This is a genomic window from Paenibacillus lentus, from assembly GCF_042714055.1.
In the GTDB taxonomy this organism is placed as follows: Bacteria; Bacillota; Bacilli; order Paenibacillales; family Paenibacillaceae; genus Fontibacillus; species Fontibacillus lentus_A.
In genome coordinates, this window is record NZ_JBHGVC010000011.1 from 1 (window position 1) to 57,671 (window position 57,671).

Sequence of the window (57,671 nt, forward strand, 5' to 3'; positions counted from 1 at the left end):
GAATGAAGCATTTCGTAAGTTGGCGGATATGGTGCCAGATTCAAATGAATAAAGAAGGTGCGAGATAAATGAGCATACATGAATCACCCGGAGGAAAATCGAATTGTTCGTTTGCCTTCGGGTCTATCTTTACCCTTACAAACACATAAATAAACTCAAGTAGTCTACTTGAGTTTATTCAAATCGGTAAATGTGGCCCTTACTACTTTCTCACTAGCGACACACAGCTCTCCACATGAATTGAATGCGTAATATTACGCTAGAGTATCGGGAGATCGAATGATCTCTAACCTGGTTACTCATCTCTCGCAAAATCATAATGGCGAATGACTTTAGTCAGATAAGGTTCTCCTTTACTCATTAAATCCTGTTCTCCCCGGCTCCATTGACCTCGGTCACTATCCACTCTTAGCAGAGCCTCCATGGCTTGGACATTGCCAGACGTCACGTTAGTAACCATCCTTTCCCAATCCTTGTAAAGCTCTTCAACTAGCTCTGACTCTATAGGCACTTCGCTCGCCTGATAAGCTGCTGAATATAAAATCAGTCTTCGAAATTCATTGTAAAATTCAAAAACAGCCTCCTCTGTCTGGAACACTTCCTGAAAAACCACATAATCCTCTTCCGGAAAATCATATTCGCTCCAATGGTCAATAGCGTCCATTTCCAATACATTCATCAGGCCGGCTAACAGTTCCCAAGGTATTTCATATCCTGCCGCCCGCAGCTTTCGGGAAACTTCAATACCCTGCAGCTTCGCCTTAATCCCTTCCAACTGTCTGCGTAGCATTATACTTTGGGCATACAATTCTTTTTCCACAACGTTGTCTGAATCCGAATCACTCAGTTTATTTTTAATTTGCTCTAACGAAAGCCCCAAGCTTTTGTAGTAATTAATTCGGGTTAGTTTCCTCAGATGGATCTCAGTGAAGAACCGGTGCCCTTTGGCATTTTTAATAGCCGTTAAGATCCCTATATTATCGTAATATTGCAAAGTTCTTCTGGAAACTCCACTTATTACAGCCAGCTCTTTTACTGAATAAGTTTTCGTAATAGAACTCTACCTCCCTCTCTACGGCTCCAGTCCTGTCAAAAACATCTGAATACACTCCACCAGTTCCTTGGGATACTCCCCATTAATAGCATGAGAGGCCTGTTCAAACAGGACGGCTTCACTTTGCGGATGCGTCAAGTTTGCCTCGGCAGCGGCAATAGCTTTGTCAGGATTATGCATCGTTGATTTTCCTCCAAGAATAGCCAGCGTGGGAACAGTCAAAGATACCAGTTCCTCCTTACTTATCTTTTGCGGCATAGGCACCTTGCTTTTAAAAGTTCGCATCCCGGTTTCTATGAGCCTCGCTATAGGTTCATCATCGATATCGGCACCTCCGGAAATATAGCTTAACATTTGGTCCCTAGTGGATTTGGGAATGAACGGCACGGTAGCCGGAATCGAGGCTAAAACCATTTTTAAAGGAATCGTATCAAACACGTACACAGGTTCAACTAAAATAAGTGATTTCACCTGCGTAACCTCTTCCTGAACAAGTAAATTCGCAGCACTCCATCCTCCAAAGGACAACCCTAACAGGTGGATCTCTGCTTCATCTAATGAGGTTATTACTTCTTTTAACCATGTCGCCTGGTCCTGTATTGTCTGGATCCTGGCCTTTTCGACACTCAGCCCAGGCTCTCCAATCAAATCAATTGTGTATACAGGTCTCTCTTGCATCAGGTCTTGTAAATTAGCTTCCCACATTGGCGTAGAAGCGGACTTCCCGGGCAATAAAAGCAATGGGGCGCGTTCTGTCTCGGATGCCTGGAACTTATAAAGCTTGACTTGACCAAATGATGTGGTGATCAAAGCTTCTTCCGCAGGCTCGGGCAGGTAAGACATCGCTTCATTATAAGCTTCAATAAACTCCCGCTCTCCTTCCTTATCTTTAAAAGATGAGAGCGAGCCATCATCATAAAACAAGCTGAAGTAGCCCACTACACCAGCAATCAATATAAAAATTAAAAAATACCATCCTTTCGTTATCTTCCTTCTTTGCTTCTTCTCCGTTACCATCCTGATCCCTCCCTATTCGTTCTAAATCAGGATATACTATTACGTAACGTAATACGCAAATCCCCAAGAGGGGCGAAAACTCAATCGATGATATTAGAAAAAAATAGCTCCATGCACAAGGCATAGGAGCTACTTCCGTTTTATTCACTATATCACTTTCTCGGAGGAATGAATTGAGGCTTCAGGTTGCTCTTCATTACCTTTCCTGGTTTTACAACTTCACCTTAACGAATTTCCTGTTCCGCCCATTCCCTCAGTGATATTTGCTTGCCTTCATAGTTTTTCGCTGACGTCCTTAACCTAACCATATCAATAAAGAGAGCTATTAAAGCTCTCTATAGGCTGGCTGCATGAACTCCGGAGTGGATTGATCCACCGGGGGTTCATAATATGGCGACTGAACTGACGCTTGGGTTTGATCGTGCAATGGCATTGTCGGCTGTGCTTTTTGATAGGGCTCATCTACAAACATGATTCTGCGCTGAATTTGCATGAGACCATTCACGACGCGAAGCGCGATCCAAAAAAGTACAACTCCCACGCCTACATAAAGCAAATATTGCTGATTATAGGTCCAATCGATATGGAAATAACTGAACAAACTATGTTCCAAAATATCCAGCTGAATTTCATTCATCAAAATGATATGCACGACTGGAAGGGCAATAAATCCAAGTCCTAGTGAAATCACAGTTACCATAATAACAAAGAATACAATGCCTGTTACAAATCTCATGATTACGAGCAGCAGATTTCGAATAAATAGTCCACCGTCAAAACCTCTCACCATTCGCATAAACCAGTTCTGCCCAGCATTAGACTGTTGATTATAGTTATACGAAGCAGGAGCAGTCGGTAAACCTAAAATTTGTCTAATCATGCTTTGTTCAAATTTCACAATCCCATCCAACAGCTTAGCTACTCCAAAAAACAAGGGTATCCCGATAAAGATCGGAGTTAAAGCGATTGAAAGAGCGAGCCCCGTTATCGCTACTGTAAAATAAATGATCCCTAGTGGGAGAGATAGCAATAAATAGAGGATTGTTGCATAGGTTTTTGGGTTAAAAAGCACCCAATTCACTTTACCTGTCGGCGTTTTGGCATTCACTTCGGTTGCCTTCATATCAAACACTTCCTTTGGATTCATAAGTTCACGTTCTAAATTATGAATCCTATTATAACCGCCTTATTCGCCTGTCATAACCGTCTTAGGGAGTGTCTGAACCTAGTCTTTAGGCTAGGATCTGTATCCGCTCATTAGAAGTTTCGTTATGTTAATTATGGAGCCAAGGGGGATCGAACCTCTGACCTCATCGCTGCCAGCGATGCGCTCTCCCACAAAGGTTAGTTTCACTGTCCATTAAGGTTGGATTTCGATAAGCAAAACGCGAAGGTCCCTTTAGAGGTACCTTCGCGTGAGTATTATGCTCTATGGATTGACTTCCAACATTCTAAGCAGCATCACCGCTGCTTCCGCCCGCGTTGCCGTGTCGTCCGGAACGAAACGGTTCCCGCCGCGGCCATTAACGATGCTAAGCTCACGAATCGCTTCGATCGAGCCCTTCGCCCATTGCGGAATGGCTTCGTCATCTGAAAATCCGGTTGACACATTAGTGTCAAGCTGCAGCTTGAGTGCTCTGGCGATCATTGCTGCCATTTCAGCACGGGTGATGCTCGCATTTGGACGATATGTACCGTCGCTATAGCCTGTAACAATCCCTGCGGCTGCGGATTGTGCTACCGCTGTTTGTGCCCATGTGCCGATTTCTTGTACATCGCTAAAACGGAGCTCAGCACCCTCACCTTTTGGATTTATGGCATTCATTAGCATAAGCGTAAATTCCGAGCGAGTGACCCTGCTATCCGGCTTAAATGTGCCATCAGGATAGCCGCTGACGATGCCTTGTTCTACCGCTTGTCTAATCTGAGCTTCTGCCCAATGTCTACTAATATCGGTAAACGTTATTTCTTCCTTTGGCATCTCTGGCACTGATTCCTCATCAATTACCAATACGGCAAATATCGCAAAGTACTCCACATCTACGCTAATCGTATCGCCGTCCACTTGACCACCGATATTAACCCATTTTTTGTTCTTTTCATCGTAGTAGGAAATAACAGGGTATTGCCCTTTCTCTACTTTAGAAGGGTCATACTTGAACGTCAAGGTAACAGGCTTGTTAAAGCTGCCCGAAATATTGCTAAGTAGTTCAAAGACCGGACTTGCAAGAACTTCCCCATCGTTTTCCAAGTGGGCTGTATCGAGCAGTTCCTCTATCGTTATTATGAGATCTTGATCTGCTGCACCAACAGGGACAGATACAGTAATGATATCTCGCAGCTTCGTTACACCAGCACTACCCACTGGAATCCTGATCTTGCCATTGCTCGTTGAAACTAGTGTCCGCGGTGTCGTACCACTGCTAGAACCACTACCCGGAGGACTACCTGGGGTGCCGCCGTCACCGGGGGTACCACCATCGCCTGAGTTATCGCCATCTGAAGGAGGTACGGGATTTACCTCCGAATTCATGGTAACTGTAATCCCGTAAGTTCGAGTAATTCCGTTGGCGTAAACCTCTATCGGAATCGAGGTGACTCCTTCCTCCAAATAAACCGCTTGTGTCACCGAACCATAGCCTGACGCTACATTGTTGATTGTTATCAAGCTTGTCGCTTCGTCAGCTATTGCCTGAATATACACAGTGCTCGTCCCGGCATCGGTGATCTCATACGTATATTGTAAGTCGTCGTTTTCCAATATCGGGCTCATTGTAGCAGGTGTCAGGCCAATCAACACCCCACTGAGCTTAGGCTCAGCTAGCCTGATCTCAATTCTCTCGGTATGTTTAATTCCTAAATAAGGATCAGATGAGTCTCTTATTTTAAATTGCAAATAATTAATAATTGTATACTCGATGCCCCCTATATCATCGAAAAGCTGAAAGAAATTAATCTCATCTGGAAACGGGTAATGAGAGATAAAAGTATTAAATTGACTTCCTTCTTGCCTCATCTCAGTAAGAAAATCATCCAAATCCATAAAAGAGTTAACCCATTCATTTACCAATTGGAAAAGCAAAAAGTGAGGGAGAAGTGAAAAAATACAATCCTGATTTGCTGAACAATTGATAGGAGAATTAAAATTGAATTCAGTTAATTTCGGGAATTGTCCACTAAGATACTTTTGCCCATTAGCAAACAAGCTGTCAAAAGAATGAGCTATTATATTTAGAAATTCATCATTAAATGTCAGGAAGTGAAGATTGGCATTCCCTTCGTCCATCGCTTGCACAAAGAGAGTATATTCCTCTGTCCCCCATGTATCGTGAGAAATTTTATATAAGATATAATCTTTAACAAATCCCTCTACATCGCCATTAGCACTGCTTTCTTCAGCATAGGAAGGATCTAACAACCTGCCCTTATCTCCTTGTAAGGTGACTAAGACGTAGGTATCGCTAACTTCATCAAGAGGTGCTTTTAAGGAAAAAGAAAACTTTTGCAGAGCATTCGATTTGATAACGGAGGGGCTTGGTTGCACTTGAATCACTTCATCGTTGTCTTCTAAAAATATTGCTGAAACAAGAAAAGGTGTAACATTCCCAAGGTCTCCAATGTTCTCAATACTCTTATTTTCACTATCTACAATGAGATACATGAATGCTATGCTAGATTTTTCCGCCCATTCATCATCTACGGCTACAATTGAGAACTCTTGGTAATCAGAGCTGTTCTCGTTACTAAAGGTTAAGGTTAGACTGTCTGAATCACTTTCAGCAAATTTTAGCTGGTCTGGTGTCAGCTTGAGAGAATACTGATCGGTGGTGTAAATCTTTAAATCAAGGGTATGTTCTACCTGACTAGGCAGACATGCTAACTTAGGCTTTATTCTAAACTCAAGTTGATGCTGACCATCCTCACTAACCCGTAAATCATTGATATAAGTTAGATACCACTCGAGTAAGTTCAAGTTTTTCAAGCTATCCATAAACTCAACGTAAGACAAATATTGTTGTCCAATCTTAATTTGCAGATCATATTGATCATGCCAATCCAGAACTGGCAATACTTCTATAGAGAAGGGAACATCGGGTGGATCCCCCATACTACTTCTTCCGCTTGGTTGATAACTAATCATAATCACCTGATTACATTCGATAGTATATGCACCAAGTTCTATATGAATCGTCAAATACTCTTCCCACATGTCGATAGAGCTAATCTTATCTATCGTTATCCCATTACCAAGATCAACTTGAAATTCGTGATTATCACAATCTGCTTCGTAAGAGTTTGCTTGCCCACACCAAATATCAAAATCATGTCCCTCTGCCCATTCTATACCAATCTCTAAACGACTTCCCGAGACAGAATAGGTGCTCCTTTCAATATTGGAAAAATCAAATGAGCTTTGGGAGTTTAGTAAAGCAAACGGACTACTCTCATAGACATTTTCAGTAACAGTCACATTTGCATTCCTTGAACTACTTCTCAAATCATTTCCTCTACTCCCTTTTGCCTCCGTTAAAGGCACTGCCATACTTATCAAGATGGGGGTTAGCACAAGCGTCAAGGCTAATATACGTGCCAGCAAAGAGCTCCATTTCCCAGCTGCCCTATTCATCTTACAACTCCTTTCAAAAGTTTCGTTTGAAATCATGACCGCTGACCCATTCATTTAATGAAATCGTGCATACGAATCCTTCTTTTTGGACATATGTACATCATGCTAATTGGACTGCCGCTTCCTAGCTGGTCTTGCCATTGAATCGTTCACGGGAATAGTTTACTATAAGAGACGTAACAATTTGGTAACAGTTCAGTATTTTCACGTACTTGCTCAGTTGCCTGACCATGTGTTCGCCCATTTGTCGGTCTTGACGATGAGGTGCCTTTGCAACTTCATCGAAAAGTATACAAGTCGTTCAATCCGTATAGTCAGTCACTTTGGATAAGCCTAGATATAAAAAGAGAGGAAAGGCTTGCTGGGTCTGGGTCTTCCCCTTCACCACTCTTCCTTTCCCCTACTTATCATGGCAAAAAAGCCAAATTCAAAATAAACCTTCGATATGTCCTGTATCATCCAGTTTTATGCGATATGCCGCTGGTTCCGCAGGCAGCCCTGGCATGGTCACAACCTGGCCTGTCAGTACAACAACGAATCCTGCGCCGGCAGACCAGTGGACATCCTGCACTTCGATGGTAAAGTGCTCCGGCGCTCCAAGCATAGTAGGACGATCTGTAAATGAGTACGGTGTCTTAGCCATGCAGACAGGAATGTCTTTCACGCCAAGCCGCTCCAATTCCTCCAGTGCTCGCTTCGCAGCCGGACGGTATTTGACGCCGTCTCCGCGATAGACACGCTTAACGATCGTTTCGATTTTCTCAGTAAGCGACATATCATCAGGATAGAGCAACTGGAACGTATCCGCCGCCGATTCGTCAGCCAGTGCGGCCACTTCCTGTGCCAATTCACGGCAGCCTTCACCACCGCGCTCCCACGCGTCTGAGGTGATCGCCTTCACGCCAAGCTCTGAACAGAGAGTCGCAACCTGCGCCAGCTCGGCCTCTGTATCGGCCGCAAAGCGGTTTATAGCAACGATTACTGGCAGGCCGAAGGCACGCATATTCTCAATATGGCGCTGTAAGTTGACGAATCCGGATCGGATCGCCTCGGCATTCTCAGATAAGAGTTCCTGCTTCGGTACGCCGCCGTTGTATTTTAACGCACGCACGGTCGCGACAATGACTACAGCATCCGGCTGCAGGTTTCCCAGTCGGCACTTAATGTCAATGAATTTCTCCGCGCCCAGATCGGCCCCGAATCCCGCTTCTGTCACAACATAATCGGCCAGCTTGAGAGCATAACGGGTCGCCCGTATACTGCTGCATCCGTGAGCGATGTTGGCGAACGGCCCGCCGTGAACGAACACCGGGTCGCCTTCGAGCGTCTGCACCAGATTCGGATGGATCGCATCCTTCAGCAGGGTGCACATCGCGTCCACCGTCCGTAGCTCACCCGCCGTCACCGGTCGCTTATCCATGTCATACGCTACAACAATCCGGCTAAGCCGCGCTCGCAAATCGGGCATATTCTCCGCTAAACACAATACTGCCATCACTTCCGATGCGCTCGTAATAAGGAAGCCGTCTTCGCGAGCTGTGCCGTTGTTGTCACCGATTCCGATTACGATCTGACGCAGCGGCCGATCATTCATATCGAGCGCACGTTTCCACACAATGCGCGCCGGGTCAAGACGCAAAGCGTTGCCTTGGTGAATATGGTTATCAATGAGTGCCGTCAACAGATTGTGCGCTGATGTTATCGCATGGATGTCGCCCGTAAAGTGCAGATTAATATCCTCAGCCGGCACGATCTGGGCTCTGCCGCTTCCTGTAGCGCCACCCTTCATGCCCATGCACGGTCCGAGCGACGGCTCGCGCAGCGCGGCAACCGCCTTCCGTCCAATCCGATTTAATCCTTGCGTGAGCCCGATCGTTGTCAACGTCTTGCCTTCTCCTGCCGGCGTCGGATTCATGGCGGTAACGAGGATAAGCTTACCGTCAGGACGCTGCGAGACGGATTCCCATACATCCTCGGTTAGCTTCGCTTTCCATTTTCCGTAAAGCTCAAGCTGATCCGGCTCCAGGCTCAGTTGAGCTGCTACTTCTGTGATTGGTTTCATAATATGATGCCTCCATACCTATTCCACTTAATTGACTATTTTATTATTAGTTGAATCCATCTCCCTATAGAATATTATAGAAAACTCACCCCAAAAAGTTAACAATCTTGAGACGAATTTAGTACAGCCTCATTTGCCAACTAAATCTTCATTGGTGCTTATTTGGGTCTATCTTGTTGGATTTACCCCAAGCCTTTCTAGTGCACTCACAAAAATTTGTGAGTCCGGTTTCTTAATTCCTTTTTTCTTCAGAGATAAGAAGTTAGTGGTACTAAAAAAGGATATAGACGAAAAAATGCGCCTATATCCTTATGACTCTTACTATAAAGTCAAAATTGTCCGGATCTGATCCACTCTCCACGTGTCGTACAATACCTTAATCGCATTTTGCAACGTAAGCATTAAGGAGTTATGCCCCTGCTTCGATTAAAATGTCGGCAATTTCTTGGAATCCTTTTTGACGCGCATGCATTAAGGGAGTGACCCCATTTCCATCACCAATATTCACATCGGCTCCATGGTTAACTAACAGTTGTACGATTTTTTGATGCTTCTCTCCGCCGCTACCTAGAATGACCGCTTCCAACAATGCCGTCCAGTGCAATTTATTAATGTGGTTGACATCGATGTCTGAATGACTAAGCAGTTCTTGGACAACCTCAACATGTCCGCGTTCCGAAGCAGGAATCAGCGCGGTTCCTCCATACCGGTTCGTAAGTTGGGGATTGGCACCGGCATCAATCGCGAGTTTGACGATTTCAAGAAACCCTTCCGCTCCGGCATATAAGAGAACATTATTTAAGCTTTCGTCGCGAAGGTTAATGTCCGCACCCTCTTGAATAAGAGCCTTTACTGTTTCAGCCTTATTGTTATAAGTTGCTGCCATGACGGCCGTTCTTCCACGTCCATCCGTTGCATTGATGTCTGCTCCGTCTTGAAGCAGCTTCAGAACGTCTTCAACCTCTCCTTTTTCTGCCGAGGCAATCAATTGTTGATTCATCACTTCCACCTTCTTTTCGTCAGAATTTGATTCATTGGATAGAGGCTGCGAGGAACCGGATTTGATTTGACACCCGGCCAGCAGGAGAACCACGACAATCAGCAAGATACGAGACAACGTGCGGCCTCCTTTATCGTTCTTTATAAATATGCTACCATGAAGGAATCTAAATGAGAAATATATTAAAAGGTTCTAGGAAACCCGACTCTATCTATTTTATAGCCATATGCATTGCTGCGACGCCGCCACTATAGCTTTTTACATCTACTTTGGAAAATCCCGTTTCTAAACAAACTTGTTGCACGATATTCGACCCTTCCATATAACGCAGGACTGAGAAAGCTCTCCATTTGCTGCTTCAATTTACTCCAGGACATGTAATCCTCCTATAATCTACTAGAATTCGAATAATTCTTGATACAAAAACAGAGGATAGTCTTGATGGATCTGAGTTTTCCCCGTTCCCCATTCATTCCTTTCCCAATTTTATCACATCTTATTTCAATTTTTAGCACGAATCTATTGCGAATGTCATACGTGTAAGCACGCATTCGTATTTCATTCCATTTATTATTTCGGCATTCTACTACAATAAGCTCCCTGACCAAGTTGCCATTCACTTTGATCATGCTGGCAATCCTGATAACTATGAACCGAAGTTTCTAGCCGCATTTGGCATTCCTGCTCTGATGCTTGTCGTATATATATATTCATGGTTTCGAAATAAAACCGATCCGAAAAAGAGTTCTTTAGAAGCACTGCGATCACTATTTGGGTGGTTCATTCCTATCCTTTCTAACCTAGTACAGATATTTATGATCAATTATGCCATGGGCATCAATTTGAATCCAAGTCTCTTAGGCTCATTGATTCTTGGAATATTGTTCATAACAATCGGCAACTATCTTCCGAAATGTCGTCAGAACTATACCATTGGGATTAAGCTGCCTTGGACGCTGCATGACCCAGATAACTGGAATAAGACACATACGCTCGCCGGCTGGTTATGGATCGCCGGTGGCTTTATCTTCATTGTAAACTCATTTAGAGCTATTCCTTGGTTGAGCATCAGCGTAATAGCTCTAATGATTGCCATCCCGTTTTTATATTCCTACAACTTATACAAACGCAACCCTATTCGATAATGAAATAAGCAGCAGGGACGTACATAGTGCGTCCCCATTTCGTCCCATCATGATGCTTAGCATTTCCGCTATTGCGACACGCGCTGGTGAATAAAACAACGCAACCGATATTAGGTCGCGTTGTTTTGATAAATAAGAGTTATGCATTTATGGACGAACTCGATCCGAACTGGACTCGTTTGGCTCTTACTAATGCGAAGAGCAATATCATAGCGAGAAAGGCAAAGATCGCACACCATAGATAGACGTTACGATACCCGAACGTATCTGATAGTACACCGAATAGCAGGAAGCCGAGCATGGAGCCAATTTTCCCAGTATTGGAATAGAGAGTCATTGCAGTACCCGGCATATTCGGTATGAAGTCCTGGAAGTAGGTAATGGCAATACCACTTGTAATAGCAATGTATGCCGCGCTAAGTATTTGGATAGGGAAAATATGCCAGATATCAGTGGCGAAGAAGGTGGCGGTGAAATATGCAAAAGCAAGCAATGAGCCTAGACGAATCAGGTTGTCGCTCTTGACCCGCATCGCCAAAATTCCAAACCCAAGCATAAAAGGAACTTCGAAAACAGGCGGAATACTGAAAATGATACCAACATGCTTCTCTTCCCCGTTCAATACTTTCGTTACGAATTGGGCCATGTTCAAGGAGCTGATCGTAGTCGCTGTTGAAATCAGTGTAAAGGCGATTAAGTTAACAAAAATAAAAGGTTGAAAGATGACTTGCCGTAGAGGAATCGTTGCTTCTGTTGGTTTGGGTTTTGGCTTTGCCATTTCTTTCTTAGATGCCTTTTTGAGAGAAAGCAAAGTAATACCTACAACGATGATATAACAGGATGCCGCTACCAGGAACATCCCTTTGAAACCGAAATATAGCAGCACATACGCCGCAATGGCAGGGCCTACGGTCCAAGATAGGGCGAATAGGACGCGCAGTATGTTCATATACAGTGGAATCTCTTTGGCTGGTACCTTAGATTTCACTAATACCTCTCGTCCGTAAGCAAAAATTTGTGAAAATGTGGAGGTAGATATACCCAAAAAAATAGAAGAAATCGCAAGAAGCACATAATAGTTACGGGAATAGGCATAACCGATATATCCGATCGCTCCAGCGATAGCACAAAGAATAAGAATCAGCTTACGGTCAGATACTCGGTCAGACAACTTGCCGATATAGGTGCTGAAGCCGACACCACAGAGCGTGGAGATCATCATAAATATACCAAACTCCATATTAGTCATACCAACTTCATCAATCCCAAAGATAGAGCTGAAAGGCAATACAAATGAGTTCGCGATGCCAAGAAACACATTTAACAGCAAAATAATCGGAAAACCATCAATGGCCATTACGGATTGTGCTCGATTTCTAACTGCAACAAAAAAGTTATTCATGCCATTCCCACCCTTTTCATCTATGTATCTCGTATATTTGAATTAATAAACTTTACAATATTAAACAGATAATCACAAAGAATATTTTTCCAAAAGTGGGTGGTTATCGATTGTTCGCGGAATATTTGCAGAATCTTTCCTCTTCGCTATCAGTGAATCGACCCGCGGTGACTTGGATTAATATCGAATTCATGGACATTAGGATATATGACGCCTGTTCAGTATCGCCGCTGTTACGAAAGCAAAAAAGAGTCAAGAAATAATATCCTTGACCCTTTTCCGTCAATCTTTACACATTAATGCCCAAGATTTTCAACTGTTCATTGATCTTAGCCTCAAGATCAGCGATTTCTTGCTTGTCCTGCTCTAATAGCTTAATCACTTCATCAAGGTCAATGACTTGTTCTTCTTCAAACGTATCCACGTAGCGAGGAATATTTAAGTTAAACTCATTTCCTTTGATTTCTTCAGGACGACCATCGTGAACGCTCCTTTTGATGCTGCGCTTTCCACGATCTGCACCTTATCCGCTGTCGGGCTGGCAAAGTATACGTTTGCCCGATCCGTTATGATCTCGATAACGGCCTGATTGTTCTCCATGTTCTTGACCGTTTGACCGCTCCATTCGACAACGACATCAGACTTCGTGTTGACCCGAATCGTCACAATCGAATGCTGTCCTTCGGTCGCAAGCATGTTTTCCAGCTTTGACTGATCAAAAGTGACGATGGTGACGGTTTGTCCATTCCGCTCGGTTGCCGTTGCTCCTGCATTCACCGCCTTGCCATTGATAAGTACATCCACGCTCGTATTACCGGGCTGCGATGGGGCTACCGCTGGTGTGGGCGTGGGTGCAGGCGCTGGGCCGGATTGTATAATGGTTCCACTATCCCCCACTGCCACAAATGTGCCATTGCCGTAGGTCACACCATGAAGATAGCTACCCATGGGCAAAGGACTCCTAATATTCACTCGTCCAAATAACCGGCAGCGACATGAGCAGGGAGGAATCCTGCCAGAAGAACAAGTACCGCCGATAAAAAAAATATCGTCTCAGCAACCTTTTTTCACCGTACCTTTCTAGTAATGAAGTCACGCTCAGCATGTATTAATTGGACTGTTGCTTCCTATTCTGGTCTTGCAATTGAATAGTTCACGGAAATAACTTACTATAAACGATGTAACAGTTTCGTAACAGTTCATTTAGTGGAGGGCAGGATCTATGCCTTTTTTGACAATAAACCATCTTAAAACATATTACGAGATTCATCCTGCGAGAAATAAAGACGCCGAAACGATCGTCATGATCCATGGATTTGCTATGGACAGTTCTCTATGGCAACCCATGCTTACTCATTTGCAACATCGCTACCAGATTGTAATCTATGATTTGCGGGGACATGGGCAAAGTGAAATAGAAGACTCCGAGCTTGGCTGGGAGCTGATGGCAGAGGATCTTTGTGAGCTGATCCATCATCTTGAAATTGAAAAGTTTCATCTCGTAGCTCATGGGCTTGGAGCACATCTTGCTGTTCATTTTGCAAGAAAGCATCCATCTTATGTGAAATCTCTCATCCTGCTTTCCTTACCCTTTATACATATCAACAACTATCCTTATCAGCTTCTAATACAAGCTTTTCCACATATTAAGCAAGCAGTCAAAACTGGCAACACCGATGATCTAGCTCCTTTTCGAGATTTACTTCGTCTATACACCTCTTTAGAGGAAGAGTATCATGGATTGGTTCAGTATTTTCACGTACTTGCTCAGCTGCCTGACCATGTGTTCGCCCAATTGTCGGTCATGACGATGCATTCTCCTTTATTAAATGATCTGACCCAAATCTCTATCCCTACACTTACCATTGCAGGGGATCAAGATGCCATTACTTCCTATGAACTAGCCAATATGCTATCGTTTTCCCTGGAGCATTATACGCAACTGGTGATGCCAAATGCATCGTTTCTGTTCTTTTTAGAGCAACCTGAAATGACAGCAAAATGGATCGATTACTATATCCAATTTAAGCTAGACCCGAGGAAAGAAAATCAAAATGATGTTCACTCTAAATTTGAAATGGCCTATCGCAACTTTTTTGTACAACACAATAAATATGAAGCCGCACCCATACTAGAGGTTAACCTGATCAATCAGTTCGAGGTAAGTATTGATGGCTATTCGATAAGAGAAGGGCTCCATCAACGCCATGCAAAGCGTTTACTAGTCTATTTAATCTTTCATCCCATCACGACAAGAGAGCAAATATGCGATGCTTTGTTTCCCGGTGTCCCGATCACTAGAGCGTTAAATAACCTAAAGGTATATCTGAACCACCTCAACAACACTATACGAGTTCCATTCATTCCAATTCTCTGTTTGAGATTTCATCAGGGAAATGTGCAGCTTCAATATAAAGTAAAATGTGATTTTATAGACTTCCTCCTTGCGCTCCGCTTGGCCTACAATGAGAAAAACGAGGAAATCCGCTTCCTGTTGAGCGAATCTCTCCTTAGATCTGTTCATGCGCTGCTACCAGGAATGTATGACGATTGGATCATTCAATTACGAGAGTTGGCCGAGCAACAATTGATCGAACTCAATTACTGGATGGCAAAAAGATGTATGGAACGTAACGAAAATCTGCAAGCCGTTCATTATTGGACAAATGTTTTGAAGTATCAAGCAACTAACGGGGAAGCTTACGAGGAAATCATCAACCTATACTGTGCTATGAACTTACCAGATGAACAGAAACGCTGGGAAGAAAGAAAACAGGCAGTACTTGAGGAGCATTGAACAGATTGGAATTCAGAAGAACAAAATCGCTAACGCGATCTTTCAGTATGCGACTCTAGCCAAGGATAGTGCTTAATCCTTGGCTTCTTCTTTTTTCATTTTTAAAGTACCGTTACACTCTGGGCTATTTTCTTGCGAGCGACACACAGCACTCCACATGGCTCGTATGCAGGCAACAATCCCCAGAAGATTGACGAACAATTAACTCGAAGGGCAACACCATCTTAAAAGGTATTGGATAACAACCGTCAATGAAATCAATGACGGTCTTAGCTGCGACTAAGCCCATCTCATATTTCGGGATATGGATGGTTGAAAGCGGAGGTGAGGTATACTTGGATACCTCAATGTTATCCAATCCAATGAAGGCGATATCATCGGGTATGCGCAATCCCTGTTCAGAAACCGCACGCATAGCAGCAACAGCCATCATATCGCTAGCGCAGAACATGGCAGTTGGCAGGTCATTCCGATAATGAGTGAGCAGCTCACTCATCTTGTCATAGCTGAGATCTACATCCCACTCCGCATTTATGATCCATTCCGAATTTATTGGTAAATCCGCTTCTAATAATGCTGTCTTGTAACCTTGAAAGCGCATATCTTTATCCGCGCTGTCAACCAAATCAATTCCACCGATATAACCAATTTTCCGATAGCCTTGATCAATCAAGTGGCTAACAGCCGCTTGAGCAGCGATCACCCGATCGTAAACGATTACTGGGAGCGTCGGATCTGTTAGATCAATGCCCACACAGAAGGGAACCCTTTCTTTCAAAGTTTCAACTAGCGAAGGATTAACATTCTCGATTATGATTAATCCTTCGGGCGCGCCATCCTTGAACAACCGATTCTGCTGCCAATCTTCGATGACTTCGTCCTGTGTTTTTATAAACGCCAAAGAAGCTCCCATTTCCTTCAACTTGTCCTTGATCCCGGCTAACATAGGCGAAAAAAATGGATCATTGTGCTTGTTATTCGGAAAAGATAAAATGCAGCCAATCTGCTTATCTGAATGTAAGGACGCCACCATTTTTTGTTTAATTAACCGCCGTTGTGTATCGCTCGTTTTATAGTTAAGCTGCTTGACAGCCTCCCAAACTTTCGCTTTCGTCTCGGCACTGATATGTTTGCTAGTATCTTCATTAATTACCCGAGATACTGTCGATATTGACACCCCAACAATTTGGGCAATATCCTTCAAAGTTGGCATTGAATTCCCTCCGTTACCCAAGCATTTTCCTAGAAACGTGTAGTTTTATTCCTATTTTTCCTCATATATTGCCATACTAGCCCTATTATTACAAAGTGTCAACAAAATATGCCAAGCGAATAAAGAGTAACACCCAGCTATAATAGTGTAAAGAAACCACAAAATAGAAATCCATAATATTTTTATTGCACACCCAAACGTTTGGGCGTATTGACAGCGGTTTCATCATACATTAACATTGGATTCAATTAATTTTAAAGTAAATATTGTTTGTTTGGGTGAATTTGGGGTAATATTTTGGGCAACGATTTTTTGGAGGTGAGCTATGAACTTAAATTCTAGTGTTCAAAAAAGTTAATTTTTTCTTTGCTTCCATGAGTGAATATTAATAATACGGGGGGAACTGGCTATGAAAAAAATAATGAGTATGCTTCTAATTATACTTTTGCTTGCTGGATGTGCTTCATCTAATGGGAATAAAAGCGGCAGCAAAAGCGATGCCAAAAAAATTACCATTCGAACGGCCAGTATGTATGGTGGAACGGATCCTGGCTCACAAAATTATCAAAACATAATGAATAAATTTATGGCTGACTATCCAAACGTAACGATTGAAGATGAATCTGCTCCAATTGACGAGCAATGGAGAGCTTCCGTCATTAATGACTTTAACTCAGGCAATGAACCCGATGTTATTTATTTCGTGCATCATGCGGATGGTCAAGCCCTGGTGGATACGGGACAAGTTGTTTCAGTAGAGACGATCCGTGAAGTGTATCCTGATTATGCTGCAAATATTGGCGATAGCGCCATGAATGTTCTGCGCAAGAAGGATGGCCAGGTTTATTGTGTGCCGATGACCGGCTACTGGATGGGTAACTTTGTAAACACGGAACTCTTTGAAGAGTACGGATTAGATCTGCCTACAGATTGGGACAAGTTAGTTACCGCAATTCAAACGTTCAAAGAAAATGGGGTTACTCCTTTTGCGTTAGCGTTAGGTCATATCCCTCATTTCTTTATTGAACATATGTTCTTGTCTGCAGGAGGGGTAGAAGCCTTGCAGGAGCGCCCGAATTCAGCAGAAGAAGTTCCAGAAAGCTGGGTTAAAGCGATGGAGATTTTGAAGGAACTGTATGATATGGGCGCATTCCCTGCCGATACGAACTCGACTACCGAAGAAGCAGTCAAATTACTATTTGATGAAGGAAAAGCAGCTATGCTCGTTAGTGGAACTTGGCATCCGGGATCTATCCCAGTCGAAGATACTACCGGTCAATTAGTAACGCAGGATCAAGTCATGGTTATGCCTTTTCCAATGCATCCGGATGGTAAAGGAACTCCAGGAATCGTTGGCGGCTGGAACGGAGGATTCTATATCTCCAAAGCAGCTTGGGAAGACCCGGATAAACGAGATTACGTCGTAAAATTGGTGCAGGCTCACACATCTTCTGAGGCGATTTCTAATTATACAGGTAAAGATACAGGTGGTGTCTCGCCTGACAGCAGTGTACCTGTACCAGAAGTGTCGGATCGCCCGCTGGTAGATCGAGGATTTAAGTTCTGGGCTCAATATAGCGCGAATCATGCAGATCCGGCATGTGACCATATGATGTCAGATCCTAAGAACATCCTATACCAGGGCTTGACCAAAATTGTTACAGGGGATATCACCCCAGAAGAACTGCTTAAGCAAGTAGCCGAGAAGAAGCCATTTGATTATTAGGAGTAAAGAGCCGAAGCCGAATGGTGAGCTGTGCTCTTCTCAATTCCGAGAATGCTCAGAGAAAGATGGTGTCTAAACCTTGGGAACGATGATTTATCGTAAGAAATATTTAGCTATATTTTTTGTCGCGCCTGCATTTCTATTCTTACTGGTATTTGTATGCTATCCGTTCCTAATGAACATTTATAACAGTTTTTTTGAAATTAATGTATTAGGCGCACCAACCGGCAAGTGGAACCATTTTGAGAATTACAGGATGCTGTTTAAGGATCCCGACATGATAACATCCATTAAAAATACGTTTTTGCTCATGGCACTCGTTATCATTTTCCAGGGAGGTATTGCGCTCCTGCTCGCTTTGCTCGTGGATTATATCCGCAAAGGTGCCCAGTTGTATCGCGTTATTTTCTTTTTTCCAATGGTAATCTCTGCTGCCGCCCTAGGATTAATATTTAATTTGCTCTATCTGTATCCTGACGGTCCTCTGAATGTGATTATGACTTCATTAGGTTTCGATCCAGTCATATGGAAAGGTGAAGGAAATGCATTTGCAGCCATCGCTATTCCGACGATCTGGAGTAATGTTGGTTTCTACTTCGTCATTTATGTCATGGGGATCAATAATATCCCTACCGATGTCATGGAAGCCGCCCAGATTGACGGTGCAGTCGGTTTCAAAAAAACACGGTATCTAACTATTCCGCTTCTATATAATGTGTTGACTACTACCCTCATCTTGATGATTACAGGTGCGTTAAGAGTGTTTGATATGGCTTGGATATTGCTCCCGAACGGTCAGCCTGGAGGTTCAACTTATCTGACAGGTACCTACATGTATCAAATGACGTTCATAAACCGAAATGTCGATTATGGCGCGACTATTGCAGTATTTATCGTTATACTGGGAATTTTATTATCCCAGTTGACCAACAAAGTATTTAAGCCGAAAGACTACTAAATTCTTCTCTTTAAAATGGCTTTCTACGGGTTGAAAGGAAAGGGGTTAGATTGTGGGTATTCATGAATTAACAATACAAAAAACACGGAAGCCCAAATTTTCTGTTTTACAACTGTTAACGCATGGCATCCTGGTCTTGTGGGCGATCACAAACGTGTTTCCGTTCGCATGGGTCGTCATGAATTCGTTCCGGACACGTCAATATATTCTAACCGAATCATTTCGTTTCCCAACAAGCCCTACATTGGAGAACTATTTCAATGCGTTTATCAAGATCGATATTTGGCGTGCCTATGCGAACAGTTTTATCGTTTCTACATCTGTAGCTGCATTGACGGTCTTCCTGGCTGGACTTGCAGCGTTCGGATTGACACGTTATATCTTTAGAGGCCATTCAATCTTAATATCTATCGTCTACGGCTGTTTAATGATCAGCGTGTATTCTACGATTATTCCCGTCTTTTCTTTATTGCTCAAATTAAATCTGATTAACACTTTAGTCGGTTTGATCTTGCCAGTAACTGCAGGCAGTCTGGCATTCGCAATGGTTGTGTTAATCGCTTATATGTGGGGGATACCAAGGGATTTAGAGGAAGCTGCTTTCATCGATGGCTGTAATGTATTCCAGATTTGCTTCAAAATCATATTTCCATTAAGCAGATCTGCATTTGCTACGGTTGCGATTTTCTCTTTTCTATGGTCATACAATGATTTATTTACCCAATTGTTTATATTGCGTCAGAAGCAAACGTGGACGATAAATCGATTGCTGAATGAGATCAGCTCTATGTACGGCACAGATTATGGGTTGATGGCTGCATCGATTACACTCGTAGTAATTCCCGTATTAATCGTTTATATTTTTCTGCAAAAACATATTATTAAAGGTTTAACTGCAGGGGCTATTAAAGGTTAACTGCTTATTTTCAGGAGGAGAGGTATGAGAAAAATAACTGTAACACCAATGACAAGTCATGAAACCATTCGTTTTGCAGCGGAAGAATTAGTACGGTACTTGAATGCCATGGGGAATGCGGCAACATTATCATCAAGAGGCGACGGCATTCTTATCGGAGAATATGATACTCTGGGTCTAGACTCAAGTATTAATCATCCGCTGGATGACGAGGTTTATATCGATATTCAGGAATCCAAGGGAAAGATCAGCGGCCCCCATCCACGCAGCGTATTGTTCTCGGTTTATCGCTATTTAACCGAATGCGGCTGCCGCTTCCTTCATCCCACATCGAACGGGGAGAAGATTCCGATTGCTGCTGCCCCGATGGATTGCTCAATTAAAGAACGACCAAGTTATAGGTATCGATCGATCAGCTTAGAAGGAGCAAGCAGTATTGGTAATTTGCTCGATCTCATTGATTGGCTTCCCAAGGTTGGTTTGAATAGCTATCATACGCAGTTGAAGGATGGCTTTACTTTTTTTGAACGCTGGTACTCACATAAGATGAATCCATATAAAGAAGCGGAACCGATCGATCTGCCGACTGCTACACAATATATGCAAGAGTTGACGGTCGAGATCAAGAAACGGGACTTAATCTATCAGGCGATGGGGCATGGATGGACATGCGAGCCGTTCGCGATTAATGGACTTGGCTGGGACAGTGTAGAACTCAATCTTCCGGATGAAACGATGCAATATCTGGCCATGGTTCAAGGGAAAAGACAGGTATGGCGGAACATTCCTGTCAATACGAACGCTTGCTACTCCAACCCAGAAGCGCGGTCGCAAATTGTACAATTCGTTGCGGATTATTCGGCCGAAAACCCTGAGATTGATTTACTGCACTTCTGGCTGGGGGACGATCTGAACAATTACTGCGAATGCGATAACTGCGCGAAATACCAGCCTTCCGATTGGTATGTAATGATGTTGAATGAATTAGACGAAATTTTGACCAAGCGCAACAATCCGGTTAAAATCGTGTTTCTCATGTTTTACGAGTTATTGTGGCCGCCGGTTCACGAAAGAATCGGCAATCCCGAACGTTTCATTCTGCTCTTTGCTCCGGTTTCGCTAGATTATACAAAGCCGTTTAAAGTAACTAAAGAGTTGCCTCCGCTATCCGAGTTCCGTCTCAATAACATCATCGAGGCACATGGAGTTGAACAGAATGTTGCTTACTATCAGGCATGGAAAAATATTTTCTCCGGAGATTCCTTCGTCTATACGTATCACTTCATGACAACCGGATGGGAGAAAGATCTTGCTGGCTATCATTTGGCCAAAGTTTTGCATCAGGATATTCGTGAGTTCGGAAAGCTCGGGCTGACAGGTGTTAACTCTTGCCAGTCCCAGAGGGTGTTTTTCCCTACAGGGCTGGGAATGACCGTCTATGCTCGAACATTATGGAACGACAGGCTTGAATTCGAGGAAATTTCAAATCGCTATTTTGAAGAAGCGTATCCAGGGTACGGTGTGGCTGTGGAAGCATTTATTGCTAGCTTATCAAGTAAATTCGATCCGGTCTATGTCCAGATGGAAGTTCCTAGAGTTGATGAGGCGGCAGCACAGCGTTTTGAGGAAATTCCTGCTTATATTGACACCTTTATTCCTGTAATTACAAAGAATTTGAATCACCATGACCCGGCCGTTCGGACAAATTGGCGTCACCTGTATATCTATAGTCTCTTAATGAAGAAATGCGCCGTCATGTTCCAGAGTATAGCTCTTGGACAGCAGGAACGTGTTAAACAGGAGCTTTGGCCAGATTTCATCCAAACGTTCTTTGAATATGAAGATGTCTTATACCATGTGTTTGACATTGAATGGTTTGCCAAAAGGTTTAAATCGATGCAAGTCGATGGTAATAAACATTTCGTGAATTATGAGTAATCTTAGAGTTATCAAGTTTAGGCCACAAAGGACATGATGTCCTTTGTGGCCTTTTAGTGCTATCTTTTGAATGTATACCTATGGGTCGGAGTATTATGGAATGATAATCACTTATTATTTATTAATAGATAACTCATCCGCAATTTGTGTAACAATAGAGTTGTCATAGTCACTTCCAAACTCCCAAAACATGGTGCCACCTAAGCCTAGATCTTTGACGTAATTTAATTTCTCTGTTAATCCTTTTGGTTCAATATAGCTCATAACAAATTGCTTTTTGTTATCAAATACAGTTGCTATATACATTACTTTTGCGTCTTCATCCCATTCTTTAGTAAATCCATTTTTATTCTCTAATAAATCTTTTACACGTTTTAATACAGGATCCTGTGAATCATAAAAACCAGCTTTTTGTAATCTTTCTTTAATAATAGGATAATGCTCATCCGATCTAACAATCTGTGGCGTTGGTGCTGCAAATGCTAATCCTAAATTAATTTTCTCTGGGGGGCATCCATTTTTAAGATAATTCTTTACAGCCTTATCTACCCAATAACCTTCATTCGCATTTTTTGCTGGCCATTTCTTGGATGGGTAAAGAGCTGATCCAAAATAATTCGAATCATACTGGAAGTCATAAGTCATAATATTGATAAAGTCCAGAATAGGTATAATTTTATCAAACTCTGTCCATGTACCATCTTCTCCATCAGCTTCTGTTCCTGTAAACAATGTATTTGCTGATCCGGCAATCGTCAGAAGCTTATCATTACCAATAGCCTTTCTTACTTCCTGTAATAATAACGTAAAGTTATGCTTATCTTCTTTTCTTGCCTTAATGGAACCCCATCCCCCATTTACAGGGTACTCCCAGTCCAAGTCGATTCCATCTAAATCATACATGGCGATCACATCTTTAGTTGATTTAGCAAAGGTCTTTCTTGCTTCTTCCGTTGCTGCTGCATCTGAAAAACCTCTAGCATCATAACCACCTATAGACAAAAGCACCTTTAAATCTGGATTTTTTGCCTTTAATTCATCCAATCTGGATAAATCTGATGCAACTTTTGGTGGTAAGTAAATGGTGTGTAGTTGTTCTGGTCTAAAATACTGTGGTGTTGCTACATCCGGATTAAGTTCGGGTCCAAACAATTCGCCTGTCTCCGTATTTTTAACATCTTTGTATTCCTCATTATAAATAAGTCCGAAAGAATAATTTAAGTGGGTAATTTGGGTTACGTCAATCTTTGAAATATCACTTCCTCTCTGAAATACATAACCAACATTCCTATACTCTTTAGGCTTAGTGACTTCTTTCGCTTGTACCCCATTTACGCTTACTACAGGCAATGAAGCCGCTAACATAGATATGAACAGGGTTTGTAGCAATCTTTTCTTCATACCTTCCTCCCGGGATCGTTATTTATACAAACTTACCGTATATGATCCAATTGTATGCTGTACGTTAAAATTCATTTCATTATTTTTGAAAGGTGGCATCCATACTCCTACATTCAATTTCAGGAAGCCATTACATACTGTTCCTATTTGTTAGGAATATGAACAAAAGCCCAGACCGTTTGAGGTTGGGCTTCAACTTGCAGGTAAATGTGGCTCCGATATACTATTTCCTAATAAGCGACGCACAGCACTCCACATGACTCGTATACCTATTATTGATAAATTGTTAGGGGGCAATTAAGCCCCCGCCGACATCGGTCTTTTGAAGTTATAGACGATTTCAATTTTTCCACCTTCGAATACTCTAGCTTCTGCAAATAATTTTTGAAGTATATTACGCAAAATATCTTCATCCGAGATATCCAACCGAGTAAAGCGCTGAACTTCCAATTGAAACGCATGGATAGCCTCTTTGTCTTCCCGCTCTTGAGACAGCTTCTGTTCCAGTTCAGCAGCTTCCTTTTCCAGCCTTGTTGTTTATCGCGCAGACCCTCATTGTACATTTTGAATGTCTCATCATCCATAGCATGTTGCATCAACTTATCAACAAGTTCCATTCGGGTCTTCTTAATTGGATTTAGCTCTTTATTGACTTCAACGATATCAGAGTTTACTTGTTCGAACTCCGTATCCAGCATTCTCATTGCTTGTTGAATCAAAGAATTTGAATTAACCGAACTGCCTGCAATTTTACGTAGATCATTCATTACAGCAGCCTTCAACTCAGTATGCTTAACAAAGTATCGAGTGCATTCTTTGCCTCCAGCACGATGCTTCGAACCACAAACATAACCACCTGTAGCCTTAATATAATTCATACCACTTCCACAATCAGCACAGAATGCGATCCTTGCAAACAGTGATTTTTTTCCTTTACCACGATAACGGCGGTTGCATTTTTCTTGTTTCTTTTCCTGAACACTAGGCACTCCACATGCCTTATATCCCTATACTGTCATTGGATTGAATTCATTAACTCGTAGAAATATTTAGGTTCATGAGTTTTATTAAGACGATACCAAGCGTCTAATGTTTTTGGAGAAAATACATCTAGCGCTTTTAAAACATGAACAGAAAATTCTAATGGAGCTACTCCGGATGCGGTGATCAATTTCCCATCGGTAACAGCAGATTCCACTTTGTAATATTCTTCGCCCGTGTAAGAATGGCAAATCATTTTAAGGTAGGCCAAATCATTGCTTGTGTGCCAACGTGAATCTAACAATCCTGCTTGAGCAAGTCCTAAGGTAGCACCGCAAATTGCTCCAACTACTATCCCTTCCTTTAAACACATCTCGGCAATTTTTAATATGGGCACGTGAATAGCTTCTGTCCATGTATTTCCACCAGGTAAAATCAGTGCATCTACGCTTTTAATGCTGCACTCATCCACTTTAATGTCAGGCATTATTTTCAATCCGCCCATTGTAGTTACTGGAGTCTTTTCTATCCCAACGGTGACTATTTTTGCTGGAGCCAGCCCCTGTCTGAAGTGTCTTCCAGAGTTCAGTTCGGCGGCTAAATAACCTATTTCCCAATCGGACATGGTATCAAACACATAAAGATATACTGTATTATTCATTTCTAAGTGCTCCTCATAAAGTTTATTAGGTAACAGCAACCATTCATCTTTAATGAGTGGTTATCATCATAATAAAACAACTTCACTGACAACTGCTGTCAGTGAAGTTGTTAAACTTGATAATATTCCATTAACTCTGAAGCAACCGCCACAAGTTTATTCTTTAGATTCTGTGGCTCTATAACTTGAATGGATTTCCCATAGGGAAGAATTATATACGGAACATGTGTATACAGTGATTCTTCCTCAAGTAAAAAAATTGCTTGCGTTGATGTCCGCTCCTGCAAATGATGCTCCAAAAACCAATGTATGCATAAATCATCCAACGCCTCTGCCCTGCCACCAATAATTAAAGAAATTAATCCGGATTTACCTACTACATCTGGTAACAGATTTTTCATAAAAAAAGTACGCGCTGAAAAATCATTGGGACGCCTAAATGAGAATGGCGTGCGTGTGATGTTCAGAATTCGTTCTACCCGAAAGCTGCGGATCTCATTCCGCAGGTTGCAAAATGCAATTGTGTACCACTTATTGTTCCAATTAACCACGCCATAGGGGTCTATTACCCTATTTGAGGGCTGCTCTTCATGACTGTTACGATAAGAAATTTCTACAGACCATTCATTTGCTACAGCGTGCTCCAATTCCTGCAATACCGGCTGAACAGCGGGGTATCCCCTGCGGTTTATTACTTCAAATCCGGCTAAATGATGGCTTAGTATACTTTCCTGTTCCTGATTCGAATACATTTTCAACTTGGATGTTGCATTCTCTAATGCCTCACTCAAAGGATATCCGGCTTCTTTTGCAAATAGGGCAGCATGAAGCAGCGTCTTTTTTTCATCAATACTAAATAGCAGAGGAGATTTGATAAAATTGTGCAGCAAGCTATACCCGCCATTGTGCCCTGTGTCGGATATGATAGGGACGCCACTGGTACATAGTGCATCAATATACCGATAAACTGTTCTTATATTTATCTCTAACTTTTCCGATATTTGCTTTGCAGTCAATTTCTCTCCCGAATTCAACATCCATAGAATTGTTAGCATATTATCATTTTTTGGCATAACATAACCCTCACCTTTGATTATCACTATACTTAACTTCTAATCCAGCACTTTAAGTGATTTGTTTGCTAATCTACTGTATTCCTTTATTCTGATCCTAGTAGTGTTGATACACTCCTGAATTCCTTGTTATTAGTAATCAACTCCGTTAGTGTTACCGGAGTGAAGGACAAGGTGCTTTTTCCTCTAAGTTTGCTCCATCCTTTCTCAGCTGTTATTTTAAATGTCTTATATTAAGTCCATTATACATTTCATATAACAAGGAGCGTAGCCTATTTAGGCTCGCTCCCCCATTCCATCAATATTAGGCATTCCACATGTGATGAGTGATCAGTATGAACAAGATATACGATTCCTCCTCCCCTTCAGGCCCAAGTCTACCTTGAGCCAAAGCGGAGACCTCGTCACCTTAGTCTACAACAGCACGAAGTTCATCGTAGATCGTGTCAGCAAGCAACAAGACATGAAAACAGCATAAAAATAAAAATGCAATACGATGACATTGGAGTCGTCTGTAATTTTCAAACCAATGCATTATGAAATTGATTCACTTAACGAAAAACTATAATAACATATCTTCGGCAGGGTCAACTCTATACCAATGCTCTGAATTTCGCTTACACTCTAATGCAGGAACCCTTTTTGTAGTTTCACGCTTTCTTCTACCATCACTGTACTGTACCTCTCTCCATTCCACTGGTTTACTATAATATTTCATCTTTCCCCCACATTGAGGACATTTATCAATATGTATTTTCTCTAATATCAATCTTTTACCATAACCACTGATTGCAAAATTAAAAAGCAGAGGGTACCTAGTTTGACTTTTGGCAATTCTCCTAAGACTAAGAAAAACCACAAGTAAGATAATTAGTATTACAAATATTATTAAATAAATCTGGATTTCAAAACCTACTGATGCCTTCAGAGTTCCATTAAAAACATTGAGACCACTTTTTACTATTTTACTACCAATAGGAAGCAACCCTCCAATTGCAATGGCAAAGCTAATCCACGATAAAACAGCCATAGTAAATGGGCTTCGCCATGTTGGTTCAGGCGAATATTTTGCCTCTTGATGTGTCTCTTGATGATAAATGTTTGGTATGTTGTTAATTATATCTCCTGCAGCAATTTGTGTTGGTCCATTAAAATTTGTCTTTTCATTAAAGTTATTTCGATTAATATTTTTTTGGATTTTCCCCATATTTCCCTCACTTAGTTTTATTTATTTCTTTGAACTGTACTGCTTTGCTTACATTTTTTACCTGCTAAGTTTAGTCAATTATTTATTTAGAATGATGAAACACCCATGATGCTAGAATTACTTCTATAGACCCGGTACAAAGTCCTGCAAAATTCTACAAATTAATCTTTCAATTTCAACCGACGACAGGTTCGAATTCGACCAGCCGATCTTGTGGGAATTTGATCTCCTGATCGTAGTGCTCGGTGTGCACGATTTTTCTTACCATAGTCGGTTTCAACTGTTTTTGGTTTTCTTTATTATGATCATGGTGGCATAGTCAAATTGGGTGTCAGGCCTCCAGTACGCCCTTGAACACGTCCTTCATCGTGATCTAGATTTGCCCCATGGTCTAAAAAATTGCAGGTTCCACATCCTATTTAGCCCCAGTTTTCACTTGATCTTATATAATCTTTCATTTTGAATTTTTGATTTATTTTCTCAAGTACAGACTTCTGTTACTGAACCTATTTTGATCAAAATTGGTAGCCATTTTATTTATATTAGAATCTGCAATGTGAATTAAAGTTTTTCTACAATCAGGGGTATACGGGCTAGTTCACCTTGTTGCTCAGTAATCTCTATAGCAATTGCAACGCTCCATACTTTTCATTTCAAAAATTAAAACATTGATATCTCACTATGCAAACCTAATATCATCCAGAAAAATAGCAAAATCAGAACTAAAAACAGGTACTTGATTGAAGTAGCAGTGTTTTTAAAATATCATATTGCAAAACAAAAGCCCTCTCACAAAGGATTGGGCTTTTAATATAGGTCAATGTGGCTCAGAGATATTACTTCTTAATAAGCAACACACAGCACTCCACATGACTCGTATGCGGAAACATATCCACCGGCTGTACCTCCACTGTCCGATACCCACCGTCCTCCAGAATCCGCAAGTCCCTGGCAAGCGTGGACGGGTTACAACTTACATACACCACCCGCTCCGGCTTCATCTCTAAAATCGTTTCTAGCAAGCGGGGATCGCAGCCTTTGCGCGGAGGGTCGACGACGATCACATCGGCTTTGATGCCTTGCTCCTTCCAGCGTGGAATAACATCCTCCGAAGCTCCCACCTCAAAAGTCACATGCTTCATCCCGTTCAACTCGGCATTGCTGCGGGCATCATCGATCGCTTCCTTGACGATTTCTACCCCATATACGCGTTCAGAGTGCTGCGCCAGGAACAAGGAAATCGTCCCGATGCCGCAATAGGCGTCGATGACGGTCTCTCTTCCGGTCAGCCCCGCATATTCCACCGTCTTGCTGTACAACACTTCAGTTTGCACCGGGTTCACTTGGTAAAAAGAGCGCGCCGAGATCGCAAACTGCACGTCACCGATATAGTCATAAATGACGTCGCGTCCCCAGAGGACGCGGGTTTCGTCGCCAAAGATGACGTTGGTCTGCTTCGTGTTAATGTTCTGGCAAATGCTGACCACCTGCGGGAGCTGTTCCCGGATCAGGCTGATCCAGGCCTCGACATGCGGAATGTCTTTCCCGTTGGTAACGAGGACGAGCATCATTTCTCCGGTGCGAAAAGCCTTCTTCACGACGACATGACGCAAGAGGCCTCGCCCCGTCTCTTCGTTGTAGGCGGGGATGCCGAGCTCGCGCCCGATGGCCTTCACGCGGACGACGACATCGTCGTTATGCTCATGCTGGATCAGGCAGGTCTCCATGTCGACGATGCGGTGGCTGCCGCGGGCGTAGAAGCCGCCGACTAGGGCGCCGTCGGTAACGCCGACGGGCACCTGAGCCTTGTTACGGTAGCGCCAAGGCTCAGTCATGCCCAGCGTCGGCAGAACAACGACGCCCTCGCCGCCACGCGCTGCTCCCAGCGTCCCGCCGTCCCCGCTCGCCACGTCGCTGCCCAGCACCTTGCCAGCCTCACCCTCCGCTGCCACGCGCAGCTTCCCGATGCGCTCCAGCGCATCGACCACGTGCTGGCGCTTCCAGGCCAGCTGGCCCGCGTAGCTCAAGTGCTGCAGTTGGCAGCCGCCGCACTTGTCGTAGATGCTGCACGGCGCAGCCACGCGATCCCTGCTCGCTTCACGAAGCTCAAGCAGCTTGGCATAGCCATACTGCTTCTTCGTCTTCAGCACCTTCACCAGCGCCTTCTCGCCCGGAAGCGCTCCAGGCACAAACAGCGTGTAGCCGTCTGCCCGGCCCACGCCCTCGCCGTCATGATTCATGCCGATGATGTCAATGACGACTTCATCGTTTTTACTGACGGGCAACCCGGCAATCTCTCGAGCCTGTTGTTTTCCAATGCCGCCAGATTTACCCGCATTACCAAGTCTGCTCCCTTTACTAGAGCTGCCGCTTTCCTCACGCCCCGCTTGCCCACTTGCGCTTCCAGCCGATCCCTTCCTGCCTATTGTCCCTTTACTTCGATGCTTCTTCATTGCTGGTACTTCACTTCTTTCTTATAAGGTTGTTCCTCTGAATTAAGCAAACCTGCTGACCGTTCTCGCCTGATTTCATCGACGATGCAGCTTCTCCCAAATGCTGCATAACAGCGATCGGTCGACCACAGCCTTCAGCCACCTTCATGAAGCCGGGGCTGTTCCCTGGCATCCTATCCTGCATGCTTCGGAAACAGCCCCTCTATATCCGTCAAACTATCGACTTATCACCAAATTAGCTCACACCGCTGTCTTCGCCAACCGAAGGACACAAAGGCCATAGCAAAGCATCCATAGCATCGTTTCCTTCAGCTTTTTAGCATTTTTCCACATTTACTCGCGTTCGCATTCACCTTAATGGCTTTTCAACCTCATACACCACAGCTCCTGCCAACAGATTCGCCAAAATCACTAATCCTTTACAGTGGAAATGGCATTTCATCATTTGCAGCAGCCGACAGTCAGGTATTTACGCTTGCTGCATCGTGCACACTGACCCTCTCCTGTACGCACAGGTGCAGATCCAGGCCGGTACCTCTACGTCCATACCTATTCACACAAGCTAACCTACACACCTAAGCAAAAATCCGCAAATGCGACGGCAAAATCTCGAACACGCCGGGAAGCTCTCCGCCTAACTCACCGTCCAGGTTCAGTTGAACCAGACCTGGTGAGGTCACCTCCATCCGCTTCGTCTTGAAGTAGACGACGCGCGGATCACTGAAATGATCACCGCGCAGCGCCATGGTTAGCAGGCGGATGAATTCGGCCAGGTTGCATTTGCGTACCGCGATTACATCCAGCAGGCCGTCATCAATTCGGGCATCCGGCGCCAGTTTCTCGAAACCGCCGACGGAATTGCTATTCGCGATAAGAAACAGCATGAACTCGCCTTCCAGCACGCCATGCCCATCAGCGCGAATAAGCAGCTCGGTCGGTGACAGACTGGCCACCTTCTCGATGCCTTTCATATAGTAGGCAAGCTGCCCGATCATCGTCTTAAGCTTGCTGGGCACTTCATACGTCAATTCTGTGAGCGAGCCGCCACCCGCTATATTGATAAAGTAGCGACCATTCACCTTGCCGATATCAATCGGCCGCGTCTTGTTCTCGATCACCAAGTCGCAATAATCCTCCCAGCGTTTGGGAATCCCCATCGCGCGGGCAAAGTCGTTCGTCGTTCCCATCGGAAAAATGCCAAGCGGCGGCAAATTCTCAAGTCCTGCCATGCCGTTTACAACTTCATTCAGCGTACCGTCACCGCCAGCCGCAATAATTACATCGTAACCGCGCCGTACCGCTTCCGCCGCTTCACGCGTTGCATCGCCCTCACCGGTCGTCGCATGGCAAGACGTCTCAATACCGGCAAGATCCAAGCGATCCAGCACATCAGGAAGCAAGCGCCGCATCTCCTCCCGTCCGGAGGATGGATTATAAATCAACCTAGCTCTTTTCATGATATGAACGCCACCCGTTTATCATAATTTCAATGACCTCATTATATGCAAAATTTGATCCAACATCCAGTGAGGCAATAACGAATGAGGAAGCAGTGCTTCTCCAGAGTAGCGATATTTCAATCCCTCCAGCCTGGAGGGGATTTCTTTCTTTGTGAAATAACCTGCGCTTAAAAATAATGGGGCGATCAACACCTCATATCCCCGTTCTTGCCAATAGTTCACTTTCCTATGCACGCTATCGGGATTTAACAGCGCGAAATCTGTTCCGGCTACGCCGCCAATCTCCTTGACCCGTCCAGCCAGCGAGGAGATCCCACGCTCCCAGCGCTGACGGAAGCCCTCATGCCTGCTGCCGTGACCGATCAGCAGCAGTGCTTCCCGTTCTGGTTCCCGGGATAACGGCTTGACTTTATCCCAGATCATTTGGGCAACTAGGGGGTGGTCGTCGACAGGCTCGCCAAATAACACGCGTGCAGAGAGGCGAAAATGTTCCAAGTCTGTCTCCTTCTCCGGCGTGTCCTTTACCCCTAGCGCATAAGCGATCTCGTCCACATGTGTGCTTCCTGAGGACATGAACAGAGGAATGACGATGATATCGGTAACACCTGACAGCTCTAACCGATCAATTCCATCCTGAATGAGGCGGCCTTCCACGATTTCAAGGAAAGAGGCTTCCACTGGAAGCCCCTCCGGTAATTCTGCTTTGACTGCTGCTACCGCATCATCTACAAGCTTAACCCAGTGGCCGTCTGGAGAACCGTGGCTGATGACCAGCACTCCAGGCCGAACCGAGCCATCCAGCATAAACGTTTGATCAGCTAATGCAAAATTCAAGACGGCACCTCGCTTCTGTCCGAATAATGAGGTCTGGGTCTGGTTTCGGTACTGGCTCATGTCCTTGCTCAGAACCTGATCCTGCTCCCGAGTCCCGATCCGCCCATGCAGCATATCCAAGCTTGGCTTCATACTTAGCGTCCCAGACGATCCAGCGTCATCTTGTATCCGTCATTTCCGTAATTCAGGCAGCGCTTGACGCGAGAAATCGTTGCCGTACTGGCACCGGTCTCCGCTTCGATTTGATTGTACGTATTGCCTTTACCCAGCATGCGCGCTACTTCCAAACGCTGAGACAATGATTGTATTTCGTTAATGGTACATAAATCATCGAAAAAGACGTAGCATTCCTCGATATCCTTCAAAGTAAGAATAGCTTCAAATAATTGGTCGATCGTTTTATCATTCAACTTCTTAAGTTGCACTGATTAATCATCCCCTACCGTTACTATAAACACACCTTCATTGTACCTGAGCAATAGCCTCCTTTTCAAGCGTTAACGGTTTCACGCATCACAGAAATAACGCCCAAAATACGCAAAAGCCTATAATACCCGGGACATTCGTCTATACACCTGATCCACGCGGCACATACAGTATAGTAATACAAACGCCTATCTCCATCCAAATCTTTAAAAAGGACAGTGATACTATGCCACATTACTACTCCCCAAATCGAAGAAGCATAACGCCCTCTTCCTCCTCTTATACGAATTATTATCCTGGGGTCAATCCGTATGATACGCCGCTTCCACATAAAGCGGAAGCTTCCGCGCTTGTTCCTTATTCACCGCAGCCCGTAGCGAGCGAGAGCAGCTCTCTCCCGGCGGCTGCCGCAGGCGGAGCCGCCAAGCAGGCGGGAGGCTTCTCCCTTCCGAATCTTGGCGAGCTCAAAGGAATCGTCGACAAGCTTGGAGGAATCGAAGGTATTTTAGCCACAATGGGTAAAGTGCAAAAGGTCATGCAAACCTTCCAGCAGTTTGCTCCGATGGCCAAATTGGTCACGGCACTCCTCCCCGGAGGCAAAGGTTCGAAGCTCCAGGGGGCAGGAGGCAGGCTGGACGAATACAAACCACCCCGACGGCGCCGGGGCAAGGGAGGCAGCGGTAATAGCAGCCGCAAGGGAAAAGCGCGCCGAAAAACGCCAACCCGGGGGAGCAGCAAATCGAGTAAACGCCGTCGCTAGTTAAGCGGCGGCGTTTGCCGAATGCCAACAATGCCAATATTGCCTTACTTAAACCAGCCGCGTTTCATAAATGCAAGAATCATCCATATCCCTAAAGCTGCCATAATTCCGAGAACAAAAAAATACCCATACTTCCATTCCAACTCGGGCATATTTACAAAATTCATCCCGTAAATTCCCGCAATCAAAGTAAGCGGCATAAACACGGTCGTAATGACCGTCAGCGTCTTCATAATCCCGTTCATTCGATTGGAATTCAGCGAAATATAAGAATCTCGTAAATCCGCCGTCATTTCCCGGTTGCTGTCGATCATCTCCGACAGCTTCAGCAGATGATCATAAATGTCCGAGAAATGCACCCGCGGCTCCTTCTCCCCCTGAATATGCTGGGAGTTTAAGACGCGATACATCAAATCGCGCATAGGTACAATCGTACGCCGCAGCTTCAGCAAGCGGCTCCGCAGCATAAATACTTGATTCATCAGCAGCTCGACGGACTCCCGGCTCCCTTTCTTCTCCAATTCGTCCAAATCATCCTCGATCGAATACACGCAAGGAAAATAATTATCCACTAAACTGTCAATTATCATATATGCAGCAGCATAGGGGCCTTGCGACCAGATTTTGCGATCATGCGTACGGCTCTGCATCTTGTCCCAAGCTTGATCTACTTCGACTAACGATTTCTTATGGTATGAGACGAGATAGTTGCTGCCGATAAACAAATCCACCTCGACCGTGCTTAAAGTATCCGGGTTCATCGCATGCAGCACAAGAAATTGATATTCCTCATAATAATCCAGCTTCGGCCGCTGCAGCACGTGAAGACAATCCTCAATGGCAAGAGGATGGAATCCGAAAAAAGAGGAGAGCAGCCCTGATTCCTCCGTCGTCGGCTCACTAAAATCGATCCAGCACCATACATACCGTCCAAGATGAATATCCTCCAGCGATAGATCGGTCTTGACCTTGTGATCCTGCGTGATACCCAAAATACGCAGCATTTCCATCCTCCTTACCCATTTCATGGATTTCAGCATACCGCTCATGCCTATTCAAAAAAGCCAACCCTTGGTATTAACCCTAAGTGATTGGCTTTCTTCATAATTTTCAAAACAAAATAACGTAAATTAATCCGGCAAGGATGGCCACAATCGGAATCGTAATGACCCAAGCGACCACAATCCGTCCGGCGACCCCCCACTTCACAGCCGAGAAGCGCTTCGCAGAGCCTACACCCAGTATTGCGGATGTAATAGCATGCGTCGTACTCACCGGCAAGTGGAACAGTGTTGCCCCAAAAATAACGGAAGCCGCCGAAATGTCAGCCGCAAAACCGTTAATCGGCTCGATCTTGAATATTTTCGTCCCCATCGTCTTGATGATCTTCCAGCCGCCGATCGATGTTCCCAGTGCCATCGCAGTTGCTGCGGCGATCTTAACCCATAGTGGCACGTCCATATTATCCTGATACTTGGCCGTTACAAGAGCAAAGGTGATGATCCCCATCGCCTTCTGGGCGTCGTTCGTACCGTGAGTGAAGGCTTGAATCGCTGCCGTTACGATTTGCATGGAACGGAACCCTTTGTTAACCGTATGAGGACTACGCTTAGCAAAAATCCATTTCAGAACAATCATCACGACATAACCGATAGCAAAGGCAATCAATGGAGAAAAAATAAGTCCTTGAATGATTGTCGTAAACCCGCTCCAGTTCAGGTTCTCGGAGCCGGCGCCAACAAACACCGCACCAGCCAGAGCACCGATCAAGGCATGCGAGGATGAGGAAGGGATACCGAACCACCAGGTAACCAAATTCCATATAATCGCCGCAAGCAATGTGGCAATCAGGATCTGCAGACCGTTATCCAGCTTCGCTGGGTCGGCTACACTACCGCCAATCGTCTTCGCTACGCCAGTAAACATCATGGCTCCGACAAAGTTCATCACGGCGGCGAGCATAATTGCTGTCCGCGGCTTTAACGCACGCGTTGATACTGAGGTCGCTATCGCATTGGCGGTATCATGGAAACCATTGATGAAGTCAAAGGCGAGCGCTAGAAAGATGACAATCAGTATGATGATTAAACTCGTATCCATAGTCTCATTTATTGCACAGATCGTTGTATATTTATATCATCCGCGCAATTCCAACCTCCCGAAATATTGAATGATGAAGCGAAGTTATGATTATGAATTGCGCATGATAATGGATTCCAGCATATTGGCAACGTGCTCGCACGCATCTGTCGTCGTTTCGAGACGTTCATAAATTTCCTTCTTCTTAATTAGAACGATTGGATCGGTTACTTTCGCGAACAGCTCTTTAATGCAAATACGCAGCAGCTCGTCCCCTTGATTCTCCAAATCGTTCAGGCGAATGGTGTGCTCCCGAATCGCAAGCAGCTTCTTCTGGGACAGCAAATGAACCGCTTTTTGAATTTCATAAGCAGAAGTACGTAAAATTTCAGCGAACTGAACAATATGCTCGTCCGGCTCACTCAAATGATACATAAAGAAACGTGAGGTCGTCGCCTCCAGACCATCCATTACGTCATCGAGCGTTGTCGTCAGGTTCATGATGTCATCACGTTCAATCGGTGTAATAAACGTCTTGTTCAGCTCGACAATAATGGTGTGCGTGAAACCGTCACATTTCGACTCAAATTCCTTCATTTGCTTAGCGAATTGCTCTACATCCTTAAATTCCGATACCTGCTGGGCGAAATAATCCGCCGAATGCACGATCGTATCCGCCATATTCTCTAATGTTTGGAAAAAGATATCCTTCTTTTTCGCTCGCATCTCTTATCCCCTTTTCTCTAAGTGTGTTTCTGATACACTCGGATGACATAACCCTGAATATCTTAACACAATTAGCGACAACATGAACACTTTTGTTACAAACATTTCACGTGTTCTCTCTATAATTACCCTTTGCTCGCCATTCTTATCCCTTATATTGCATATAGATGAAATACTTCCCTATTATTCGACCTATTCAACTGTAAAACGACTGTCAAAGCCAGGTTCATTTGGCACAACGTTAACATATGTAATCCCAGGGTAAAACGGTATCTCTACATTGTCCTTGACAAAGCGAATGATGTCACCGGACTTGCGTATCCATTGGCCGCGAATCATTTGGCCTCTTTGAAAAACAACTGCTTCTCCGCCCATTTCCAGATTTACGCTCAAACGGCCGATTTCATCCAGAACCTTATGATCCGCCCCCATAATTACAACATTTGCGGCCGTTAATTGGCTGCCTGTGTCGAGATCATTATGCGGTGCATCGTTAATGGAACGCTTATACAATTTCGCTTCAGAATCATATTCATACGTTACCCGATAATTGTTCAATTGAAATTTGACCTCTACCTGTTGAACAGGAGTTCCTTCGCCCGGATCTTCCTCATCCCGGAACGGATATGTGGGAACGTCCTCATCCTCGGTTGCAAATTTTCGCTTGGCCGCCCCTTCCAGCAGCTTCTCTATGTTGGTGTACAAATTATGCGGCGCCTTCCGAGATTTATCCCGCCAAAAATACGCTCCGGCATTCGTAATCTCGTCCAAATCCTCCTTGCGCTGCTGCTGCAGAATAGCAAATGCGTCGTTGCTTGCTCCCGCATGGACAAGCACGCCGTGATGGCTCTCCCCAAGATCTATCATATAAGGGCGAATACTGCGGACAGGCCCGATTCGGGTCGTCTCATCCCCGCTTTGATAAATTGCGATAAGCCGTGTTACTCCGCCTTCCGCGAGTACCTCATATACCATATCCGCTTGACCCAGCCCGGATTGCGGTCTCGCTGCCGGAGCATTATTAATCATGACCGCAAGCGGTCTCCGGGTAACGGGTTCTTCCGTGGGCAAGCCGGTAAGCGGTGCCTTGTAAGCGAGCGGCGGCTCTTCCACAATCGGTTCCTCCGCAATTTGCACGGGCACATCCTGAATCTCGTTATCGTTTCCAGGCATAGCGGCTTTCCCTTGGCCGCATGCAGGGATAATAAATAAACTAGACAGCAATAAGAACAGCAGCATGCATTTAGATCGGTTTGATCCATTTAAACATTTCAAATTACTTTCCTCCGAGACCATGTTTTTCCTCATATTATAGCTGTTTGTCCTATCGGCGAAAAGACATGATTCAGGGATACATAAGAAAAACGTCTATAAAAGGGGGCATCTCCGCTGAAAACTTTTTAATTCAATCCTATTCAAAAAGCGCAGCTGCCTATAAACGCGGCACTGCGCTATAAATTCCCACGATATGATGCTCCTATATCATCCAATGCTGCCAATCACTCTGGACAGCCTCCAGGGCGCCCAGCCATTCCCTCGTCTTCAGCAGCAATTGATCACGGTGCTCGCTTGACGAATAGGTGTGATCGCCTTGAAAAATAATTTCCTTGTCACAGCGGCCTTCCGGACGCATCCAGAACACCTTCTGAAACAGAAACGCATAATCCACCGGAATCGCGTCATCCGATGTTCCATGAATGACAAGCACATCCCCGGTGAACTTGATCGCCTCCTGGAACGGCTGATAGTTGCCGAGCGAATCGAAGAATTCTGGGCTGAAGCCGTAGCCAAGATAATCGGCTATGCCCTTGTCCTTCGCCTCATCATAGACGTGCCGTCCGGTAATCTTAACGATGTCGTTAAAGGGATAGCCGACAGCAGACCACAGGATGAGCTTCTTTACGCGGCGGTCACGAACGGCCGTGAGAAGAGCAACCGCCCCACCCAGACTGTGCCCGATAAGGATTACCTGCGTTGGATCGATATCCCCGCAGCTCAGTCCGTAATCGAGGACGGCACGCGTCTGAGCGATCATGGAATCGATGCCTTCCTGCCCGTATTCTCCACTGCTCTCTCCACAGCCGACATAATCAAACCGAACAACAAGGTTTCCTTCGCTGGCCAATTCCCGGGCTGCCTTGACGAACAATCGATCCACCCCGATCCGGCTGCCTACAAACCCGTGGCAAATGACGATCAGCGGAACACGATCTTTACAGCGTCCCTGTCTCTTCGCTGTCTCCACCGGATAATGAATACTGGCGGTTATTTTCTCTTCTCCATGCTGAATAACGATTTGTCGTTCCATCCGCGTCGGCCTCCCTATTCCTGTAATGTAATATATATTAATCCGATAAGTTTAATATGAATTATACTTATCTTAACATTAGAGGAGTGGGAGTGTCAATCGCTTCCTTAATTAATCGTAATACTGGCGAAAATAACGCTGCGTTAACTCCTGGCCTTCCTTAGAACCAGCCTCCTGATTGTTCCCAATAAGCCATGGAGAATCATGGATCAGCAGTTCTTGATCCGCGAATTCGACCTCGGCTTCAATCGCAGTAACCTCTTCAAGACTTCCCCTCGAGTGGCTGTTAAGCAAATACTTCCGAGTTAGCTCTGAATTGAACTGTCCCATGGCTGTGCACCTCGCTCGCTTGAATTGGGAGAATAAAGCTTGTTTCTCCCTGGATATTATTGTTGGAGGGAGGCCGTATTTTTATTCTGATCCACTCTCGTGATTCTCCAGACTCACTCTTTCGCACTTCCGAGGACCCTTGCGAGCGACATCAAAAATGAAGTATACTACTGGAGAAAATCGGCAATTCGCACACATAATTGGGAGATTGATTATTAGCCAATCCGCCTGGAAGGAGAGATTCATGTACATTCATGAGATGATCAGAGAAACGAATCAATTAAGAGGGCAGATGTCCCCGGCTAATGAGGCTTATTTCGGAGAAATGGTGATGTACTTTCGTTCTGGCTCCAGTTCGTTGACCGAAGCCAAGGGTGAAGAGGTTCTGCTTGATCTGGCCCGTCGTATTATTAAAAACCAGGAGAAGAATATTTCGGCTTCCGAAATTTTTGGTGACGATCCAAGAGCTTACTGCGAGCAGCTTGCAGATGATGTATTGATGAGAAAACCTCGCAGCCTGAAGGATAAAATCAAATACTATACGATGATTCCCTGGGTCGCATTGACTTGGGTATTCTTTATTTACATGCTCACAGGATTTTTCAGCAAATGGTTTGGCGGCGAGCTTGAATACACCCAAATCAGCACGGCTTCCCTGCTTCTCATCGCTATTCTCTCGATTGTTCTTATCGAAGGGGTGACCCGATTTCTCGGCCCGGGAACTAAACGGAGATCGGAGCAGGAGCAAGAACATTCGCAGCACCATTCTGCCAAGCTCAACCCGAAGACACTCGGAGTTTATATCGGAATTACCGTAGCCATAGCCGTGGTCGGCCTTGTGCTGACTTGGCTTCTGCCCGCTTTCACCGTATCACCATGGGACAGCCTTATCATTTTTATTATTGGCATCATTGGCCAAAAGCTTATTTTCGGCCGAAAAAGCAAGACTTGATACTTCTAGCGTAATAACAGTATACAAAAAGGCTAAGCAGTCTATCCTGCTTGGCCTTTTAAAGTTGTAAAGCCATATGAAATGACAAAAGATTACCATTTAGATACATTTGCCATTTCCGCATCATGTATACTACACAGTGAGTTTTAATAGAAGGAGTTGCTTATTTTGTTAAAAAAATATATTAAAATATGCATATTACCCATAGCTTTAACATTGGCGCTTGCAGCCTGCAGCAGCCCCGACGGGAATATCAACAAGCACAGCGCATCTTCCTCGTCTGCAGCGCAGGATCCGAACCTTATACATTTAGTCAAAGTTGAGGATATCATCATTTCTGCGCCCAAAAACACCAATTCGGATGTTTTCGGGAGTCTTACCGTTCAAGCCGGCAAGCTCAGCAAAACGTTTCCTTGGATGAATGTGACTAACCCGACGTATTATCCCATCGTTCACATCGCTGATATTGATGATGACGATAAGAATGAAGTGATTATTATTTTAACAAATGGCTATGGAACAGGGACAAACGAACAAGAGATCCATGTATTAAACAAAGAAGATCTATCGGAGCTTACACTAGAAGATCCCCTGCAGGCGATCAAGGAGCAGGTAACCTCTCAAATCATACATGACCAGGATCAAGTTAATGTCGTGGTGAAGACTACCGCAGGGAAGGTGGAGAGAACCTACAACGAATCGGATGCGGTTCTCTGGAATGAGGAAGTATCGTTCGGATCGATCATCAGATACAGCGTCACTGACAACATCATTACTGTCACCATCCCAGGGAGCGTCTCCCCTGCTGCGTTTGCCGTAGATGCCAATCTGGAGTATGGCACTGACCTTAAAGTAAAAGCAATCAGCTTAGAGCCCATTCTATAAGCTTGAAGGATCAGGAGATACGAGTGGCTCGGCTTACCTAACTAAAGAACCTCGCGCAGCGGGCAGCAGCGCGAGGTTCTTTCTATATTTCGACTTTCTTGCTCATCAAATAGTTGATCACCAGCAGCATCAAGACTATCACCGCACCCTCAAAGAGCAGCGGTCCTATGGACAACAACGGCACGGTAGACATGACCTCGGCATTAACGGCCTCATTGGAATAATCTATGCTGCCTATCCGAAACAGCATCGTATCATATCCTCCGAACAGCAAATGCTCCACCCAGCTCAATACATTTTGAATCACGATGAACGCCAGAATTCCGACCCAGGTACCTGCTTTGCCCCGTAGACTAACACTGGCTCCGATCGTCATCGATAGAAGAATGCTCATCATCAGGAAGGTGAGCGACCAGCCTATTATAAATATAATTTTGAACCCGTCCAGCATGTCAGCAACCGCCAACTCATGTGGCCACCATGAACCCGGATAGACAAACTGACTATAAATCCAATAGTGAATAAAGACTATAGCCCCTAACACTGCGGAAAACAACCAAAAAAGGACTATGCTGGATACTGCAGTCCACAGCGGACGAATCGGCAGCAATCTGCGGCTGTACGCTTTCATGTTATTCTCGTACGTCTTGGAGGCAAGAATGATCAGGATAATTCCGGTCATCGCATACAACATGAAGGACAGCACAAATATGACCGATTGCTCCCAATTCCTAGTATTCCCTACGACCCCGATCACGATTTGGAGAAAAACCAGTACAGCAAGAAGTCCCAGCGATAGATTAGCATTACGCTTCCAATCGTACTTAAGCAGCCTCAACATTACGCATACACCTCTTTAAACATGTCATCCACACTTTTACCGTACTTCATTCGGAGCTCCTCTACCTCTTCCTGCATCACGATTTCACCATCGCGGATAAAAATGACTTCATCAAAAATTCGTTCGATATCCCGGACGAGATGGGTAGAGATGAGCAGACTGCTATCCTCGTTATAGAACTCTACAATCGCATCCAGAATTTTATCGCGGGCAACCGGGTCAACTCCGCCAATCGGCTCATCCAGCAAATACAGATTCGCGTTTCTGGATAACGTTAGAGTCAGATGCAGCCGCTCGTTCATTCCTTTAGATAGGGAGGTAATCCGTTCCTTTTCATTTAAATTCATAAAATCGAGCATCTTGCGCGCCTTCTCCTCATCAAAATCCGGATAGAAATCCCGATAGAAATGAACCGCATCACGAACCTTCATCCACGATTCCGTTAACGGCTGATCCGGCATGAACGATACGTCCGCTTTCGTCTTCAGGCCCACAGAATTGCCCATAACCGCAGCCGTTCCGCGACTGGGCGGTATAAGTCCTGCAGCAATTTTCATAATCGTGCTCTTGCCGCTGCCGTTGGTTCCCAAAAGACCGACGATTTTACCGGCCCCGATGGAAAAAGAAACATCGCGCAAAGCTTTCTTGGAACCATAGGATTTGGATACACTTTCAAAGTCCAGTATATTTTCCACTATATTCGTTCCCCTTCTCCTAGCAATGATTCGACTAACGCTAATTAGTCGTTCGATTCGTCCAATTCGTTTGAGTCGTTATGAACCGCTTCAGCGACAATCGCGGCAATATCCTCGCTCGTAAATCCGAGTTCCTGCATGCCATGAATGAACCGTTCCAGCAAATCTCCCGCCATTTCCTTTTTGATCATCATAATTTTCGATTCCTCACTTGTCACGTATCTTCCTAACCCTCTTCTGGTCTCTACAATCGCTTCCCGCTCCAGTTCCTGGAACGTCCGCTGCACGGTGTTTGGATTAATTTGCAGCTCGGCAGCAAGCTCTCGAACAGATGGGATTTTGTCCCCAGCCTTCAGCTTACCGGTCACAATCTCTCTCTTGATATAATTCATAATCTGTAAATAAATCGGCAAATTATTATCAAATTCAATACTCACAATGCGTCGTACCCCTTTCCGCCCTATGCCCTCATGGGGTCATGCCCCTTAGGCGACATCCCGTTTCTTAAACGTAACAAAGCTAGCCCCGAGAAACAAGAACAGATAAACAGCTAATACGATGAGCGAAAAAGTCAGGGTCATCCCTTGGAACGGCGGGCTCCCATTCGCATATACCGACAAATCCGTGTTCGTAAACAGCAAATACTTCACAATTGGATATTTGGACAGCAGGGCAACGATCAGCCCTTCCAGCATAAGCAGCGTCATTCCGATGCCAATCGTCGCTCCGCTGGAGCGGGTTAGTGTCCCGATCATAAACGTGACGGTCACATAGACCGTCAAATATACCCCATGATACAGCGTAGCGGCGAGCAAATGGCTTAGCTCCGCAATACCCGAAAAGCCGAACATCACTGCTCCCGTAGCCAATCCTATTAATAAAGAATACAGCGTAAGCAAGAACGAATATAACAAGACGATCGCATACTTGGAAGCCAGAATTTTGCTGCGGCTGACCGAGCGAATTAACAGCAGCTTGATCGTTCCACCGCTAAATTCCTTAGAGACGATACCCGCCGTACAGATGATGCTAAGGATGACCAGGAATTGCCCAAGCCCGTTTTGCGCCACAACCACCTCCGCAAACTGAGGAGCCGTCAGGACATTTTGCAGTCCGCCCATGAACTGAGTCAGATATGCAAATAACAAGATGAACGCCGTAATGATCGCATAGGGTACAAAAAAGCTGCGCTTCTTGAACATTTTCAACCATTCATTCAAAACCAGGTTACCAAAACTACGCAATGCAATTCCCTCCCGTCCATTTGAGAAATTCATCTTCCAACGATTCTCGGCTTTCCTCCATGCGATACAAGCCGATCCGCTCTTCACCCAGCGCCTGTACTATACGAGGAATATGGCGATCGCGCACGACAACCGTGATTTCCCTCTGCTCCGGAGCAAAGCCGGCAATGGTAACCTCCTCCATTCGCTGAAGCCTTTCTTTGGCCCGCCCGGCATCATCGATCCGCAGCTTTAACTTCACGTACTCCATTTCATTTTGCGGCATATCCAAGTCTCGCACCGTTACGAGCTCGCCTTGCTGGATCACGACGACCCGGCTGCACATCAGCTCCATCTCCGACAGCAAATGGCTGGATACAAGAATCGCGATCCCTTCCTCACGGGCAATCTGCTTCAAATAATCCCGCATCTCCCGAATGCCTGCCGGATCAAGTCCGTTGGTCGGTTCATCCAATATGAGAATGGAAGGGCGATGCAGCAGTGCCTGCGCTATACCCAGCCGCTGACGCATGCCGAGGGAATACGCCTTTACCTTCTTATGCAGCGCCTGCTCGAGTCCTACCAGCTTTACAACCTCAAGAATTCGCTCCTCCGTAACCCCCTCTGCCATGCGTTGATACTGCTTCAAATTATCATAACCGCTCATATATCCATAAAACTCCGGGTTCTCAATAATGCCGCCGATGTGGGCGACTGCTTCCGTAAAATTCCGGCGCACGCTCTTTCCCTTGACGAGAATGTCGCCTTCGCTCATAGAAATGAGCCCGACAATCATACGAATAGTTGTCGTCTTGCCAGCTCCATTGGGGCCCAGCAGCCCGACGATCTCCCCTTTTTGTATATCAAACGATAGTCGGTTAACGAGGAATTTGCTCCCAATCTTCTTGCTCACCTGATTCACCGAAAGCACGGTAGGATATGTCTCTATTTCGTGTACGTTCATCATCCCACTCCTTTGTACTAGTGTCATAGTTGAATAGTACACTAGTATCGAATTACTGTAAAGCCCTTTTTTTATTTTTCACAAAAAAACGCCGGAGAGCTTTCTCTCCAGCGCCAGGCTAAGAACAGGCTTACTTCATTTTCACTTGATCGCGATATTGCTTGGGGGTCATGCTTTCAAATTTTTTGAACATGCGGATAAAATAGCTCGTCGTTTGCAGGCCGATTTGCTCCGAAATCGCATCCAGGCTCAGGTTGGAGCCCTTTAGCAGCTCCTTCGCCTTCTTCATGCGAAGCTGGGTGACGTAGTCGATAAAGGTCAGTCCCGCCTCCTCCTTGAAAAGCACGCTGAAATAGCTCGGATTGAGATGAACCTGCTGGGCCACTTCCTTGATCGTCAGCACGTCGGATATATGCTCTTCGATATATTGAACCGCTTTGATCACATATTCGTTGCTCGTATGCAGACTAAGCGAGTCTCTTTCATCGCCGCTTGATCCTTCGATCTCCTGCAGTGCGCCATGCTCAAGCTGGCCGGCATGCTGCTTCATGAGCCGCTCTCTACGCTCTTTCGCCAGCCGTGCTATGCTCAGGCCTTTCTCGGCGGTCTGAATGAGCTCGGATTGCTGCACCGGCTTCAGGAGATAATCGACGGCTCCGAGCCGCAAACCCTGCTGTGCGTATTCGAATTCCGCGAACCCGGTGAGCAGAATGGCGGCAACCTCATTTTTTTCCTCCCGCAGCGTTTCCAGCAGCTTGATGCCTGTCATCAGGGGCATGCGGATATCCGTAATCAGCAGGTCGTATTCCCGCTCATGCAGCATATTCAGTGCCTGCAGCCCGTTTTCCGCCACAACGATTTCCACCTTGTCGCCTCCCCATTGCTGCAGCGTATAAGATACGCCCATTCTTGTGTTATATTCGTCATCGACGACTAATATCGCCGGTATGCTCATCCAAATCCACCTCCTCCTGAACGGCCGGAATCCGGACCTCAACGACAGTCCCTTTATTTGGACGGCTGTCGATTTGAATGCCATAATCAGCGCCGTAGTGGAACTGAATCAGCTTGCTGACGTTGAACATGCCAATCCCTTTCCCGCTGGACATAAATTCTACATTCATATCGTTTTGCAGCCGTTCCCTGACTTCCGCCAGCCTGCCCGCACTCATGCCGACGCCGTTGTCGGCGATTATAAACGAGGCGACTCCGTCCTGCTCCCGAATCGTCAGCTCAATGATTCCTCCGCTTTCCAGCGGTTCAATGCCGTGGACGATCGCATTCTCAATCAGCGGCTGAATCGTCAGCTTTGGAATTTTTAGCTTGTGCACCGCCGGATGGTCATGGATCTTCACCTGCAGCCGCTCATGCCAGCGTATTTTCATAATATAGACATAACGCTTTACCTGCTCCAGTTCCTCCGCCACCGTCACGAAGCCATCTTCCCCGTTCGATTGAATACTGTAGCGGAACAAATCGGCAAGCCGAATAACCATTTGTGCGAGCTCATCCTCTCCCTTGCGGATGTGCGCCCAATACAACGAATCAAGCGTATTAAATAAGAAGTGCGGATGGATTTGGGAATGCAGCGCTTTAATTTCGCTCTTGCTTTTGATCAGCTCTTTTTCATAGACCGATTTGATCAAATAATTGATCTCCCGTACCATCTGGTTATATTTCACGTTCAAGAGATTAACCTCGCGGTTAAAATATAAATCGGGATTTTCCTGGGGATTCCCGCCCTTCCCTTTTTGCATGACTCTGGTCAGCCTTTTGATCGGAGACGTAATCAACAAGGACAGGTAATACGATAGAACCGCAAATACGATGATGCTAAGAATGCTAGCCCAGATCAGCACATCCTGCAGAAAATGAATGTTCTCCGTCAAAGCCGTCTTCTGAATCATAATCTCCAGCTGCCAATCAGTCGCCTTGATCTGGCGCTGTACAGTGACATACTCCTCCTTGTTGATCTCGTCTTCGTCAGATGAATGGAGCGATGCCGGAGCGCTAATCGTTCGTGTCAGCGAAATCTCGTTGCCGTCCGCATCAAGCAGCCGCATGATGCTGCCTTTCGCTTTGGCGACATCCTTGCTGATAAACTCGATGAGAGACGGCTTAATGCGAATGACCAAATATCCGCCGTTCCGATAATCCAGCTTCTCCAGCTTGATCCGGCGAATCGCCAGCAAATCCTCGGGATTCTGTGGATCATGGCCAATCCAGTTGATCGCCCCGACCTGATTTACATCGTTCGCTTCCTGAATATAACGTTCTCCAACCCGCCCGGAAATATTTTGCTCGACAATCGGGTAAAGGCTGTTCTCCTCAGAGAACAGCTCAATTTCCCGGATCGTCTCCGAATATGCCGTTTTATCGATCAGAATTTTTCGCAGCTGCATTTTCTCATCGTAAGTCGTTGCTTCCCCCTGCAATTCATCGGCAAGCTGCTCCTGAATCCGTTCATCCATCGCCAACTGCAAAGTAAGGACATTAATCTCGCTGAGCAGGGATTCCAATCGCCCGCTGACCTGCTCCGCAATTTCGTCGATATAGAGAGCCGCGTTCTCCTTCTGCACCTTGGACAACAAATAATAGAGGCTGCTGACCGTTAAAGACAACACGATAATCATCATGACAATGAAGCCCACAAAAATTTGCCCTCTCGTCTTGTCCAAGCCTAATTTGCTCAGCAGCCTCATCTTTATTGCCTCCTGACTGTTCTAAGGGGTATGGCGCATCGGGCGGCGTGCCCGATTACAGCTTCGGATAAATCATAACCTTGATGCTCGTTTCCTTCTCGGTACGAGCTACTTCGATCGCTTCCTGAATATCCTTGAGCGCATATTTATGCGTGATGACCTGCTCAATGTCGATGTCGGATCTACTCAACGCCTGGATCGCCGATGGATACGTGTTGGCGTAACGGAACAATCCGAATACGTCGATTTCGCCATCGATGATCGTATTGATATCGACCGGAATTTCCGAAGCCGCCGGCATGCCGACCAATACAACGCGTCCGCCACGGTTCACGGCGCCAAACGCATCGGCAATGGCGCGGCCGTTACCGGAGGATTCCACGACAATGGTAACACCCTTCCCGCCTGTCAGCTCGGCTAGCCGCTCTTTCAGTTTCTCCTTCGACGGATCAATAACGGCGGTAGCTCCCATTTTCATAGCAAGCTCCTGACGAAACGGAACCACGTCGGTCGCATAAATTTCCGTGACACCGTAAATTTTAGCCGCTTGGATCGCGAGCAATCCAATCGGGCCGAGTCCTGTTACGAGCATCCGGTCAGCCGGGCTTGCTTTACCGCGGATCATGGCATGCATGCCCACCGATAGCGGCTCTAGCAATGCTCCCTGCTCAAAGCTCATCTCATCCGGGAGCTGGAACAGGAAATCGCTGCGCACGGCCACATATTCCGCCCAGGCTCCATCGACCGGGGGAGTCGCCATAAATACAACGTCCGGGCAAAGATTATACCGGCCCGATTTGCAGTAATCGCAGCGTCCGCAAGCGACTCCCGGCTCCACGGCGACCCGGTCGCCTACCGACACATTGCTTACCTTCGCTCCCACCTGCACCACTTCTCCGGCCAGCTCGTGACCGAGAATGATCGGTTTCTCCACGACATAACGGCCGATCCGGCCATGCTCATAATAATGAACATCGGAGCCGCATACGCCAATGCAGTACACCTTTACCAGCGCCTCATCCTCTTTGATGCTAGGAATGGGTACCTGCTTGATTTCAATATCCATCGGTTTATTCAGTACGGCTGCATCCATTACGTTCGACATAGTCAGCTCTCCCTTTAACTTGAATTTCTGCCTATCCGGCTCAAGGTTTTTCTATTCTAACAACAAATCCTATCCCGATTTATTCATCCAGCTCGCGGTACGTAAAATAATCGAAATCGGCAGGGCATTGACGGCCGCTTAAATCCTGAGCGCATATGCCGATAAAAGCTCCGGTAAAGCCCTGATCAAGAGCGATGCCGTCCTTGACCAGCTCCGCATTCTCATCCGAGAGCTTGGTCGCGTCCATTTCCCCGCCGATCGGCAGCCATGTTTCTCCGTCCCGGGAATAGTAAAACTGCAGCGCCTCTCTGCGGATGACCGCCTTCATATAGCAGCGCTCCCAGCCTTCGATAGAAACCGGCTCCTCCAGAGGTTCATCATAAACGCTGCGGTCGCTCGACATGATGCCTAAGCATTTGCCCAGCTCTTCATCTCGGCTAATCCATAAATAGTAGTAATTCTTCGTATTATAGTAATAGATCAGGCCCGCCATCTGCTGGTAGGTCTCGGGCGCAAATTCAACGACCGTCTCGGCTTCAACGAGAAAAGATTGCTGCCGCCGCGCCACCAGACTTTGCCGGTGATGCGAGTACAGCGACTCCCGGCCTTTCAGCCGCAGATAGCCGGGACGCTCCTTGAGCGACGCCCAAGGCTCGGCGAGCGGCTCACGCAGCGTGCTGAAATGCCGGCTGATCTCCCCGCCGTCAAAATGCTCCGTTTCCGGCTCCGGCGCAAACGGATGCTCCGGCAAGCTCGGCCCCTTCACCTGCACCTGCGGCTCATGGTCGCCCGTCGTAAGGCGCAGCCAGCCGTCCTCCGTCCATTCCACCTTCTGAATGGCCGTCTCCCGGCCAAGCGTGCAGCACATCGACGGCCGCAGCGGACGGCCGCATAGATGCGCGACATACAGCTCTCCCTGCTGCGTCTCCACCAGGCTGCCGTGGCCTGCCCGCTGCAGCGCCGCTTCCGGGCGATCCGCCGAGGTCAGCAGGGGCCCGGCCGGATCGGCCTCGTAGGAGCCGAGCAGCGAGGTCGAGCGCGCCATCGTGATTGCATGCCCGTAACGGGTTCCGCCTTCCGCGGTCATCAGATGATAATAGCCGTTGGCTTTATAAATATGAGGCCCTTCCGTCAAACCTAGCGGTGTACCTCGGAAGATATTGTGGATCGGCCCAACGAGCCGCTGCTCCTCTTCCGAATACTGCTGAATGACGATGCCGCCGAAGTGATTTTTCCCTTTGCGATGATCCCAGACCATGTTCAGCACCCATTTCGTGCCGTCCTCTTCATGGTACATCGAGGGATCGAAGCCGCTGCTGTTCAGATAAATCGGCTCCGACCACGGGCCGCGGATATCCTGGGCAGTAACCAAATAATTATGCGTATCCTTGAACGGACCCATATGGCTTTTAACATCGGTATATATTAAATAATAAGTCCCTTCGTGATAGCTCAAGCAAGGCGCCCACACTCCGCCGGAGTCGGGATTCCCCATCATATCGAGCTGGCTTGTCCGGCTCAACGGATGGCCGATGAGCTGCCAGTTTTTCAAATCTCGGGAATGGTGTATCTGGACACCCGGGAACCATTCGAACGTTGAAGTCGCAATATAATAATCATCGCCGACCCGAATGATCGATGGATCGGGATTAAAGCCCCTCAATATCGGATTAATAATCTCGGACACCGCATATTCCTCCACTTCCACTTCTAGTTGTCTAATTCTTGTTTTTACTTGATCTTCGCCAACTCTTCCTTCACGTCATTGCTGCTCTGACCGACGATCGCACCCATTACATCAAGGAATTGGTCTGCCCGTCTGGCATCGAGCGTCTGATCATAGTACCCGAAGAAGCCTTCCAAATTGTCGCTGATCGACTTATCGTACTCATAAGCCAGCGGATGCATTTTAGAATCATCAAGTCCCGGATTTTTCATCGGGCTGATGTTAGCGCCTTCGTAAATTTCCTTTCTTTGCTCGGGGCTGGACAGGAAACGAATTGCGGTAAAGGCCGCGTCCTGATCCGCCTTAGACGAAACCGCCATGCCTACGCCGAAGCCGCCTTGATACACATTGACGCCTCCTTCCCCTCCGCTTACGGCAGGGAACGGAACAAAGCCTACCTTCTCGGCAAATTCATCGTTCAAAAAGGCTTCCATCGCCCATTCTCCCTGCAAATACATGGCCGCACGTTCGTTAACGAACAGCGATTCTGCGGCGGCATAATCGAGGCCGAGGAATCCGTTTACAAAACCTTTTCGATCAATAGCCAGCTCTCTCAGCATCTCTCCAGCCTGCACAAAGCTGTCCTGCGTGAAATCGGCTTCCCCGTTTTTCGCCTTCTCGAACGGTTCCGTTCCGCCGATCCGCTGAGCCAAATAGGAGAACCAGTGCAGCATCGGCCAGCGCTCTTTGCCGGCGATCGTAATCGGCGTAATCTGCTTCGCGTTCAGCTGATCTACCACACTTAAAAGTTCATCATAGGTTGTGGGCGGAGTCAAGCCGTTCTCAGCAAAGATTTCTTTATTATACCAGAGAGATACGCCGCTGAATAAGACGGGAATCGCATACATTTTATCCTCATAAGTGAACGTGTCCAGCCCGCCCGGAAGCACATTATCTCTAAATTCCGTATCCTGGTTCAATTTATCCGTAATATCGCCCAGCATATTTGTCGAGACCAGGGTATCGAACGTTTCCCCGCTCCAATACGTAATGATGTCCGGCAGCTGATTGCCCGCAATCGCTACCTTCATCTTCGTTTTCAAGGCTTCGTCCTCAAAAAATTCGGCGGTAAGCCGGATATCCGGATGCGTATCATTGAATTCCTTGATCGATCTCTCAATCGTTTCCCGGCTTCTCGTCTCCATGCTCCACATCGTCAATTCCTTGACGTCTGCCTGCTTTTTGCTCTCTCCTTGATTAGAGCATGCCGTTACGGTAAGCAATACGGCAATCATTACCAGTACTAATGCCTTCTTCATTGGTGTTCCCCCTCGTTTTGTCAGTTTTATTATAAACCCCAGCCTGTTCCTGCTCCTAGCCCTTTACAGAGCCAGCCACAACCCCTTTGTGAACGTACTTTTGCAGGAACATATACAGCATAATGATCGGGGCTGTAGTTATGACCAATGCCGCGCTAATTAGTGAATAGTCTGCGCTAAAGTTGCCTTTGAACATCATCAGTCCAATCGGCAGCGTTTTCAAAGATTCCTTGGAAATCATCACTAACGGAAACACGAAATCATTCATGATGTTGAAAAAAGAAACAATGGTTACCGTAGCCAGTACCGGCTTAGCTATCGGAAAATATACCCGGAAGAAGCTCTGGTAAATGCTGCAGCCGTCCACGGTCGCCGCCTCTTCGATCTCCTTCGGTACCTCCCTGAAGAATCCATAGGACAGAAACACCGCCACAGGCAGGTTAAAAGCGATGTATGGAAAAAATAGCGCCCAAAACGTATCGTATGTGCCAATCTTATTCGAAATCATAAATAAAGGGATCAGCGTACTGTGAACCGGAATCAGCATTCCTAGAAAGAACATCCCCAGCAGCAAGCCGGAGCCTTTAAACGGACGGGCCGCAAAATAAAATCCGATCAGTGTCGCTGCGATCAGCAGACCGGCAACAGAGAACATCGTAATATACATGCTGTTGAACAAATATCCGCCGATTCCTTCGTTCCAGGCTTTGGCGAAATTGTCGAACCGCCACTCCGTCGGCAATCCCCATGGATTGGCGAAGTATTCCTTGTTGCTTTTAAAGGAAGATATGACCATCCAAACGAACGGATATCCCGTAAACACCAGATGAGTCAGCAGGATGACGTACAGCAGGGATTTCACGGCAATCTTTTTGCCAAAGAATTTTCTTTCGCTGTTCATTCCGGTGGTCTTCGGCTGATGAGGATGTGCTGCCGCATGAGCTTTAAGCAAGATGATCCTCTCCTTTCCTTAGATTAATAAATTCAAAAGTTTCCATCAGGTCCGAATCATTCCAGCGTTTGTTTATTGAAATTTGGCGTTGCCTTTGTTCAGCAATTTGAAAATGATAAACGCCAGAAACAATCCGAAGAGCAGCAGGAATGTCGAAATAGCACTGCCATAGCCGTAATCCATGAGCTTGAATGCGTTTTTCATCATATAGCTGGCGATCACTTCGCTGGAATTGTTGGGACCGCCGCCAGTCATAATGTAGATCAAGTCAAAATATTTGAGCGAGTTAATGACGCAGTTCAGCACTGTAAAAGTAATTGTTCCCCAGATCAGAGGAATCTGGATGTTGAACACTATTCTCCATTCGCTGGCGCCCTCTACCCTGGCGGCCTCCAGCACTTCGTCAGATATATTTTGCAGCGCCGCGAAGTATACCACGACATAGAAGCCGATAAACTGCCAGGCAACTACTGCGATGACCGAGGCCAGCGCCGTCCCGGTTTCTCCGAGCCAGGCGTGCGTCCAGCTCTCCAGCCCAAGCTTTATTAGCAAATTGTTCAACAGGCCGAAGTTCGGATCATAAATTTGCCCCCACAAAATGCCCAATACCGCAGTCGAGAGCATCACCGGTGTAAAATAGATCGTTTTCATAAAATTGGAGCCTCTTAGCTTGTAACCCAGCAGAATGGCCAGAAACAGCCCGACCGGCAGCTGAATCAGCAATGCCCCCAACGTAAGGTACAGCGAATTTTTCAACGAAATCCATAGAACCGGATCCTGAAACAGCCGCGTATAATTGTCGGCCCCGGTAAAAATTTTCGCCGAAATCGCATCCCATTGAAACAAGCTGTAATACATGCTCATGCCAATAGGAACAATGATGATGGCGGCAAAAATCAACAGCGCTGGCCCCATGAAAAAAGCTCTGCTTGTCAGCCGCTTCATACCCGTCTCTCTCATTTCAGCTCTCCCCTTTCTCTTGATGACTCTCTTCGCCTATGGTGGATATACATTAACATTAATGACCGTCCCTAACCCTCGGCCCTCTGTATCCGCTTTCAACAATAATTGTACCAACTGTGATTTGTCTTGTTATGAAACGATGATTGGCTAAAATAGTACAACGATTGGATACTTAGTGAATTTATGCACAAGGGAAAAACACCCCTATCCATCTGATGACAACGAAAAAAGCAGCCTAATCGGTTAATCACCGATATAGACTGCTTATGAGAATGCCACCCTTTAATCAACAATGGCTGCTTTATTCGGATCCCTCAAAAACTGGAACATCGTTTTGATTTGCTCCTCGGTGTTTCTTTGGAGAGATAACTGCGGAAGATGATTCTCCTCGAAAAAAGCTACGCCGCTCGTTTCAATCCCAGCTGCGGCCTCACCGCCAACAATTTCGCATTGGATGAAAAATTTATAGACATGATACGGCTCTGGAGGATGATGATGAAACTTTTTATCCAATACAGCGAGCAAACGAACCGGCCTCACTTCGTAACCGGCTTCCTCCTTGATTTCCTTCACTGCCACCTCGGAAGGAGACAGCCCGATATCTCCCCAGCCCCCAGGCAATGCCCAATCGCCGTCATGCTTCTCTTGTACCAGCAGCACCTTGTTATCCTTGAAAACAACGCCGCGAATATCTACCTTGGGTGTCGCATATCCACGCTCATTGGCAAACGATAGCTCAATAATCTCCCGATCCACCGAGGTATAGCTATTCAATATGTCAATGCTGATTTCCCGGAGAGCCTCATAGCGTTCCTCATCATACACATCCTTAGTGTATGCAAGTCCTGTCTGAGCGATAGCCTGAATTTGCTTCGCCCACTCCAGCCATTTTGGAGCTGTGTTCATTTGCATCGACCTCCCCTTGCTAAGTCCAACCCGATCAATCAAATCAATAAATTAAACAGATTCAAGTCACGGTTCAACTCCGTGTAGGCAATGCCTTTAGCTTCCATCCGTTCGACTAACGCCTCATAATCGGCGCGATCGCTGAGCTCGATTCCTACCAATGCCGGCCCGTTCTCCTTGTTATGCTTTTTCGTATACTCAAACCGGGTAATATCATCGTTCGGCCCAAGTACGTCCTGTAAGAACTCACGCAGCGCACCAGCACGCTGAGGAAAGTTTACAAGGAAATAATGCTTCAAACCTTCATAAATGAGCGAGCGCTCCTTCATTTCCTGCATCCGATCGATATCGTTGTTGCCGCCGCTAATAACGCAAACGACCGTTTTGCCGCGGATTTCATCCCGGTACATATCAAGAGCGGACACTGGCAGCGCTCCGGCAGGTTCCACTACGATTGCACTATCATTATATAAGTCAAGAATCGTCGTGCAGGCTTTTCCTTCGGGCACCTTCACGATATCGTCCAGCAAATCGGCGCAAATGCGATAGTTCAGATCACCGACGCGCTTCACGGCCGCACCGTCTACGAACTTATCGATCTTCTCCATCGTTACGACGTGCTGCTGCTCGAACGCTTGGCTCATCGAAGCGGCTCCCAGCGGCTCAACCCCGATCAATTTCGTCTCTGGACTCATCGCCTTGATATACGTGCCGACGCCCGAGGCCAATCCGCCGCCCCCGATCGTCAAAAACATGTAGTCTGCGGCCGTGTCCAAATTCTCCATGATTTCCATGCCGATCGTTCCGTTGCCCGCAACGATTTTCGCATCATCAAAAGGATGAATGAACGTCATTCCCAGATCCCGGCATGCCTTCATCGCTTCCTCATAAGCATCGTCGTAAGTATCTCCCGTCAAAATAACCTCCACGTGCGAGCCGCCGAAGCGTTTTACCTGCTTCACCTTCTGATTCGGCGTTGTGCTCGGCATGTAGATCGCACCCGGAATCCCCAGCGCATTGCAGGAGAAGGCTACACCTTGGGCATGGTTGCCCGCACTGGAACAAACGATGCCTTTCTCCAGCTCCTCTGGACTTAAGCTGCGAATTTTATTATATGCGCCGCGGATTTTGAAAGAACGGACGACCTGCAGATCCTCCCGCTTCAAAAATACACGGCATCCGTACTTCGCCGACAATGTCGCATCCAGCTGCAGCGGCGTACGCACTACGACTTCCTTCAGCACATGATGAGCCCGGACGATTTCTTCCATGCCTACCGTGCGTTGTTCTGTTTCTTGTTCAGTCTGATTCATCTCTTCTCCTCAATTCTCTTAAACAGATTAATGATTCATCTATTAAAAAACACATTTCGTACCTTAGTCGTTCACATATAATTCTAGCCCGTCTCAGCCAGGTAACTTAACTTATTCATCCGACCCAGCTACAGCACGAAGGCTTGCCTAAACCATGCTGCGGCAGCATCAATTTCCGTTCCGGTCAGGCTGTGACCCGCATTTTCCCAATGCACCGTCAGTTTGGCTCCCGCTCCTTCCAGCAGACTGCTCAGCTCCTCCGTCTCGGCCGGAGGACACATTCGGTCGTTACGTCCTGCGCCAATAAAAACATGAACATCCTTCAAATCAGGCAGCACCACGCTGCGCAGCGGAACCATCGGGTGATGCAGCACAGCCCCGCGAAGGGAATCATTGTAATGAAACAACAGGCTTGCTGCCATATTGGCTCCATTCGAATATCCTACAGCGACATAATTGCGTCGATCAAGATCATATTTCACAGCTGACTCATCGAGAAAATCATATAGTTCGCGAGTCCGCAGCGCCAAATCCTCTTCATCGAACACCCCTTCTGCCAAACGGCGAAAAAAACGGGGCATCCCATTTTCAAGCACATTCCCGCGAATGCCGAGAACAGAAGAATCGGGCGATAGAGACTTAGCAAGCGGCAGCAGGTCGCTCTCCGTTCCTCCCGTTCCATGCAAGAGCACTAACACCGGCGCTGATTCATCCTTGCCTTCCTGAAATAAATGCCTCATTCCTCCGCCTCCTCTTCATCCAATTCGAAAGACCGAACCTGAAAACTGCTCAAATGGGGAAGTATCGCACTGCGATGCGGCTCATACCGGGCCGGCAGCATGAGCTCCTGACCCAGGCGCTCCAGCGGCTCGTCGATCGTAAAGCCCGGCGGATCGGTAGCAATCTCGAACAAAATTCCGCCAGGCTCCCGGAAATACATCGCTTTGAAATACTCGCGATCCACAATCGGCGTTGGATGAAGACCGCACTGCTCAATCATTCTCCGCCACTCCAAGTGCTCCTCCTCATCCTTCGCCCGCCAGGCGATATGGTGAACCGTCCCTGCCCCTCCGCCGCTTCGCGGGATATCCTCTGCATTCAAATCGATCCAGTTTCCAAGGTCGCCCGTGGCCTGATATCGAATGAGACCTTCTTCTTCAGCCACCCGCTTCATATCAAGAATCAGCTCCAGCACCCCAGCGGTACTGGCGCTATCGCTGCTGAACAGCAATGCGCCGCCGAATCCCTTAATGGCGTACTGCAGCGGCACTCCGCCAAATGACCATGTACTGGCAGGCCCCTCAGCCCGCTCCACCAGGTCGATCAGCAAACCGGAATTATCCGTAAATCGTATATAATCCTCGCCAAAGCGTGTGATGTCCATATAGGGGATGCCGAACTTTTTCAGACGCTTGCGCCAGAACAGCAGACTCCCGGGCGGAACGGCATAAACCGTTACTCCGACCTGCCCTCCTCCAATCATCCCGTTCTCCACACCATCCTGTGGAAAAAAGGTCATAATCGTTCCTGGACTGCCCGACTCATCTCCAAAATACAAATGATATACTTCCGGTGCATCGAAATTCACCGTCTTTTTGACCAATCTAAGACCGAGGACGCCTGCGTAGAAATCCACGTTCCCCTGAACGTCTCCCACAAACGCCGTAATATGATGTATTCCTGCCGTGGTTGGCATGGCTCGTCCTCCCGAAAAAAAACTTCTTCTCGTTATTATACGTAACCTGCGTAAACAATTCATCTTCTATCGCAAAATATGGGCTAAAAAACAAACAGCGCCAGATAATATCTGACGCTGACGCTAATGCTGCTTGCTCTGTTCTGTCGTGCATGCTTCTATGCGATTACTCCACTTGGCCGCTCCTGCGCTTCCCCGCATGCCCCGTGTTATCAAAGTCATCGGAGATGTCCCGTTCGGCTGGATCTTTAGCAAGCTCTGTAAGCTTCCATTCCGTCGATCCCATAATGAGATCCGCAGGAAACTCCTGACCTCGGTACAAATACTCCGAACGGCCCCACTCATCCGTGTAAAGTCCTTCCACTTCCACCTTCTCACGCGAAATTGGAAGCATATCCTTGTCTTCCCGGCTCATGATCGATTCGACGCCTCCATTCAGCAATAATCGGAATGCTCTTTTCGTTAACATGCGCCGGAAAGGGCGAGGTTATCCAGATTTATTTCTAATCACTCACGCCGTTATCTTAAGGCTTTTGCCGCGATATCGGAGCGCTGATGCTTCCCTTCGAAGGTGATACGCTCTGCGGCGGCATAGGCTTTATTCCGTGCTTCGGCAATATCCTGTCCAAGCCCGACGACTCCAAGCACGCGTCCGCCGTTCGTAACCCATTCGCCTGCTTCATTTTTCGCTGTACCTGCATGAAAAACAAGCGCATCCCCGGCCTCATCCAGCCCGGAAATCGGCAGTCCCTTCGGATAGGAAGCAGGGTATCCGCCGGAAGCAAGCACGACGCATACCGCCGCTTCATTGCTCCATTCAATCTCCACTTTATCCAGCGTGCCGTTAACCGCAGCCAGGAAAATTTCCAGCAGATCGCTCTTCAGGCGCGGCAGCACGACCTGGGTCTCCGGGTCGCCGAACCTTGCGTTGAATT

At 46.2% G+C, this 57,671-nt stretch carries 52 protein-coding genes and 2 pseudogenes (1 of these 54 running past the window's edge); 9 read left to right on the forward strand and 45 right to left on the reverse strand.

Annotated features, from left to right (window positions below):
* Nucleotides 1–295: 295 nt before the first annotated feature.
* The 8 genes and pseudogenes from ACE3MQ_RS20895 to ACE3MQ_RS27420 all read right to left on the reverse strand — a co-directional run.
* The gene (locus ACE3MQ_RS20895) at nt 296–820 is read right to left on the reverse strand and encodes a hypothetical protein (RefSeq protein ID WP_379396301.1); all 525 of its coding nucleotides are present in this window, start codon (nt 818–820) and stop codon (nt 296–298) included.
* Nucleotides 821–853: 33 nt separating this feature from the next.
* Nucleotides 854–1,054, reverse strand: a pseudogene (locus ACE3MQ_RS20900) (MerR family transcriptional regulator); the annotation flags it as partial.
* Nucleotides 1,055–1,072: 18 nt separating this feature from the next.
* The gene (locus tag ACE3MQ_RS20905) at nt 1,073–2,071 is read right to left on the reverse strand and encodes an alpha/beta fold hydrolase (protein WP_379396303.1); all 999 of its coding nucleotides are present in this window, start codon (nt 2,069–2,071) and stop codon (nt 1,073–1,075) included.
* 325 nt (nt 2,072–2,396) lie between these two features.
* On the reverse strand, nt 2,397–3,194 hold the full coding sequence (locus ACE3MQ_RS20910) for a sensor domain-containing protein (RefSeq protein ID WP_379396305.1): 798 nt from the start codon (nt 3,192–3,194) through the stop codon (nt 2,397–2,399).
* A 306-nt stretch (nt 3,195–3,500) separates the two neighbouring features.
* Nucleotides 3,501–6,698: an S-layer homology domain-containing protein gene (locus ACE3MQ_RS20915; RefSeq protein ID WP_379396307.1), complete on the reverse strand. Its 3,198-nt coding sequence runs from the start codon at nt 6,696–6,698 to the stop codon at nt 3,501–3,503.
* Nucleotides 6,699–7,125: 427 nt separating this feature from the next.
* Nucleotides 7,126–8,760: a formate--tetrahydrofolate ligase gene (locus ACE3MQ_RS20920; protein ID WP_379396309.1), complete on the reverse strand. Its 1,635-nt coding sequence runs from the start codon at nt 8,758–8,760 to the stop codon at nt 7,126–7,128.
* Nucleotides 8,761–9,169: 409 nt separating this feature from the next.
* On the reverse strand, nt 9,170–9,760 hold the full coding sequence (locus ACE3MQ_RS20925) for an ankyrin repeat domain-containing protein (RefSeq protein ID WP_379396572.1): 591 nt from the start codon (nt 9,758–9,760) through the stop codon (nt 9,170–9,172).
* Nucleotides 9,761–10,053: 293 nt separating this feature from the next.
* A pseudogene (locus ACE3MQ_RS27420) lies at nt 10,054–10,137 on the reverse strand (SF0329 family protein); the annotation flags it as partial.
* Nucleotides 10,138–10,329: 192 nt separating this feature from the next.
* On the opposite strand from ACE3MQ_RS27420, the gene ACE3MQ_RS20930 reads away from it, so the two are divergent.
* Entirely contained in the window at nt 10,330–10,905 is a 576-nt protein-coding gene (locus ACE3MQ_RS20930; protein ID WP_379396574.1) for an SdpI family protein, read from the forward strand.
* A gap of 139 nt (nt 10,906–11,044) precedes the next feature.
* On the opposite strand, the gene ACE3MQ_RS20935 is transcribed toward ACE3MQ_RS20930, so the two are convergent.
* Both ACE3MQ_RS20935 and ACE3MQ_RS20940 read right to left on the reverse strand, forming a co-directional pair.
* Nucleotides 11,045–12,307, reverse strand: a complete 1,263-nt coding sequence (locus ACE3MQ_RS20935) for a sugar efflux transporter (protein WP_379396311.1) — start codon at nt 12,305–12,307, stop codon at nt 11,045–11,047.
* A gap of 438 nt (nt 12,308–12,745) precedes the next feature.
* Nucleotides 12,746–13,255: a hypothetical protein gene (locus tag ACE3MQ_RS20940; RefSeq protein ID WP_379396313.1), complete on the reverse strand. Its 510-nt coding sequence runs from the start codon at nt 13,253–13,255 to the stop codon at nt 12,746–12,748.
* 274 nt (nt 13,256–13,529) lie between these two features.
* Here ACE3MQ_RS20940 and ACE3MQ_RS20945 point away from each other — a divergent pair, with 274 nt between their 5' ends.
* Nucleotides 13,530–15,104: an alpha/beta fold hydrolase gene (locus ACE3MQ_RS20945; protein ID WP_379396315.1), complete on the forward strand. Its 1,575-nt coding sequence runs from the start codon at nt 13,530–13,532 to the stop codon at nt 15,102–15,104.
* Nucleotides 15,105–15,228: 124 nt separating this feature from the next.
* Here ACE3MQ_RS20945 and ACE3MQ_RS20950 read toward each other — a convergent pair whose 3' ends face one another.
* Nucleotides 15,229–16,317, reverse strand: coding sequence for a LacI family DNA-binding transcriptional regulator (locus ACE3MQ_RS20950; protein WP_379396317.1), 1,089 nt, complete (start codon nt 16,315–16,317; stop codon nt 15,229–15,231).
* Between the two features lie 409 nt (nt 16,318–16,726).
* On the opposite strand from ACE3MQ_RS20950, the gene ACE3MQ_RS20955 reads away from it, so the two are divergent.
* The 4 genes from ACE3MQ_RS20955 to ACE3MQ_RS20970 all read left to right on the forward strand — a co-directional run bounded on the left by ACE3MQ_RS20955 (nt 16,727) and on the right by ACE3MQ_RS20970 (nt 21,855).
* Nucleotides 16,727–18,043: an ABC transporter substrate-binding protein gene (locus tag ACE3MQ_RS20955; protein ID WP_379396319.1), complete on the forward strand. Its 1,317-nt coding sequence runs from the start codon at nt 16,727–16,729 to the stop codon at nt 18,041–18,043.
* A gap of 277 nt (nt 18,044–18,320) precedes the next feature.
* Entirely contained in the window at nt 18,321–19,001 is a 681-nt protein-coding gene (locus ACE3MQ_RS20960; protein ID WP_379396322.1) for a carbohydrate ABC transporter permease, read from the forward strand.
* Between the two features lie 154 nt (nt 19,002–19,155).
* On the forward strand, nt 19,156–19,917 hold the full coding sequence (locus tag ACE3MQ_RS20965) for a carbohydrate ABC transporter permease (RefSeq protein WP_379396324.1): 762 nt from the start codon (nt 19,156–19,158) through the stop codon (nt 19,915–19,917).
* A gap of 24 nt (nt 19,918–19,941) precedes the next feature.
* The gene (locus ACE3MQ_RS20970; RefSeq protein ID WP_379396326.1) at nt 19,942–21,855 is read left to right on the forward strand and encodes a DUF4838 domain-containing protein; all 1,914 of its coding nucleotides are present in this window, start codon (nt 19,942–19,944) and stop codon (nt 21,853–21,855) included.
* A gap of 114 nt (nt 21,856–21,969) precedes the next feature.
* Here the strand turns inward: ACE3MQ_RS20970 and ACE3MQ_RS20975 are convergent, their stop codons facing one another.
* The 10 genes from ACE3MQ_RS20975 to ACE3MQ_RS21020 form a co-directional block, all read right to left on the reverse strand.
* The gene (locus tag ACE3MQ_RS20975) at nt 21,970–23,256 is read right to left on the reverse strand and encodes a glycoside hydrolase family 18 protein (protein WP_379396328.1); all 1,287 of its coding nucleotides are present in this window, start codon (nt 23,254–23,256) and stop codon (nt 21,970–21,972) included.
* A gap of 272 nt (nt 23,257–23,528) precedes the next feature.
* A complete protein-coding gene (locus tag ACE3MQ_RS20980) occupies nt 23,529–24,245 on the reverse strand; it encodes a recombinase zinc ribbon domain-containing protein (RefSeq protein WP_379396330.1) in 717 nt (238 codons plus the stop codon).
* A 26-nt stretch (nt 24,246–24,271) separates the two neighbouring features.
* Nucleotides 24,272–24,898 (reverse strand): type 1 glutamine amidotransferase family protein, encoded by a 627-nt coding sequence (locus ACE3MQ_RS20985; RefSeq protein ID WP_060623013.1) that lies wholly within the window; start codon nt 24,896–24,898, stop codon nt 24,272–24,274.
* A 110-nt stretch (nt 24,899–25,008) separates the two neighbouring features.
* A complete protein-coding gene (locus ACE3MQ_RS20990; protein WP_379396332.1) occupies nt 25,009–25,971 on the reverse strand; it encodes a helix-turn-helix transcriptional regulator in 963 nt (320 codons plus the stop codon).
* A gap of 562 nt (nt 25,972–26,533) precedes the next feature.
* A complete protein-coding gene (locus tag ACE3MQ_RS20995; protein ID WP_379396334.1) occupies nt 26,534–27,178 on the reverse strand; it encodes a hypothetical protein in 645 nt (214 codons plus the stop codon).
* Between the two features lie 836 nt (nt 27,179–28,014).
* Nucleotides 28,015–29,631 (reverse strand): 23S rRNA (uracil(1939)-C(5))-methyltransferase RlmD, encoded by a 1,617-nt coding sequence (gene rlmD / locus ACE3MQ_RS21000; RefSeq protein WP_379396336.1) that lies wholly within the window; start codon nt 29,629–29,631, stop codon nt 28,015–28,017.
* A 10-nt stretch (nt 29,632–29,641) separates the two neighbouring features.
* Complete coding sequence (locus tag ACE3MQ_RS21005) at nt 29,642–29,815, reverse strand: hypothetical protein (RefSeq protein WP_379396338.1); 174 nt, start codon at nt 29,813–29,815, stop codon at nt 29,642–29,644.
* Nucleotides 29,816–30,206: 391 nt separating this feature from the next.
* On the reverse strand, nt 30,207–31,088 hold the full coding sequence (locus ACE3MQ_RS21010; protein ID WP_379396341.1) for a diacylglycerol kinase: 882 nt from the start codon (nt 31,086–31,088) through the stop codon (nt 30,207–30,209).
* Between the two features lie 21 nt (nt 31,089–31,109).
* Nucleotides 31,110–31,895 (reverse strand): sirohydrochlorin chelatase, encoded by a 786-nt coding sequence (locus ACE3MQ_RS21015; RefSeq protein WP_379396576.1) that lies wholly within the window; start codon nt 31,893–31,895, stop codon nt 31,110–31,112.
* 164 nt (nt 31,896–32,059) lie between these two features.
* Entirely contained in the window at nt 32,060–32,350 is a 291-nt protein-coding gene (locus tag ACE3MQ_RS21020) for a YerC/YecD family TrpR-related protein (protein ID WP_379396343.1), read from the reverse strand.
* A 227-nt stretch (nt 32,351–32,577) separates the two neighbouring features.
* Between ACE3MQ_RS21020 and ACE3MQ_RS21025 the strand changes: the two genes are divergently transcribed.
* Nucleotides 32,578–33,111 (forward strand): hypothetical protein, encoded by a 534-nt coding sequence (locus ACE3MQ_RS21025; protein WP_379396345.1) that lies wholly within the window; start codon nt 32,578–32,580, stop codon nt 33,109–33,111.
* Between the two features lie 44 nt (nt 33,112–33,155).
* Here the strand turns inward: ACE3MQ_RS21025 and corA are convergent, their stop codons facing one another.
* The 6 genes from corA to ACE3MQ_RS21055 form a co-directional block, all read right to left on the reverse strand.
* Nucleotides 33,156–34,115 carry a magnesium/cobalt transporter CorA gene (gene corA / locus ACE3MQ_RS21030; protein WP_379396347.1) on the reverse strand — a complete coding sequence of 320 codons (960 nt, stop codon included), beginning with the start codon at nt 34,113–34,115 and terminating at the stop codon, nt 33,156–33,158.
* Between the two features lie 106 nt (nt 34,116–34,221).
* On the reverse strand, nt 34,222–35,211 hold the full coding sequence (locus tag ACE3MQ_RS21035) for an inorganic phosphate transporter (RefSeq protein ID WP_379396349.1): 990 nt from the start codon (nt 35,209–35,211) through the stop codon (nt 34,222–34,224).
* Between the two features lie 90 nt (nt 35,212–35,301).
* Nucleotides 35,302–35,916 (reverse strand): DUF47 domain-containing protein, encoded by a 615-nt coding sequence (locus ACE3MQ_RS21040; protein ID WP_379396351.1) that lies wholly within the window; start codon nt 35,914–35,916, stop codon nt 35,302–35,304.
* 192 nt (nt 35,917–36,108) lie between these two features.
* The gene (locus tag ACE3MQ_RS21045) at nt 36,109–37,191 is read right to left on the reverse strand and encodes a DUF3048 domain-containing protein (protein WP_463140373.1); all 1,083 of its coding nucleotides are present in this window, start codon (nt 37,189–37,191) and stop codon (nt 36,109–36,111) included.
* Nucleotides 37,192–37,393: 202 nt separating this feature from the next.
* Nucleotides 37,394–38,224: an alpha/beta hydrolase gene (locus ACE3MQ_RS21050; RefSeq protein ID WP_379396353.1), complete on the reverse strand. Its 831-nt coding sequence runs from the start codon at nt 38,222–38,224 to the stop codon at nt 37,394–37,396.
* 111 nt (nt 38,225–38,335) lie between these two features.
* Entirely contained in the window at nt 38,336–38,554 is a 219-nt protein-coding gene (locus ACE3MQ_RS21055; RefSeq protein ID WP_379396355.1) for a hypothetical protein, read from the reverse strand.
* Between the two features lie 244 nt (nt 38,555–38,798).
* Between ACE3MQ_RS21055 and ACE3MQ_RS21060 the strand changes: the two genes are divergently transcribed.
* Both ACE3MQ_RS21060 and ACE3MQ_RS21065 read left to right on the forward strand, forming a co-directional pair.
* Nucleotides 38,799–39,506, forward strand: coding sequence for a DUF1129 family protein (locus ACE3MQ_RS21060; protein WP_379396357.1), 708 nt, complete (start codon nt 38,799–38,801; stop codon nt 39,504–39,506).
* A 168-nt stretch (nt 39,507–39,674) separates the two neighbouring features.
* Nucleotides 39,675–40,391, forward strand: a complete 717-nt coding sequence (locus ACE3MQ_RS21065) for a hypothetical protein (protein ID WP_379396359.1) — start codon at nt 39,675–39,677, stop codon at nt 40,389–40,391.
* A gap of 82 nt (nt 40,392–40,473) precedes the next feature.
* Here ACE3MQ_RS21065 and ACE3MQ_RS21070 read toward each other — a convergent pair whose 3' ends face one another.
* The 18 genes from ACE3MQ_RS21070 to purD all read right to left on the reverse strand — a co-directional run.
* Nucleotides 40,474–41,232 (reverse strand): hypothetical protein, encoded by a 759-nt coding sequence (locus ACE3MQ_RS21070; protein WP_379396361.1) that lies wholly within the window; start codon nt 41,230–41,232, stop codon nt 40,474–40,476.
* The gene (locus ACE3MQ_RS21075; protein WP_379396363.1) at nt 41,232–41,927 is read right to left on the reverse strand and encodes an ABC transporter ATP-binding protein; all 696 of its coding nucleotides are present in this window, start codon (nt 41,925–41,927) and stop codon (nt 41,232–41,234) included. The genes ACE3MQ_RS21070 and ACE3MQ_RS21075 overlap by 1 nt, the downstream gene beginning before the upstream one ends.
* A gap of 44 nt (nt 41,928–41,971) precedes the next feature.
* Entirely contained in the window at nt 41,972–42,364 is a 393-nt protein-coding gene (locus ACE3MQ_RS21080; protein WP_379396365.1) for a GntR family transcriptional regulator, read from the reverse strand.
* Between the two features lie 48 nt (nt 42,365–42,412).
* Complete coding sequence (locus ACE3MQ_RS21085) at nt 42,413–43,171, reverse strand: ABC transporter permease (protein ID WP_379396367.1); 759 nt, start codon at nt 43,169–43,171, stop codon at nt 42,413–42,415.
* Complete coding sequence (locus ACE3MQ_RS21090; protein WP_379396369.1) at nt 43,164–44,114, reverse strand: ABC transporter ATP-binding protein; 951 nt, start codon at nt 44,112–44,114, stop codon at nt 43,164–43,166. The genes ACE3MQ_RS21085 and ACE3MQ_RS21090 overlap by 8 nt, the downstream gene beginning before the upstream one ends.
* Before the next feature lie 130 nt (nt 44,115–44,244).
* Nucleotides 44,245–45,069, reverse strand: coding sequence for a response regulator transcription factor (locus tag ACE3MQ_RS21095; protein ID WP_379396371.1), 825 nt, complete (start codon nt 45,067–45,069; stop codon nt 44,245–44,247).
* Complete coding sequence (locus tag ACE3MQ_RS21100) at nt 45,038–46,816, reverse strand: cache domain-containing sensor histidine kinase (RefSeq protein WP_379396373.1); 1,779 nt, start codon at nt 46,814–46,816, stop codon at nt 45,038–45,040. Before ACE3MQ_RS21100 ends, ACE3MQ_RS21095 begins: the two co-directional genes overlap by 32 nt.
* Nucleotides 46,817–46,871: 55 nt before the next feature.
* Nucleotides 46,872–47,921 (reverse strand): NAD(P)-dependent alcohol dehydrogenase, encoded by a 1,050-nt coding sequence (locus ACE3MQ_RS21105; protein WP_379396375.1) that lies wholly within the window; start codon nt 47,919–47,921, stop codon nt 46,872–46,874.
* 79 nt (nt 47,922–48,000) lie between these two features.
* Nucleotides 48,001–49,608, reverse strand: coding sequence for a glycoside hydrolase family 43 protein (locus ACE3MQ_RS21110; protein WP_379396377.1), 1,608 nt, complete (start codon nt 49,606–49,608; stop codon nt 48,001–48,003).
* A gap of 44 nt (nt 49,609–49,652) precedes the next feature.
* Nucleotides 49,653–50,906 (reverse strand): ABC transporter substrate-binding protein, encoded by a 1,254-nt coding sequence (locus tag ACE3MQ_RS21115; RefSeq protein WP_379396380.1) that lies wholly within the window; start codon nt 50,904–50,906, stop codon nt 49,653–49,655.
* Nucleotides 50,907–50,961: 55 nt separating this feature from the next.
* A complete protein-coding gene (locus tag ACE3MQ_RS21120; RefSeq protein ID WP_379396382.1) occupies nt 50,962–51,858 on the reverse strand; it encodes a carbohydrate ABC transporter permease in 897 nt (298 codons plus the stop codon).
* Nucleotides 51,859–51,930: 72 nt separating this feature from the next.
* A complete protein-coding gene (locus ACE3MQ_RS21125; RefSeq protein WP_379396384.1) occupies nt 51,931–52,818 on the reverse strand; it encodes a carbohydrate ABC transporter permease in 888 nt (295 codons plus the stop codon).
* 285 nt (nt 52,819–53,103) lie between these two features.
* The gene (locus ACE3MQ_RS21130) at nt 53,104–53,727 is read right to left on the reverse strand and encodes an NUDIX hydrolase (protein WP_379396386.1); all 624 of its coding nucleotides are present in this window, start codon (nt 53,725–53,727) and stop codon (nt 53,104–53,106) included.
* Nucleotides 53,728–53,765: 38 nt separating this feature from the next.
* Nucleotides 53,766–55,040 (reverse strand): threonine ammonia-lyase IlvA, encoded by a 1,275-nt coding sequence (ilvA, locus tag ACE3MQ_RS21135; protein ID WP_379396388.1) that lies wholly within the window; start codon nt 55,038–55,040, stop codon nt 53,766–53,768.
* A 128-nt stretch (nt 55,041–55,168) separates the two neighbouring features.
* A complete protein-coding gene (locus ACE3MQ_RS21140) occupies nt 55,169–55,780 on the reverse strand; it encodes an alpha/beta hydrolase (RefSeq protein WP_379396390.1) in 612 nt (203 codons plus the stop codon).
* Nucleotides 55,777–56,736 carry a ring-cleaving dioxygenase gene (locus ACE3MQ_RS21145; RefSeq protein ID WP_379396393.1) on the reverse strand — a complete coding sequence of 320 codons (960 nt, stop codon included), beginning with the start codon at nt 56,734–56,736 and terminating at the stop codon, nt 55,777–55,779. Before ACE3MQ_RS21145 ends, ACE3MQ_RS21140 begins: the two co-directional genes overlap by 4 nt.
* A gap of 166 nt (nt 56,737–56,902) precedes the next feature.
* On the reverse strand, nt 56,903–57,178 hold the full coding sequence (locus ACE3MQ_RS21150) for a hypothetical protein (protein ID WP_379396395.1): 276 nt from the start codon (nt 57,176–57,178) through the stop codon (nt 56,903–56,905).
* A gap of 77 nt (nt 57,179–57,255) precedes the next feature.
* On the reverse strand, nt 57,256–57,671 hold the 3' portion of the coding sequence (gene purD, locus ACE3MQ_RS21155) for a phosphoribosylamine--glycine ligase (RefSeq protein WP_379396397.1). 850 nt of this gene lie beyond the right edge of the window; only the last 416 of its 1,266 coding nucleotides appear in the window; its start codon lies off the right edge, out of view; it ends in the stop codon at nt 57,256–57,258.

Excerpts from the sequence above, each read along its gene's own strand:
- ACE3MQ_RS20905 (WP_379396303.1), bottom strand. The coding sequence starts at position 2,071 with ATGGTAACGGAGAAGAAGCAAAGAAGGAAGATAACGAAAGGATGGTAT.
- ACE3MQ_RS20910 (WP_379396305.1), bottom strand. The coding sequence starts at position 3,194 with ATGAAGGCAACCGAAGTGAATGCCAAAACGCCGACAGGTAAAGTGAAT.
- ACE3MQ_RS20915 (WP_379396307.1), bottom strand. The coding sequence starts at position 6,698 with ATGAATAGGGCAGCTGGGAAATGGAGCTCTTTGCTGGCACGTATATTA.
- ACE3MQ_RS20920 (WP_379396309.1), bottom strand. The coding sequence starts at position 8,760 with ATGAAACCAATCACAGAAGTAGCAGCTCAACTGAGCCTGGAGCCGGAT.
- ACE3MQ_RS20925 (WP_379396572.1), bottom strand. The coding sequence starts at position 9,760 with ATGAATCAACAATTGATTGCCTCGGCAGAAAAAGGAGAGGTTGAAGAC.
- ACE3MQ_RS20935 (WP_379396311.1), bottom strand. The coding sequence starts at position 12,307 with ATGAATAACTTTTTTGTTGCAGTTAGAAATCGAGCACAATCCGTAATG.
- ACE3MQ_RS20940 (WP_379396313.1), bottom strand. The coding sequence starts at position 13,255 with ATGGGTAGCTATCTTCATGGTGTGACCTACGGCAATGGCACATTTGTG.
- ACE3MQ_RS20945 (WP_379396315.1), top strand. The coding sequence starts at position 13,530 with ATGCCTTTTTTGACAATAAACCATCTTAAAACATATTACGAGATTCAT.
- ACE3MQ_RS20950 (WP_379396317.1), bottom strand. The coding sequence starts at position 16,317 with ATGCCAACTTTGAAGGATATTGCCCAAATTGTTGGGGTGTCAATATCG.
- ACE3MQ_RS20955 (WP_379396319.1), top strand. The coding sequence starts at position 16,727 with ATGAAAAAAATAATGAGTATGCTTCTAATTATACTTTTGCTTGCTGGA.
- ACE3MQ_RS20960 (WP_379396322.1), top strand. The coding sequence starts at position 18,321 with ATGATAACATCCATTAAAAATACGTTTTTGCTCATGGCACTCGTTATC.
- ACE3MQ_RS20970 (WP_379396326.1), top strand. The coding sequence starts at position 19,942 with ATGAGAAAAATAACTGTAACACCAATGACAAGTCATGAAACCATTCGT.
- ACE3MQ_RS20975 (WP_379396328.1), bottom strand. The coding sequence starts at position 23,256 with ATGAAGAAAAGATTGCTACAAACCCTGTTCATATCTATGTTAGCGGCT.
- ACE3MQ_RS20985 (WP_060623013.1), bottom strand. The coding sequence starts at position 24,898 with ATGAATAATACAGTATATCTTTATGTGTTTGATACCATGTCCGATTGG.
- ACE3MQ_RS20990 (WP_379396332.1), bottom strand. The coding sequence starts at position 25,971 with ATGCCAAAAAATGATAATATGCTAACAATTCTATGGATGTTGAATTCG.
- ACE3MQ_RS20995 (WP_379396334.1), bottom strand. The coding sequence starts at position 27,178 with ATGGGGAAAATCCAAAAAAATATTAATCGAAATAACTTTAATGAAAAG.
- rlmD (WP_379396336.1), bottom strand. The coding sequence starts at position 29,631 with ATGAAGAAGCATCGAAGTAAAGGGACAATAGGCAGGAAGGGATCGGCT.
- ACE3MQ_RS21005 (WP_379396338.1), bottom strand. The coding sequence starts at position 29,815 with ATGCAGGATAGGATGCCAGGGAACAGCCCCGGCTTCATGAAGGTGGCT.
- ACE3MQ_RS21010 (WP_379396341.1), bottom strand. The coding sequence starts at position 31,088 with ATGAAAAGAGCTAGGTTGATTTATAATCCATCCTCCGGACGGGAGGAG.
- ACE3MQ_RS21015 (WP_379396576.1), bottom strand. The coding sequence starts at position 31,895 with ATGCTGGATGGCTCGGTTCGGCCTGGAGTGCTGGTCATCAGCCACGGT.
- ACE3MQ_RS21025 (WP_379396345.1), top strand. The coding sequence starts at position 32,578 with ATGCCACATTACTACTCCCCAAATCGAAGAAGCATAACGCCCTCTTCC.
- corA (WP_379396347.1), bottom strand. The coding sequence starts at position 34,115 with ATGCTGCGTATTTTGGGTATCACGCAGGATCACAAGGTCAAGACCGAT.
- ACE3MQ_RS21035 (WP_379396349.1), bottom strand. The coding sequence starts at position 35,211 with ATGGATACGAGTTTAATCATCATACTGATTGTCATCTTTCTAGCGCTC.
- ACE3MQ_RS21040 (WP_379396351.1), bottom strand. The coding sequence starts at position 35,916 with ATGCGAGCGAAAAAGAAGGATATCTTTTTCCAAACATTAGAGAATATG.
- ACE3MQ_RS21050 (WP_379396353.1), bottom strand. The coding sequence starts at position 38,224 with ATGGAACGACAAATCGTTATTCAGCATGGAGAAGAGAAAATAACCGCC.
- ACE3MQ_RS21055 (WP_379396355.1), bottom strand. The coding sequence starts at position 38,554 with ATGGGACAGTTCAATTCAGAGCTAACTCGGAAGTATTTGCTTAACAGC.
- ACE3MQ_RS21060 (WP_379396357.1), top strand. The coding sequence starts at position 38,799 with ATGTACATTCATGAGATGATCAGAGAAACGAATCAATTAAGAGGGCAG.
- ACE3MQ_RS21070 (WP_379396361.1), bottom strand. The coding sequence starts at position 41,232 with ATGTTGAGGCTGCTTAAGTACGATTGGAAGCGTAATGCTAATCTATCG.
- ACE3MQ_RS21090 (WP_379396369.1), bottom strand. The coding sequence starts at position 44,114 with ATGAACGTACACGAAATAGAGACATATCCTACCGTGCTTTCGGTGAAT.
- ACE3MQ_RS21095 (WP_379396371.1), bottom strand. The coding sequence starts at position 45,069 with ATGAGCATACCGGCGATATTAGTCGTCGATGACGAATATAACACAAGA.
- ACE3MQ_RS21100 (WP_379396373.1), bottom strand. The coding sequence starts at position 46,816 with ATGAGGCTGCTGAGCAAATTAGGCTTGGACAAGACGAGAGGGCAAATT.
- ACE3MQ_RS21105 (WP_379396375.1), bottom strand. The coding sequence starts at position 47,921 with ATGTCGAACGTAATGGATGCAGCCGTACTGAATAAACCGATGGATATT.
- ACE3MQ_RS21115 (WP_379396380.1), bottom strand. The coding sequence starts at position 50,906 with ATGAAGAAGGCATTAGTACTGGTAATGATTGCCGTATTGCTTACCGTA.
- ACE3MQ_RS21125 (WP_379396384.1), bottom strand. The coding sequence starts at position 52,818 with ATGAGAGAGACGGGTATGAAGCGGCTGACAAGCAGAGCTTTTTTCATG.
- ACE3MQ_RS21130 (WP_379396386.1), bottom strand. The coding sequence starts at position 53,727 with ATGAACACAGCTCCAAAATGGCTGGAGTGGGCGAAGCAAATTCAGGCT.
- ilvA (WP_379396388.1), bottom strand. The coding sequence starts at position 55,040 with ATGAATCAGACTGAACAAGAAACAGAACAACGCACGGTAGGCATGGAA.
- ACE3MQ_RS21140 (WP_379396390.1), bottom strand. The coding sequence starts at position 55,780 with ATGAGGCATTTATTTCAGGAAGGCAAGGATGAATCAGCGCCGGTGTTA.
- ACE3MQ_RS21145 (WP_379396393.1), bottom strand. The coding sequence starts at position 56,736 with ATGCCAACCACGGCAGGAATACATCATATTACGGCGTTTGTGGGAGAC.